This is a genomic window from Xenorhabdus anantnagensis, from assembly GCF_028598555.1.
Lineage (GTDB): Bacteria > Pseudomonadota > Gammaproteobacteria > Enterobacterales > Enterobacteriaceae > Xenorhabdus > Xenorhabdus anantnagensis.
On record NZ_JAQRFN010000021.1, the window covers coordinates 1 to 57,671 of the forward strand.

The following is a 57,671-nucleotide window of genomic DNA, read 5'->3' on the forward strand; positions in this document are numbered from 1 at the left end:
AAAAGAACCGCATTTCTGCGGCTCTTTTTCAGCTTCTAAAATGAAGGTTCTAAGATGAAGGTTCTAAGATAAAAATTCTAAGACAAAAGGCATATCAATGTGCCTGATCCCAGTTATCGCCAACCCCAACATCCACTTTTAACGGCACATCAAGCAGCATACTTTGTTCCATCAACTCCCGGATTTTCTGCTCTGCTGTCTCCAACTCTGATTCATGTACTTCAAATACCAGTTCATCGTGAACCTGCATGATCATGCGCACATTTGGCTGTTCACTGACAATCCAGTCATCTACCGCAATCATTGCCAATTTGATGATATCCGCTGCCGTACCTTGCATCGGTGCATTGATGGCTTCACGTTCTGATGCCTTGCGACGCATGGCATTACGCGATTTGATATCCGGCAGGTACAACCGACGGCCTTCCAGTGTTTCGACAAATCCATGATCAGCCGCTTGCTGGCGTGTGCGTTCCATATAAGCCAATACACCCGGATAACGCTCAAAATAGAGATCCATATAACGTTGTGCTTCGCCACGCGGAATGCCTAACTGACGGGATAAACCAAACGCACTCATGCCATAAATCAAGCCAAAGTTAATTGCCTTAGCACTGCGGCGCTGCTCGCTGGTCACTTGTTCCAGTGGTAAACCAAACACTTCCGCAGCCGTTGCACGGTGGATGTCTTTGCCTTGTGCAAATGCCGTCAGTAGCCCTTTGTCCTGTGATAAATGAGCCATAATGCGCAGTTCAATCTGTGAATAGTCCGCCGCCATAATTCGGTAGCCTTCCGGCGCAATAAATGCCTGACGAATACGTCGTCCTTCCTCATTGCGGACAGGAATGTTTTGCAGATTAGGATCGCGGGAAGAAAGGCGCCCCGTCGCAGTTACCGCCTGATGATAAGAAGTATGGACACGATTAGTCAGTGGATTCACCATCTGAGGCAGTTTATCAGTATAGGTGGATTTCAGTTTTGCCAGACCACGATGCTCCAAAATCACTCTTGGCAATTCATGGTTCTCCGCCAATTCTTCCAACACTTCTTCATTCGTTGATGGTGCGCCATTCGGCGTCTTTTTCAGTACAGGCAAGTTCATTTTTTCAAATAGAATGACTTGTAGCTGTTTTGGTGAAGCCAGATTGAATTCTTCCCCCGCCAGCTCATGAGCCGCTTTTTCCAGCTCATCCAAACGGGCAGTGATTTCCCTTGAATGTTCTGCCAGCGTTTTAGCGTTGATCAATACTCCTGTTCTTTCCATGCGGGACAGCACCGGCACCAGCGGCATTTCGATCTTCTGGAAAACTTTTTTCAGGGTTGGGACGCTTTCTAACTGAGGATACATAGCCTGATGCAGTCTCAGAGTCACATCCGCATCTTCTGCTGCATATTTTGAGGCTTCCTCTAATGAGATTTGATTGAAGGTAAGTTGTTTTTTGCCCTTGCCCGCAATTTCTTCAAATGTCGTGGTTTTATGGCCCAAGTGACGATCAGCAAGGCTATCCATGTCATGCCGTCCTCCGACACTGTTCAAAACATACGATTCCAGCATGGTATCAAAAACAATGCCATCCAAAGCAATGTCATAACGCGCCAGAACACCACGATCAAACTTCAGGTTTTGACCAATCTTGGGCAAATTTGCATCTTCCAGCAGCGGCTTTAATGCGGCGAGAACTTCATGTAGATCCAATTGCTGTGGCGCATCCAGATAATCGTGCCCCAATGGTAGATAAGCGGCTTCAACTTCTGATTTTCCCGCTTCTGATTTTCCCGCTTCCGATTTCCCCGCTTCTGATTCCCCTACCACAATGGCAAAAGACATCCCCACCAGATTGGCTGTTAGGGTATCCAGGCCGTCGGTTTCAGTATCAAAAGAGAATGCCGGGGCCTGTTTCAGCTTTTCAATCCATTCATCAAGGGATTGACGTTCAAGGATGGTTTGATAACTTTCCGGCGATATTTTGACAGCAGTTGGTGATGCTGCTATCGGTTCTGGCTTGCCTGATTCTACAGGTTTCTGTCCGTTCTTTTCCAACCAGCTGCCATTTTGTACATCACTGATCCAACGTTTGAACTCATAATGACTGAATAGCACCAGCAATTCATCCGCATCCGGTGGCATCACGGAAAGCGCCAGACAGGTCGTATCCAGCTCAACGTCGGTTTTGATGGTCGCCAATTGGTAGGAAAGAAAAGCCACCTCTTTATGCTGCTCCATTTTGTCGCCCAATGTTTTGGCTCCACGGAAACCGAGTGTGGCAATTTCATCAAGTCGGGTATAGATCTCATTCAATCCACCGATACCCTGCAATAGCCCCTGAGCTGTTTTTGCACCCACTCCCGGCACACCCGGAATATTATCGGAAGAATCTCCCATTAAGGCGAGAAAATCGATAATCAGTTCAGGAGGAATCCCATATTTTTCGGTAACCTCTTCCGGCCCCAAAATGGTGTTGGTCATAGTGTTAATCAATGTGATATTTGGCGTCACCAATTGCGCCATATCTTTATCACCTGTGCTGATCAGAACCGAACGGCCTTCTTTTTCAGCCTGCAAGGCCAATGTACCGATAACATCGTCAGCCTCAACGCCCGGAACAACCAAAATTGGCAACCCCATTGCCTTGACCATCTTGTGCAACGGCTCAATCTGCGAACGCAAATCATCCGGCATTGGCGGTCGATGGGATTTATATTCAGCAAATAGTTCATCACGGAAAGTTTTGCCCTTGGCATCAAACACGACCGCCACATGACTCGGTTTGTACTGCATGATTAAACTTCGCAGCATGTTCAGCACGCCATACATGGCGCCCGTCGGTTCTCCTGAACTGTTTGTCAGTGGAGGAAACGCATGGTATGCACGATAAAGGTATGAAGAACCATCAACCAAAATCAGGGGATTGTCTGCTATCTGTGCCATAAAATTTTCTTCGTCGTTCTGTGGGATGAATAAAGAATAGAATGCCATACTGCGTCGCTATAGACGAATTTTGCGGTAATTTTCTCGTACTGACGTGCATGTTATGACAAATATTTTGATGAATGCGCTGTGGATAACTTTGTGCACAAAAAATGGCACATAAAACAGATTTATGTTTATAACCATAAAGAGTAAATAACAAGAGGTTAAAATCAATGAATTACGCGTAAAATTAAAGAACGATTACAACCGCTTTAAAATCACTGAGTTGTGGATATTACCGAAGTTTATGTTATGAAATGTGTCTTTTGGCAAGTATTGTGCCAACCTTATCATGGTTAGCACAATACCTATGTTATTTTATATTAATACTAGCGTATTATTTTCTTACGCTACTATCTTGTGACTTATTTTTTGTTCACCAGATAGTTAACTACCTCAGAGAATTTCTGACCATAATCCAGAGTGGAACTGGAGTCGATGCCGGCATTGTTAATCAAATATTTACCCTTAACAAAGACAGCCGGAACACCTCTCAAGCTAAGCTCTTTAGCCGCCTGACGCTCTTTGTTTGCTACAGATTTTACAATAAAGCTGTTCAATGCTGCATCATACTCTTCACCCGATACACCAGCTTTGATGAAAGCATTACGGATGTCTTCCTTACTCTTGATAGTTTGATTTTTTTGAATCCCCTCAAACAAAATTGGTGTGACTTTATCCTCAACTTTCATGACAATAGCGACGGCCCAAGCATCAGTCAATTCTTTACCCAAAGGCCCCAGAAAATCAACGTGATAACGTTCATTCGTCACACCTGCTGGCAAGTTTTTCTTAATAGTTGAACGAACATGGTAAATGTTTTCAAACTGATAGCAGTGAGGGCAATAAAAAGAGAAAAACTCTAACACCTGTGGCTGATTCGCAACCGGATTTCTTAACTCAGTATACTGCTTGCCCTCAGAAAAACCGGAAGCGGATGCATTAAATACCATGAACGCTCCTACCAGAACTAACCAAAATTTTTTCATCGTAGTCTCCAAAAAAATTAATACATCGGATTGAGTTGTAAAGGTGGTTCCTGCAACAACCGGACTTGTTCAGAAAAAAGACCCACTTGCTTATGCCAAAAATCACTCTCAGCCATCCACGGAAACGCTTTTGGAAAAGCGGGATCTTGCCAGCGACGAGCAACCCAAGCTAAATAATAGATCATTCGCATAGCACGCAGAGGTTCTATTAATGCCAATGCCTTGGGATCAAATTCCATAAACTGACTATATGACTCCAGTAAAATATCCAACTGGATCAGTCGCTCTTGCCGTGAGCCATTGAGCAACATCCACAAATCCTGAACAGCAGGGCCATTACGGGCATCATCAAGATCTACAAACCATGCTTCATCGCGCCACAAGATATTGCCAGCATGACAATCCCCATGCAGCCGCAATACTTGCCAGTTATCGTGCCATTGGCTTGCTACTGCCTGATTTAATCCATCCAGCGCAGCCAAAAATCCCTGTTTATGTTTAGCGGGGATTAGCTCACATTCAGCCAAATATTGATACGGCTGATATAAATATTCATTCAAATTAAGCGTAGGACGCGCAGAAAATGTTTTTTTCACTCCAATTTGATGCATTCTTCCCAACAATCGACCAACATCCTCCAATTGGTCAAAATTGTCTAATTCGTACTGGCGACCTCCCACACTGGGGAAAATGGCAAAAAAGAAACCGCCGTGATTCAGTACGGTCTTTCCGTCAAACGCCAATGGAGCCGCGATTGGCAAATCGGCTTGCTGCAATTCATGCGCAAGATCATGTTCCTCTTGAATTTGCTGTTGGCTCCAACGCAAGGGACGATAAAATTTCACAACATAGCGTTTGCGGTTCTCATCCATGAACTGATATACACGATTCTCATAGCTATTCAGTTCGGTCAAACCAGAATCAAGATACAAGCCAGACTGCACCAACGCATCCATAATTAAATCTGGCGTAATATTCTGAAAATTAAAAGCCTTCGGTTCCGTCACAACACAGTTCTCTCTTCATCAATCTTTAATAATGCCCCGGGCACGCAGTAACGCAGTCTTAAAATCTTCTTCATAATCTTTTTTCAATCCGGGGATTTCTGCATGGCTATCCGTACCACGCATTTTCAGATGATAAATAAGAATATCATCCGTTAATTCAGACAACTGCCCTTTGAATCCCGCTTCATCAGCCAGTTTTTGCAAAAGCTCCACCAAATTTAGATCCGACTCATTCTTCCATACTGGATGTAAAAGTTCGATAACTTCATTGAGGCGGTGATACTTCATTTTTAGTTCCTTATAAATGGCTATACAAATTAGCAAGGTTAATGGTTCTGAGAAAGCATTGGTCTGTCAATCAGTGTAAAGTTATACTGCCACTTCAAAGCAGCATGGTTAGATATTGATTTACAACGGTTATATACCCAAACATTAAATATTTCATTGCCCAATATCAGGTGATTTAACATGACGCATCCAAAAATCAGTGGCGCAATTCTGGCTGGAGGGCTATCCACCCGTATGGGCGGAAATGACAAAGGATTGTTGCAGTTCGATGGCTTACCCCTATACCAACACATCGCCACAAAGTTGCAGCCACAGGTTCATGAGTTGTTGATTAACGCCAATCGCAATCTGGGGATTTATCAGCAAAGTGGCTATCCAATCATACCGGATATTATTACCGATTTTTCTGGGCCATTAGCTGGAATGTTGGCAGTTTTAAAGAAAGCCCTTAATGAATGGGTGGTATTTGTTCCATGCGATGTCCCCGACTTCCCTGAAGACCTTGTAGCAAAACTGTGGCACTACAAGCAAAACGCTTGGGCCGCTTATGCACATGACTGCGAGCGCGCACATCCTACCTTGGCATTAATGCACCGCAGCCTGATACCGCGTCTGGAAAGCTACCTCGCATTGGGGGATCGGAAGCTGATGTTCTTTATGCAGATGATTAAGGCAAAAGCGGTCTATTTCCCTACCCCTAACGCTTTCACCAATTTAAATACACCTGAAGAGCACCGTAACTGGGAATGCCAACATTGGGAACTCCTTCAGGAGTCAGCATGAATCTCAATACCAGTGACACTACACTGCCCATTCTGGGGATCACTGCTTATAGTGGAACCGGAAAAACGACGCTATTAAAGCAGGTCATTCCATTATTGCGCCAACAACACATCCGAGTTGGGTTGATTAAGCATACTCACCATAATATGGATGTCGATAAACCGGGCAAAGATAGCTATGAACTGCGTAAAGCGGGCGCGACTCAAACGTTGGTCGCCAGCCAGCAACGTTGGGCATTGATGACTGAGACTCCAGATTTGCCAGAACTCAATCTTTACTACCTCGCCAGTCGATTTGATGCCAATTCACTGGATATGATTCTGGTGGAAGGATTCAAACAAGAACCGATCCCAAAAATCGCGTTGTATCGAGATAGCCTAAGCCGAAATGACATAAACCGAAATAACATAACCCCTGATTTTGATGAAATCCTAGATCCTTATGTACTCGCCATTGCCAGTGACATCCCACTGGAGACATCACTTCCACAGCTCGATATCAATCAACCAGAACAGATCACAGCCTTTATTGCTGAATGGTTGTCTTCACAAAAAACCAGAAAGTATTAAGGATGATAGGCAGTTAACCAAGCACAAAAGAAAAAATAAGCAGAAACAATCATCTATGGATGGTATGAAAAATAAAACAACGATAACGGGAAAACAACGCCATGAAAGATCCGATTCGCGATGCTTCGCTGTCTGCGGTTAAAATCGCCAACGAAATCGCATACAGCTATGTCAGTGAAGTTCGAAACCAACGGGTATTTCCCGATGCTGATGCGTTATCAGGCCTGCAACATTTCGATAAGCCATTACCTACAACAGGAACTGACAGCCAACAAGTGCTCGAACAACTCCATGCATATGGTTCACCAGCTACTGTAGCAACAACTGGCGGCCGATATTTCGGCTTGGTTGTCGGTGGCTCAACCCCTGCCGCTCTGGGGGCAAACATCATAACCAGTGCCTGGGATCAAATCGCACTGATGGAATCCTCTTCCCCTATAGCCAATCAATTAGAAAAGATCGCCGGACGTTGGGTATTGGAACTACTGAATTTACCCTCAGAGGCATTCGTCGGTTTTGTGACTGGTACAACGATGGCGCATGTCAGTGCCTTAGCTGCTGCACGGCATTACTTGTATCAGAAACAAGGCTATGACCTTGCGGAACAAGGTTTACACAATGCCCCTGAATTGAAAGTTGTGCTCTCCGAAGAAGCCCATATTTCCGTTTTGAAAGCGCTCAGACTACTCGGCTTTGGTCGTTCACAATTTATTTTTGTGCCATGTGATCAGCAAGGACAAATTATAGAGAGTGCGGTTCCCGACTTTGCAGACAATATGATTCTGGTATTACAGGCTGGTAATGTTAACTCTGGCAGCTCAGATAACTTTCACGCCCTGATCCCCAAAGCCAAAAAAGCGGGTTGTTGGGTACATGTGGATGGTGCCTTTGGACTCTGGGCGCGGGCATCGAAGGAAAAATCCGCTTTAGTCAAAGGCGTTGAAGCTGCTGATTCTTGGGCCGTGGATGCTCATAAATGGCTTAATACCCCGTACGATTGTGGCATGTGTATTGTGCGTAATAAGCAAATGCAAAGAGAAGTCATGACAACCTCTGCTGCCTATGTAGAGACGCAAGATATGTGGCAGGCAAAAGACATGCTGCCAGAGTTCTCCCGCAGAGCGAGAGCAGTTGAAGTCTGGGCGGCAATTGCAGAGCTTGGCTCACAGGGAATCGAGGCACTAGTTAATCGTTGCTGTTTATACACAAAAATATTGGCAGAAGGGCTGGAATCACTCGGTTTTACCATTCTCAATAACATCGTGCTTAATCAAATCGTAGCTTGCTTACCTGATATCCATTTGCAGCGCGCAATGTTACACAAAGTGCAGCAATCCGGTGAATGCTGGTTTGGACAAACAACGTGGCAAGGGCAAGAAGCCATTCGTCTCAGCGTCAGCTCTTGGGCGACTACGGAAGACGATATTCAGCGCAGTTTGAAAGCAATCTCTGCTACCATTGACGAGATTAAACAGCAGGCTATTTGAAATTTGCTTTTTCTGCCTCATACACTAAAGCAATAATTCTTGGAAAGGATTCGGTTAAAAATCCAAACGCCCTGATAGTCGTATCAAGGGCGTAAATCATATACATATAAACAAACACTCATATAATCCACAACCATATAAAATTAAAAATAAAAAAACAATGAACAAAATAAAAAAACAAAAAAATATTATCAAATACATCTACTTTTCAATATAGAAAATGAAACCAGAAATAACTAATCGTTATTGCAACTCAAGTAAAAACTCCTTAAGTTAGCTACGTTCTTTATTTTAGATAACTTAATAAAAAATATTAATGAATTTTAAAGCTACTTTAACTTTTACCTAATAAGGATTTGAGCATGAGAATCTTAACAGCAATTATTTTTATATTATTGACAAGCATATCATTTATATCCAAGGCAGATACTGCATCTTGGAAAAAATGCCCTTCAACTTGGGAGCTAGATCCTGAAGATAAGAAGAGTATGCAATGTACATATGTAAAATCCTCGATAGACCATAATAATGCAAAAGAAAATCATTTCGTAAAATTAGCAGTAGCGAAACTCCCAGCGATCGCAAGTAAAAAAGGCACCATAATCCTGATATCTGGTGGTCCCGGTCAGATGGGCTTACCTCTGTCTATTGATGAATCCCCTATAACGAAAGACCTGAGAAAATATTTTGATATTGTCACTTATGATCCCAGAGGGATCGGCGAATCTATACCCAAAATAAAATGCAATACTCAAAAATCCACAGATAAAAATGAAGAAATCACTTCAAAAAAATGGCTATCTTCCTGTATCAAGAACAGCGGGGCGGCATTAATAAATAATATGTCTACGTATAATGCTGTAGATGATCTGGAAGAAATAAGGAAAGCCTTGAATGAAGATAAAATAACAATAGTTGCATACTCCTATGGAACAGCTGTTGCTCAGCTTTATGCGTTAAAATACCCGAAACACATCAGTAGTATCGTTAATGATGGTATTGTTGACTTAACAGAAGATCATGAATCTATGCTATTAAATCAAAGTAGAGGATTTAACTTAGCCTTTGAAAAATTTTCTGTTTACTGTGCAAAGAGAAAATCATGCCCATTCTATCACTCACCAGAAAAGCCCCTCGATATATATAAAGAAATTTTAGAAAAAGCAAATAAAAATAAAATAAAAGACAAAGCAGGAAAAATCATTACCAATGACAATATAAATGAATTTACTCTCGATAGCCTGCTTTGGGAATCACAGTGGGGTAATCTGATATCTTTTTTAGATAAAGCTTACAATGGAAAAACAAATCAGATAGACAAGGGATCATTATCGATTTTTGGTGATTCAAGTAATGATGAACTTAATATTATAGATTGTTCTGATTATGGAAAATTGGATCCTTCCAAGATTGAATTACTTCTGGAAGATACTTTTGCCTCATCTGCCGACTTTTTTAAAGAGAAAAAAGAGAAGTGTAGTTCCTTTCCTATTAAAAAACCGCTTATGCCAGCGTTAATCCCTGACCATAAAAACATGCCAAAATTACTTTTTGTGGCTCAAACGGGTGATCCAACAACACCCTATAGCAATGCAACAAGAATGTCTGCTATTTTCAGAAGTCCATTGATAACCAAAATTGGCAATGGTCATACATTTGTCCTGAATGGTGATGACGATTGTGTAGATAAAAAAGTTGTAAAATTCATACTGAATCCGAATTTACCTATATCTGACTCCTATTGTTTACCTACCCATAATTATTGAAGCAGATACATGAAACACCGGTTAACCGCCATCTGAAAGACTATTCCAGTCAGGGAAAATAGAAACCTGAAATGGCGGTTCCGAATTCTGTTTGATATCACTCTTCAAGAATAAGCTCCAATTACCCTCTGCCCTTACTGTTACTCAAGATAAACAGAGGGTAATAATGACAAGTGAAATATCACCTGCCATTTATTCTGATATACTTTTGCCTTACTTACCTTCCGGCATCAAACCAATAAACGTGGTCTTTTTCCGTGGCTCAGTCATCAATGCTTCCAGTTTTTCAACACAACGCAAGTAATGGGGGGTTTTCTTATGCGCCGCAACAGCCTCTTCATCGTTATAGGCTTCATAGATATAGAAGCGAGTCGGGATATTCTCATCACGCAGTACATCAAACCGTAAATTGCCCGGCTCTTTGACAGAGCCAAGGTGATTATCCCGAAATACTTCGATAAATTCGTCTATCTTGTCAGCTTTAACATTAATCTCAACTAATGTGACGTGCATATTATTCTCCCTTGGCTTTTTCACTCAGGAAAAACTCATAAGCCTGAGCAGGTTTCTCATTGTGATGTACCACTGCCTGCACCGCTTTCAGCATTGCAACAGGCGCTTCCGATTGGAAGATATTGCGCCCCATATCCACACCAGACGCTCCCTGATCAATCGCCTGATAGCACATATTCAGTGCATCCAGCTCCGGTAATTTCTTACCGCCCGCAATCACAATCGGCACTGGACAACCCGCCGCAATCCGCTCAAAACCGCTATCAACATAATAGGTTTTGATGATATTAGCTCCCATTTCGGCTGCAATTCGCGTCGCCAGCGAGAAATAACGTTGGTCACGAGCCATATCTTTACCGACACCCGTGACTGCCATCGTTGGCATCCCATAACGCGTTCCCTGATCCACCAGCTTGATAATGTTCTTGATGGATTGGTGTTCGTGTTCTGAACCGATATAAACCTGTGCCGCCACCGCACAGACGTTAAGACGAAGTGCATCTTCCATCGCCACCGCAACCGCTTCATTGGATAGCTCAGTCAGAATTGAATTGGCACCAGACGCGCGTAAGACCACAGGTTTATTGGTTGCAGGCGGAACCTGACTGCGCAGAATTCCACGGGTACACATCAGTACATCGGTATGTTCAAACAACGGGGCGATATTAATATCAATACGTTCCAAACCCGTCGTTGGCCCCTGAAAATAACCGTGGTCAAATGCCAGCATCACCGTTTTATTGGTAGCGGGATTGAAAATTCGAGACAAACGGGACTGCATACCCCAATCCAGCGCACCACAGCCTTTCAGTTCAAACAGCGTGTTCTTTTGCGGTGTATCAATGCCAAAATCTTTACCGTCTTTGATATCATCTAAATCTGCCATTTCTTCCTCCAGAAAGGTGTCAGAGTCAGGCTGCATGTCAGCCCCATGAATCAGAAATCGTCTTAATTAGAAATCGTACTGATTGATATTGTCTTTGGTGAAGATCACCCGCTCCGGCATAACGACGATACCATTGCCTTTCGCTTCATAACGGTATCCCTGCACGCTGTTAGGTGAAATTTCAACATTGCCAACATCAGGAATATTCAATTTATCTCCCACATTCAAATCGCCTTTTTGCAATATCTCATTGGCAACATGAATAGCTATTTTTCCCTGCTTGACCACATCCCACAGAGCGAACTGTTTGACCGTACCATTTTCAACATAAGGGCGCATTACATTTGGGGTGCTGAACCCAACGATCGCAACATCCTGCCGCTTCAGGTTTTCTGCTGCCTGAGCTGCCGCTGGCAAAGCGTTGGCATCAGGAGCAATAATCGCATCCAAATCCTCCCATGCTTTCAAAATGCCTTCCGCTGTCTGTAAAGATTTAGTGGCATCGTTATATCCAAGCCGCGTAGTGACAATTTCCCAGTCAGGATATTCCGCGGTGATCTTTATCTTGGCTTCTTTTACCCACTGGTTCTGATCTGCCACCGTCGGGCTAGAATAAAAAAATGCTACCTTCGCTTTTTCTTTTTTTACCTGATTAGCGACCATATCCACCAGAAGCCCTCCCAACTGTTTTGATGTTCCTTGGGTGATATAGATAGAGCGGCATTCTGGTGATGTATCTGAATCCCACGTCAATACTTTGACACCACGCTTCATTGCGCGTTTCAAGGCAGGGCACAAACCATTCGTTGACACCGCTGATACCACAACCGCGTTATAACCTTGATTGACGAATTTATTGATAAGCTGAACCTGCTCCACCATGCTTGATTCTGTCGGGCCATCGTAAGTAACTTCAACTCCCAGTGCCTTGCCAGCCTCCACCGCACCTTGGCCGCTACTGGTAAAAAAACCAACACCGACCAATTTAGGTATAAATGCAATCTTCTCTGCCGCCTGAGCCCAAGAGGCATTCGCCATACTTAATGCGGCAACCAAAGCTAGCTTTTTTATCGTTGGTGCTTTCATACTTATCTCCGTCTATTCTTGTCTCAATATCATGTGTCAGGAGTGTCTTTTACGTTTCAAAAATATGTTGCTATGAAACAGAACCCTACCAGTGTTGCTACCAACCACAAATTTAGGAACGATACTGATAAAATTACTGACACTGAACAACAATATATTAATATCCAGTATCCATAGATTAACCATGCCAAACAGTAGTATTTCCGCCACCAAGAGCACCGTTCCAGCCATAACGTTGCTGATATAAATCCAGCTTAACGACTCTGCTCAAGCACCTACCCAGTACCAACCTCACCAGTAAGACAAGGCTGATTAGTACATTGTCAGTAAAATTCACCGTCAGTTTCAGGAAAAACGGATTATCTGCATTAGTGATGGTATTACCATGTAACATCATTGTAATTTATGGAATTCCGAGCTTTCGTTTCTGACACTAATACAACTAAATATGAACATTTATTTATTAAAAATATTTTTGTTCAAAACTCTAATTCATAATTTGAAAATATTGCAGTATTTCGATCACATTCTGTGGAAAAGTTAAAATTATATTAAAATATGTTCAAATTTTTACAAAAAGACTCTGGCACATCAGGAACTTTCGTGCTTATTCTTTCTTTGTGGATAAAGATAAAGAAGGTGTTATGTCGGCCAAATCAACCAAGAAACAATTAGTATCAGAGAGAAATATGTCAACTGAAGAAAATGACTATTCAAGTCACAACTATCCAGGAAACAGCATGAGTGAAGAAGAACTAATGGCCCGAATTGCCTGGTTTTACTATCACGATGGTCTGACGCAAGGGGACATCGGTGAATTGCTTGGCCTCAGTCGCCTCAAAGTCTCCCGTCTGTTAGAGAAAGGGCGGCAGTCTGGCGTGATCCGCGTTCAGATCAATTCACGCTATGAAGGGTGTTTGGAATTGGAAGATGCCTTGCAAAAACGCTTTAATCTCAAACAGGTTCGCGTGTTACCTACCCTTGATGGCATGAATCTGAATGCCCGTCTCGGTATCGGAGCCGCTCACCTGTTGATGGCGCTGATTGAGCCTTATCAGTTATTAGCGATTGGATTTGGTGAAACGCCCATGTGCACTTTACAGCACCTGAGCGGTTTTATCTCATCCCAGCAAATTCGACTGGTGACACTATCGGGAGGTGTTGGCTCTTACATGACTGGCATAGGTCAACTTGATGCGGCCTGTCCTGTCAGCATCATTCCTGCACCACTGCGAGCTTCCACACATCAAGTCGCGGCAACATTCCGCGAAGAACGCAGTGTACGGGACGTGATTTTGGCTGCCTGTGCAGCCGATACTGCCATTGTCGGTATTGGCGCTATCAAACAAAAGCAAAACGCAACGATCATGCGTTCCGGCTATATCAGTGATGGCGAACAACTGATGTTTGGTCGCAAAGGTGCTGTCGGAGACATTCTTGGTTACTTCTTTAATACAGAAGGTGAACTGGTCAGTGATATTGATATTCATAAGGAACTGATCGGTATCTCCTTGCCAGAAATGAAAACCATCCCGAATGTGATTGGTGTAGCGGGAGGCATCGAAAAAGCGGACGCTATTGTTGCTGCACTGAAAGGAGGCTACATCAATTCACTGGTGACAGAAGAACAAACCGCAAGAGCTATGCTGATTTGATCGACTAATAATCTCTATCCACCCCCTGTGCCATATCGAATAATGATAACGACAGACGAGGGTAGCATCATGAATCAACGCGCCCATGTTCACCCATCAAGAAAGTATCTGATGGCGCTCGATGCAGGAACTGGCAGTATCCGTGCAGTTATATTTGATCTCGAAGGGAATCAAGTTTCCGTTGGACAAACTGAGTGGGTACACCAACCTGCACCGAATGTTGCGGGTTCGATGGAATTTGATCTAAAAAACAACTGGCAACTGGCCTGCCAATGTATTCGGCAGGCGCTGCAAAAAGCGGAACTACCTGCCAACGCGATTCAAGGCGTTGCCGCCTGTTCAATGCGGGAAGGCATTGTCCTTTATAATCGCGGTGGCGATCCTATCTGGGCGTGTGCCAACGTAGATGCCCGCTCCAGTCATGAAGTCAGCGAGCTGAAAGAGCTTTACAACAATACCTTTGAGTATGACGTCTACCGCTATTCCGGCCAAACATTGGCATTAGGGGCAATGCCACGCCTGCTTTGGCTGGCGCATCACCGTCCTGATATCTATCGGCAAGCCAGCACCTTAACCATGATCAGCGATTGGCTGGCATATATGTTAAGTGGCGAGCTTGCTGTCGATCCTTCTAACGCGGGCACAACAGGCATGCTGGATTTAGTCAGCCGCAATTGGCGCCCCAACCTGTTGGAAATGGCCGGACTGCGCTCCGATATCCTCTCCCCCGTCAAAGAAACAGGAACCTTGCTCGGCTATATCACGGAACAAGCAGCAGCAGAATGTGGCCTAAGCAGCGGCACACCCGTGATTATGGGCGGTGGAGACGTTCAACTCGGCTGTCTCGGCATCGGTGTCGTCAAACCCGCCCAAACCGCAGTACTCGGCGGAACATTCTGGCAGCAAGTTGTTAACCTGCCGGAACCGATCACGGATCCAAACATGAATATCCGTATCAACCCGCATGTTATTCCCGGCATGGCACAGGCTGAATCCATCAGTTTCTTTACCGGCCTCACCATGCGTTGGTTCCGTGATGCTTTCTGCGCAGAAGAAAAATTGCTGGCGGAACGATTGGGCGTTGATACTTACAATCTGCTGGAAGATATGGCAGCGCGGGTTCCTGCCGGAGCACATGGTATCATGCCGATTTTCTCCGATGTCATGCGTTTTAAATCGTGGTATCACGCAGCTCCGTCATTCCTCAACCTCTCGATTGATCCAGAAAAATGCAACAAGGCAACGCTATTTCGCGCATTGGAAGAGAACGCAGCTATTGTCTCAGCGTGTAACCTCGATATGGTTTCGTCATTCTCTGGCGTTCAACCTGATTCACTGGTCTTTGCAGGAGGCGGCTCAAAAGGCAAACTCTGGAGCCAAATTTTGTCTGACGTTACCGGGCTGCCAGTACGAGTACCCGTGGTTAAAGAAGCAACTGCCCTGGGTTGTGCGATTGCCGCAGGTGTTGGCGTTGGGTTATATGACTCACTGCCCGCCACAGGAGAAAAATTGGTGCGTTGGGAGCGAGAATACCAGCCAAATTTAAGCCACCGCGGGGTTTATCAAAAAGCGAAGAAAGATTGGCAAGCGGTATATGCAGACCAATTGCATCTGGTGGATGATGGGCTGACGACTTCATTGTGGAAAGCGCCGGGATTGTGATTCCCCATTTACAAGTAAAACAGAGCAAGTGTGGTGGCTTGCTCTATTATGATAAAGACATATTACTGACCAGACATTAGCTAAACATTCTACATCCTTGCATAGCTACGTTCTTCTGTTTGCAAGCAATCAATCAACAATAGCATTCATAACAATTTCAGGCACTGTTGGACGCCCATTCACTAAACAAGTCGCCACGAACGTTGCATCAGCGTATACAACACCATCGACCAAAATTTGTTGCTCGAAATTAACCCGATTACGCTTTTCGTTCTTGGTAACCTTACAGGTGACTTCCATTTTATTTCCTTGTTGGAGGCTTTTTCTAAAACGCAGACTATATTCAAGAATGATATGCATGCGGCCAGCTTTGAATTCCTCTTCCAAGTCTAAGCCTAACGCCTCTTTCATAAATGCTACATTCCTGAATGTGATTGAACTTCCCCTTTAATTGCATGCTCTACAACTGCAGATAAGTGATTTTCTGAAAAAGTTACATTAGAGTTGCAACTAAATGGGCCATCAGGATTTTTCGCTATAGTATAGGCATATTTTTTATTATTCCTGATACCAATTGGTGCATCTTCACCATATGCAATATATGGTATGGTTTGGCAGTTATATATCCCTCCAAAATTCTCCAGAAAGTTAGCAGGGCCGGACGGACTTATTCCCTTCACATTCGCAAAAGTCATAATACCAAGAACAGTCTTCTTATTCGTTACAAGGTTTTGAATAGAAAATTCAAAACGTTCTACCCCTACTGATAAATTCTTTTGATGAATATTTTTCACACTAATTCGATATGTTGTTCCATCAGACATGTCAGTTTGAGCAAGCTTGCTATCATCATTTATTAGGCATTGTATTAACCAACCTGTTCTAGATTCAGGACCTCCATGCTCCGTATGACAACTTGATTCAGAACTAGCTGAGTACGATATTAATCTATCTGAGCGGTTATACCAGACAGTCGCTATTGCTAAAGTTCGGCGATTATTATCATTGCCACCATTAGATTGAGGGCCAATATATCCAGTAAGTTTTGATTCTGATGTATCTGAATTGATTGCAAAGGTATGTGCGTAATACATAAAAGATAGAGGTCCTGGATTTTTAATCATCCGGAAGAAAAAATTCAACTCGTCAAGTTGAGAAGGTATATTTGGTGGTGGGTTAAATGAAAGATATCCCCCCATTGCTGCTACTTTGTTGATACTCAATATCGTAAAAGAGAGAGTCAGGATACAAAAAAAATTAAGTAATTTAAGTAGTAATGTATGTTTCATCGTTGGTTACTCCATTAATGATATTACAGGTCTGAGCTGATGGGCATATCCAACACCCTTTAATTTAACAAAAAACCAACATTTTATAAACAAGTTTTGTTCTTTATATTTGGATTACAAGTGAAATAGAATTATTCTTTTGTTTTTAGTTTAATTTTCAATATATTAATTACCCAACAATGGAGCTTTTTTAATATTCATAAATGCAAAAAAGGTCAAAGCACTAAAGCACCTGACCTAATTATCAAAATACCAAATTGTTATTTTTCGAAAAGCAGTGGATGGCTTTTCTACAAAATTACCTCATGGTAACAAACTCTTCCGCAGCAGTCGGATGGATCGCAACCGTATTATCGAAGTCCTTTTTCGTTGCTCCCATTTTCAGGGCAACCGCAAAACCTTGCAGCATTTCATCCATTCCAAAGCCAATACCGTGGATGCCGACTATCTTCTCATTGGCTCCCACACAAACCAGTTTCATGCGGCATGGCTGGCGGTGTTGTGTCACGGCAGTATACATTGCGGTAAATGATGATGTATAAACCTTAACCTGATTTTCACCATACTCAGCCTTGGCCTGTGGCTCCGTCAATCCCACGATGCCAATGGGTGGGTGGCTGAATACCACTGTTGGTATATTGGAGTAATCCAAGTGCTCTTCTGGTTTATTATTAAACAGACGCTCTGACAGACGACGCCCGGCTGCAACCGCTACTGGTGTCAATTCCACCGCACCTGTATTATCACCAACCGCATAAATACCACTGACATTTGTGTTCTGATATTTGTCGACTTGAATATAGCCTTTCTCATTCAGCTCAATACCTGTCGCAGCCAGATCCAGCTTATCCGTCATTGGTTCACGCCCAATCGCCCAGATTAACGTATCAACCGTCTGCTCCCGGCCATCTTGCAATTTAACCGTCAGGCTGCCATCACTATTTTTAATCACGGATTGTAATATTGCTTCCGTATGTAGTCTCGGCCCTTCATTTTTGATGACTTCCAACAGTGTTTCCACAATCATCGGGTCGAAAGAGCGCAGAGGCGCATGTTTACGGACAAATAGATGGGTTTCACTGCCCAACGCATTCAAAACACCGGCGATCTCAACCGCAATATAGCCAGCACCCACTACGGCAACACGCTTCGGCATTTCATCAAGATCGAAGAAACCATCCGAATCAATGCCATATTCTGCACCGGGAATATCAGGGCGTATTGGGCGGCCACCTGTTGCGATCAGAATGTGGTCTGCTGTGATTTTTTCACCATTAACTTCGACAGTATGTGCATCAACAAAACGGGCAAACCCTTGAATGACATCTACCTTATTGTTCCCCAATACGCGCTCATACGATTGGTGAATGCGATCAATATAGGCAGTGCGGCTGGCAATCAGTTTTTTCCAGTCAAAACGATTGACGGTGGTATCAAAACCATAATCGGGACCATATTGATGAATAGATTCCGCAACTTGGGCAGCGTGCCACATCACTTTCTTCGGTACACAGCCCACATTAACACATGTCCCACCTAATGCCTTTGCTTCAATCAGGGCACATTTCTGCCCATACATGGCAGCACGGTTAATGGAAGCAATGCCACCACTGCCGCCACCAATTGCAATATAATCGTAATGTTTATTCATCTTAGGTCACTTCCGTCTAATCAATTAAGTTACTGCTAAAGTTCAACCTGACGTCTATTATTACAAAAAGTTATCACTGACAGAGGACGATTCTAACTCTCATTACCATAGGCCACGGCTATTGAGTGATATCACACCATAATGTACTCATAGATAACCCGTTGAATAACAATGTATTTAATGAAATACATCTAATGATAACGCCATGCGGAACCCTTACCTTATTCAGGTACAATCCACTCTACTGATGTATGCCCTATACCTTCAGGAACCAGCACCTGATGCAGCCAAGGCAATATTGCCTTCATCTGCTGCTCCAATTTCCACGGGGGATTAATGACGATCATGCCTGATGCCGTCATGCCACGTTGATCACTATCAGGACGCACGCCAAGTTCAATTTGCAAAATTTTGCGAATGCCTGTTGCTTCAAGCTCCTTGACCAAGCGTTTAATTTTCTGACGCAGAACAACGGGATACCACAGTGCATAAGTGCCTGTCGCAAAGCGCTTATACCCTTCCTGAATGCCCAGAACGACATTTTGATAATCCGATTTCAATTCATAAGATGGGTCGATCAGCACAAATCCACGACGGCTTCTTGGCGGCAGTTTTGATTTCAACTGCTGGAAACCATTTTCCCGCAGGACACGAGTGCGTCTGTCGCGGGAGAATTCTGTACGCAACAAAGGAAAATCACTGGGATGTAATTCACTCAGATTAAGCTCATCATATTCCCGCAATAAGTGACGAGCAATCAGCGGAGAACCCGGGTAATAGCGTAAAGAGCCAGATTGATTCAACGCTTTCACGGCATTTATGTACGCCGCCAATTCTTCCGGAATATCATCACGCTGCCAAATACGGGCAATACCTTCCAGATACTCTCCCGTGCGCTCAGCATGTTCCCCACTCAATTGAAAACGGCCTGCGCCAGAGTGAGTATCCAGATACAGGAAAGGTTTTTCTTTTTCTTTCATTGATTCAATGATCAGGCTTTGCACTGTGTGCTTTAACACATCAGCATGGTTGCCGGCATGGAAGCTGTGACGATAACTTAACATTCGATTTAACCCCGAGAGCAGAATATTTGATAACTTGCCTGATGCCCTACCAGACAACTAAAGAGGCATTATAGCCTTATTCTCAGCAAAAAAGATAAAAGCCTCCTTCTGCTCCCTCTTCGTTGTGAATCCAGAGGAATTTTCAGGATTAAATCAAGATCAGAGTATAAAATTTTGGATAAGTAATCTCAATAATCTTAGGAATAATCCATGATGTCGAAAACTGTGATCTTATCTGTATTAATCGTTTTCAGTATGGGTGCAGCCTATGCAAACCAAGGTAAGGCGGGATGTGAAATTAAGAAAACAACGCTGGAAAAACAGCTTGAGTATGCTCAGGCGGATAAAAATGAGCGTCTGATAAAAAAGCCAATTTCGCAAATCCACCAAAAGCAGCACAATAAAAACAAAAAAAGAAGAAGTGCAGACCAATGAAAAATAGCAAACCTGCACTCAATCTTGTAATTTTGCTCATTTTCCTAAATAAGCCGGAGAAATTTACAAATTTCCCCCTCTAATTTGCTGTGCATTAGAAGGGGAAATTTTGTAGTAAACTTTATCGCTTATAAATGGCTTATGTTCAATTTCTACTGAAATAATGGAATTATTTTTTGAGATAGCATAGTGGCTGAAATAATTTTCTTTTCTTTCATAGGGATAATAAAAGTTAGGCTTGATAAATTTTTTCTCGTAAGATTTATCCGAAGAATTATACTTATCTGAATAAACTACCTTATTATCTCTGACAAAGATAATTTTATAAAAAAGGCTGGCTTTCTCATTAAATGTCGCACCGATAATGTCCTCTATATCCTTAGGTTCCATTTCTTTATCAATGATATACATTTTGTCCCAGTCAAAAGGAGTGATTTCGTTCATGTCAATCAAACAGGCTTCATTCTTCTGACAATGCTTATCGGCGTAACCAACAATCCTCACGCGACTGTTATCAAAAGATAAAAATAAAATGGCAATCCCCAATATTAAAGTAAATATGATAATATTATTTTTGCTGACAACATGGAAAAACATCATTCCCCCCTTCATATTCAAACCTGATATGAGAAAACGGCTATGGAATTTTAACCTTGAAAATCAACCAATTAACGTCAAACCTGCAACTTAAGCTTTATCACTATTTCCTTATATCACGAAGGTATATCTTGAGTTGTGGAGACAACTTAGCATCACTTATTCGTTATAAGCGATTGTTATACAATTGCTATTTGATATCACAAGTGAAGTTTACAAGATAAAAAATTGACACTTATTTCTGTTTTTCATCCCGAGGACACGATAAACAGAGACTCTGGAGCGTGAAAAAGTACAGTAATTGTACTAGCAATTTTTTTGATTTCAAATAGAAAAATATGGTCAACAAATAATAAATGAATTAAATAGTTGCTAACGTGATTTAATCATAGTTTTATCCAGTGCGCCGTAAAACCTCGGCCTTTAGAGGGTGTCGCAAAAGCTCATGTTATCCATTAAAATCTGCGTTCTTCCTTTAGGCGCAGAGCTTTTATGACCTTATTCACTCGAAAACAGGAACCGTCTGCTTACACCAAACGTCAATTTGTCAAAGCGCAGCAGTTACCTGTATTGGATGGCTCTCTTTCCCTTTGTGATTATCTCAGGCAAATGGGAGAACACCGTGCATTTATTGTCGCGGAGATCCTGGATAAAAATATTACTGACAATAAAAAGCCTCACCCGAAAAGGTAAGGCTTTGCAAAATTAAGCTAGCTTACGCTAAACCAATAAAACAGAAATTACTGGAGCAGTGAAATATCCGCAACACGCAAGAACAGGTCACGCAGTTCGCTTAACAACGTCAAGCGATTGACTCTGACTTGGCTGTCTTCATCCATCACCATCACATTGTCGAAGAATGCATCGACTACTTCGCGCAAGGACGCTAATTCAACCAGCGCATCCTGATAGTTGCCTTCGGCAAACAGAGGAGCCAGTTTTTCTTTCAGCACAACAAGGTGGGTCGCCAGTTGGATCTCTTCTGCCGCTTTCAATACTGAAGCAAGAACAATGTCATTCAACTGTTCTTCTGATTTCGCCAGAATGTTGGAAACTCGCTTATTGGCCGCTGCCAGAGAAACCGCTTCATCCAGAGTGCGGAAATGCGTCACGGCTTTCATGCGGGCATCAAAGTCTGCGGGTTGGGTCGGACGACGCGCCAATACCGCCTGAATGGTATCAACACTGTAACCCAATTCCTGATACCAAGTGCGGAAACGACCGAGCATAAACTCAACCACATCATCCACAACTTTGTCATTGGTCAGCTTATCACCATACAGACGCACAGCTTCTTCTGCCAAAGTCTGGAGGTCGAGAGGCAGTTTTTTCTCCACGATAATGCGCAGAACACCCAGTGCCGCACGACGCAATGCAAACGGGTCTTTATCCCCTTTCGGATGCTGACCGATACCGAAGATCCCCGCCAACGTATCCATTTTATCGGCAATCGCTACGGCACAGGAAACTCCCGTTGATGGCAGTTCATCACCAGAGAAACGTGGCTGATACTGCTCGTTCAGTGCCAATGCCACATCTTCAGCTTCGCCATCGTGACGAGCATAGTGCATCCCCATCACGCCCTGTGTATCGGTGAACTCAAATACCATGTTGGTCATCAAGTCACATTTGGACAATAAACCGGCACGAGTCGCATGATTGACATCGGCACCGATTTTTTCCGCAATCCAGCCAGCCAGAGCCTGAATGCGATCCGTTTTGTCACGCAGTGTTCCCAGTTGTTTCTGGAACAGTACGGTTCCCAAACGAGGCAGATTGTCTTCCAGACGCTGTTTACGGTCAGTTTTGAAGAAGAATTCTGCATCCGCCAGACGTGGACGCACAACTTTTTCATTACCGGAAATGATTTGCTGAGGATCAGAAGATTCGATATTGGCGACAAAAATAAAGTTTGCCATCAATTTGCCAGCGTTGTCGTAAACCGGAAAATATTTCTGGTCGCCTTTCATGGTGTAAACCAGTGCTTCAGCAGGAACTTCCAAGAATTTTTCTTCGAATTTAGCCGTCAGTACAACCGGCCATTCCACCAGAGAAGTCACTTCTTCCAGCAAGTTGTCACTCAAATCAGCTACACCACCAAGCTGCATAGCAGCCTGTTCTGCATCACGCTTGATCATCGCTTTACGTGCTTCGTAATCTGCGATAACGCGACCACGCTCGTGCAAAATGGCCGGATACTGTTCTGCATTCTCAATGGTAAATTCCGCTTCACCCATAAAGCGGTGACCACGAATAATGCGATCCGATTTAATTCCCAGAATTTCGCCGTCAATCACTTCACTGCCCAGCAGCATGGTGACCGTATGTACCGGACGAACAAACTGAGTTTCTTTATCACCCCAACGCATCAGTTTGGGGATTGGTAATTTACCCAGAGAACTGCCCACCATATCCGCCAGCAGTTCTTTGGCTTCACGGCCTTTGACCTGAGCACGATAGAGCAACCATTCCCCTTTATCCGTTACCATGCGTTCAGCCTGATCAACGGTGATACCACAACCACGCGCCCAACCTTCGGCCGCTTTGGTTGGTTTACCTTCTGCATCGAATGCCTGAGCAATCGCAGGGCCACGTTTTTCAACTTCACGATCAGCCTGTGCAGCCGCCAGATTTGCTACTTTCAGTGCCAAACGACGAGGCGCTGCAAACCAGCTAACCTCACCATGACCCAGATTGGCGTTATTCAGTTCTGCTTCAAAATTGGCCGCAAAGGATTCAGCCAGTGAACGCAACGCCTTTGGTGGCAACTCTTCTGTGCCAATTTCCACAAGGAAAGTCTGTTGAGTCATAACGGCCTCTCAGTCCTTATTACACACGATCTTGTTACACATAGGAAAGCCAAGCGCCTCACGGGAGGCATAATAAGCTTCAGCAACCGCTTTGGTCAGGGTACGGATGCGCAGGATATAGCGCTGACGTTCAGTCACAGAAATCGCTTTGCGGGCATCCAGCAAGTTGAAAGTGTGGCCTGCTTTCAGAATGCGCTCATAGGCTGGTAGTGGCAGTGGCGTTTCCAGCGCCAGTAATTCCTGTGCTTCTTTTTCGTATTGCTCGAAGCAGGTAAACAGGAAATCGACATCGGCGTGCTCGAAGTTGTAAGTGGACTGCTCAACTTCATTCTGATGGTAAATGTCGCCATAGGTAGTTTTACCTAACGGGCCATCGCTCCACACCAGATCGTAAATGCTGTCCACGCCTTGAATATACATGGCCAGACGTTCCAGACCGTAAGTAATCTCACCAGTCACCGGCTTACATTCAAGGCCACCGACTTGCTGGAAGTAAGTGAACTGAGTCACTTCCATACCATTCAGCCAAACTTCCCAACCCAGTCCCCAGGCCCCCAAAGTTGGGTTTTCCCAGTTATCTTCAACAAAGCGGATATCGTGAACAGTCGGATCAAGCCCTAACGCTTTCAAGGAACCAAGATAGAGCTCCTGAATGTTATCTGGAGATGGCTTGATGATCACCTGAAATTGATAATAGTGCTGGAGGCGGTTTGGGTTTTCGCCGTAACGACCGTCAGTTGGACGACGGGAAGGTTGCACATAAGCTGCTGCAATAGGCTCTGGCCCCAAGGCACGCAGGCAGGTTATAGGATGAGAGGTTCCTGCGCCGACTTCCATATCCAGTGGTTGGACAATGGTGCAACCTTGGCGCGCCCAATAATCCTGTAGTGTCAGGATGATTCCCTGAAAGGTTTTGGTATCAAACTTTTGCATATTGAATCCGCACGCGATGCATATGAATTTAAAAGAAAGGGTGAATTAAACGAAAGGAACCAGTATACCCTTTGAACGTAAGATATACAGCACTGATCACCCCTCAATTTCGCCGCAGTATAAAAAAATCTTATTCGATTCCCTTTACTTGTATGTTTATACAGCTATTATTGGTACATTTATTAGCCATTACCTAAGGTGAAGTTCGATTTATGATCAAGGAAATAACTCGCTGTGGTTGGGTAACATCCGACCCTGATTATCTGGCTTATCACGACAACGAATGGGGAACCCCACTGAGAGATAGCCAACAGCTTTTTGAACTGATTTGTCTGGAAGGACAACAAGCAGGTTTATCATGGTTAACTATTCTGAAAAAACGGGAAGGCTATAGAAAATGCTTCCATCAATTTGATCCGTCCAAAATAGCCAAAATGGATGAAACAGATGTTGAGCGCTTGATGAAAAACCCTGCCATTGTGCGTCATCAAGCCAAAATCAATGCGATCATTCACAACGCCCACGCTTACCTGAAAATGGCTGAACAAGGTGAAGACTTTAGCTCTTTTATCTGGCATTTCGTTGATGATTCCCCGCAGATTAACCACTGGCAAAACTTGTCAGAAGTTCCTGTCAAAACAGCAAATTCTGATGCACTTTCAAACGCGCTGAAAAAACGGGGATTTAAATTTATTGGCAGCACCACTTGCTATGCTTTTATGCAAGCAGCAGGTTTGGTAAACGATCACCTCGTAAATTGTTTATGCCGAAAATAAATTGCCTGTATCAAAAAAACGCAGAATACCCATTTTACCCCATTGCACCCTATTAGTGAGCGGGGTATGGTGTCTTCTTCTCATACAAAAACAGACGCAAACGCCGCTATGAAATTTTCGCAATTCGGAAACAAATTTACACAAGATTCGGGAATTACCCGTCTGATGACTGATCTCAACCAAGGTCTGAGAACACCTGGCGCGATTATGTTAGGTGGTGGCAATCCCGCACATATCCCGGAAATGGATGAATATTTCCAGCAGATATTGACTGATATGGCGTTAGACGGTCAATTAAGCGAAACCCTATGCAACTATGACGGGCCACAAGGGAAAAACACCTTGATAACGGCATTGGCTCAAGAGTTACAGGAAAAGCTCGGCTGGGAAATCCACCCACAAAACATCGCCCTGACCAATGGCAGCCAAAGTGCCTTTTTCTATCTGTTTAACTTACTGGCTGGCCGTGCTGAAGACGGTTCCATGAAACGTGTTTTGTTTCCTCTGGCCCCAGAATATATTGGCTATTCGGATTCAGGTTTGGATGAAGGATTATTTGTTGCCAATAAACCGAATATTGAATTACTGCCCAACGGCCAATTCAAATATCACGTCGATTTCGATCACCTGAATATTACCGAAGATATCAACCTGATTTGCGTCTCTCGCCCTACCAATCCAACAGGCAATGTTATCACCGATGAAGAATTACTGCGCTTGGATGGTCTGGCTCAACAACATCAAATCCCCTTATTGATAGACAATGCTTACGGTGTGCCATTCCCCGGCATTGTCTTTAGCGAAGCGACTCCACTGTGGAATCCCAATATTATTCTGTGTATGAGTCTGTCCAAACTGGGTCTGCCGGGTTCCCGCTGTGGGATCATCATCGCCAATGAAAAAATCATTAATGCTGTCAGTAACATGAACGGCATTATCAGCCTGTCCCCTGGTGGCGTTGGGCCAGCTATCGCTCTGGAAATGATCAGACGTAACGACCTGTTTCGTCTGTCGCAGAACGTCATTCAACCGTTTTATAAACAGCGGGTCGATAACGTGATTGAAATTATTCGTCGCCACATATCGGAAGATCGCTGTCTTATCCACAAACCGGAAGGCGCTATATTCCTCTGGCTTTGGTTCAAAAACTTACCAATCACGACGGAAGTACTTTATCAGCGGTTGAAAAAACGGAAAGTACTGATGGTGCCAGGGCATTTCTTCTTCCCGGGGCTGGAACATGATTGGCCTCATGCCCATCAGTGTATGCGAATGAACTATGTCCCTGATATTGAAAAGATCGAAGAAGGTATTCGTATTTTATCTGAAGAGATTGAGATAGCACATAGAGAAGCAGGACGCTGATCTACGGCGCAAGCAGTTCTGAATTAAGACCGTTTTCCGTTAAGACGATTTTCAATAAAATTATCACCAATAAAATAAAAAAAAGCTCCCTCATTTAGGGGGGAGGGAGCAAGATGATAACGAGGACTTTTACCTGAGAACAGGACAGTAGTTATTAGAATCCCAAAAGAATTCTTCACACACAATAGGAAAGGAAAACAATCCCTGTTTTTACACCTTCCCTGAACTGCGTATATTTAACCAGAAAAATTATATTGTAATGGTTTGAATAAGCAGGAATTTTTGACTTTAAATTACCTCTACTATCTCAAATTAAGACCAAATCAAGGCAATTGCTCAGGATTCTGTGATCTAAAGCACATTTAATGAATCAGGTGATGATACTTAAGTAGTTCTTTAGACATTTTTATATAACGGGTTGTATTCAGGATAGGTTTTTATTTCTTGATGGGAAGCTACAGTTCAATATCCAAAAAAGCCATCTGTAAACCTAATCAATATTACCCTTAATATTTTATGCTTATTTTTAATGAAGGTAGTAAAACAATGAATGTAGTAAAACAACTGAGTTATCTATTTTTCTCCTGCTATATATCCTTTCTCCTCTACATATTCTCCCTCCACCAAAAAAAGTTAAACAAAAAGTAAACTAAAAAGAAATTTTAAATACACATCACAAAGAATGATTAAATTTAACGATAAGTGCTATAGCAAACTGAATATTACCTGACTATAGTAAACAGTATTTAAGGGTAAACAGTATTTAAAGGTAAACGGTATTAAAGCGTTATACCTGTTATGCTTTGGAAAAGTGGCGTTAAATAGCGAATAAAGTATCTGGACATTGGCAAATTAACTCATTGAGATCATGGAAACGATGAAAAATTGTAAAGTGTTTCTATTACTATGTACCACATTAGGCTCGTTACTTGTTACAGGCTGCTCTAGCATCATGACACACAGCGGCCCCTATCAAGGCTATTATTCTGGAGCAAAAGCCAATATTGGTATGCTGAAAGATGACAAAACGGGGTGGTTTATGAAGCCTTTACTAGCAGTTGACCTTCCGCTTTCTACTTTCCTGGACACACTTCTGCTTCCTTACGATTATTCCCGTTCCGATCAAGACAGCTCAGAGCAATCTCCCAAATATCGCATAGAGCAGCTAAATAAAAATCCAATCGTCATACAACCTACAACAGAAACTGTGGATCATGATGTACGGTTTCATTCATCTTCACCGTAGGCACCAGTCATCCTTATCGGGCATCGTCATCAAACCTCGATGCCCATTCCTGCTATTCTCTTTCAGTTAATTCCTCTTTCAGTTAATTTCTATTCAAGCAAGCCCTGTCTCAACTACCAATCCCTGTTTCAACTACGAAGATTTGTCGGTAACCATCAATATCACGCATAAAAGCAACATAACGATCATCAGGGGATACCACTATTGCATCAGCAGAAGGGGCATTATCACTACGCTCAGTTAAACGCTGTATTTTTCCAGTCTGACTATCACAGAGCACAACGCTATTGTCACAGACACAGGCAATAAACTGCCCACGACTATCCCAGCTGAATGCAGATTGTATGCTATTCCTGCTGTAGGTTACCTGCATTGGCTCACCACCATTTGGTGAGATATGCCATAGCTGGACAATCCCCTCTTCATCTTTCATCAGAAAGCAGATTTTACTGCCATCTGGTGAAGTTCTTAACCAATGACGTGGAACATTCACCACGCCCGGCCAGCGTCTATCATGCGTAAAAGTCAAACGTTTCTGTTTCACTCCCGCAGGCGGCGCTGGTAGTGTTGTTTCTGTACCCGCCAAAGACTGATTACCCGCAATGGCGTAATCATCATCGTTTTCAGGTAGGTCAACGAGATAAATCTCCGGTATCTTTTCGCCATCGCTAGCGCGTGTATCGCCAATAAAAGCCAGCGCCCAACGCTGCCATTGACCATTATCTTTGCGATATCCCCGCTGCCCAATCCATCCTTCTTCATAGGCCCGATTAATGTCATCACTTCCGGGACGAGGATGTGCAGTCGTCTGGCTGACAACAACCGAAAAATAGCTACCATCATATTCCCTCGGATGTTTCTTTACTGACATCACAGCTCGCAGCGGGACAGCCACCGCAACATTACGTAAATCTAGCGTAGGATCTAACTGATGCATCACATGGTCATTGTAGGTAAAACTTAGACGGCTGCTATCAGGGCTGAAAACATGGACATGTGTTCCTCCCCGCAAAGCACCAGCGGTATAAGGTGGAGTAATATCCATTGCATCAATGTTAATTGCCACGTTGGGCTGATTATCAGAGACGATAACACCACGGCGATGGTGAAAATCATACTGCCACTGTGCATCTGGGTTTTCTGGACCATGAATAAAGGCATAACAAGTCGGCTCCTGCTGACTCACAGTCACAACACCGACATGGGCACCTTCTTTTGCCTGATAGATAACTTCAGTTTGTCCATGACCAACATGAATTTTTTCTATCGTTAAACCTGTAAAAGATGCACCATGGGGACGAACATCGTATACCAACCATTGGCTGTCAGGCGCCCAAATATTTATATTAGTTATCTGATGGCTACGGCTATCGAATGTAATCTGACGTTCTTTAAAAGTCATTTTATTACCTTATATTGCGAGGTTTCGGATAATAAAAACTAATTTTATTCAAATTTAACTAAAAAATTTCAGTCGAGACGTTATTATTTCAACAGTACTCTTACTTCTACGTTATATTCCATTTGATTAAACTTATGTTACTCAGTGTCCTCTATATCATTGGTATTACAGCTGAAGCCATGACCGGCGCTTTAGCTGCAGGTCGCCGAAAAATGGATGTATTCGGTGTTATCATTATTGCTTCCGTGACAGCCATTGGTGGTGGCACCGTCCGTGACATTATTTTGGGGCACTATCCCCTCGGCTGGGTAAAAAATCCAGAGTATATCGTGACCGTAGCTTGTGCTGCCGTACTGACTATCTGGATTGCCCCCATGATGAAACATCTGCGCCGCTTGTTTCTCATTCTTGATGCAATTGGGTTGATTGTCTTTTCCATCCTTGGCGTACAAATCGCTATGGAGATGCACTACAGCCCGATTATCGCAGTCATTGCAGCCGTAATCACCGGCGTCTTTGGCGGCGTACTGCGCGATATGTTTTGCAATACTATTCCCTTGGTATTCCAAAAAGAGATTTATGCAGGTGTCTCTTTTGCATCAGCTTGGCTCTATATCGCCTTACTGCATACACCATTACCCTCAAACATCGTTATCTTGATTACACTCATTGCAGGTCTGACCGCACGATTGATTGCTATTCGTTATCGTCTTGGGTTACCCATCTTCCACTACGATGGCACAGACCACTGAGACTATCATGAACATTTGGGGCAGCTTTTTTGCCCCTATTTACTGATAGCACCATTCACTTTACTGATCGCATTATTCACTGAGCCTTACCCATATCTATCAAGGTCATGTCTTTCTTCTCTATATCTTTCCCTGCCATCTCCTTCACTGCCATACTTTTTTCTTCAATCCCTTGCTCTCCCTTAATATCCCGTAAAGATAAAATCTGAATTACCGCCTTAATCTCAGGATGCTGTAAAAAGGCCAAGATTTTTTCTCTTTGTTTTACAGTTAATGAGGATTTCGCCTTCGTATCTGATAATGTGGTTTCCCACTGCCATCCCATTTTATCTGTAAGGTGCTTGGCATGGGGCAAACCAATGGCTTCACGCCATAGTGAAAGTGGCTGTAATTTTGCCTGCTGAAATTGGGAGAAAATTAACTCTGCACGTTTAGTTCCAATATTAGCCACTGCTTCAAGCTGTCCCTTATCCAAATCCAACCAATCCGTTAAATTTGCTACCAGCCCGTGTTTTACCAAAGCTGACCACGTTCCTTGTCCAACTCCTTTCATTTTCAATTTTTCCCCTAACCATGTCAGGCGGGCAACAAACTGCTGTTGGCAACGATAATTATTGCCCTCATTTTCATGATCGAGCGCCAGACAACTCAGGAAATGATAATCCCGTTCATTGGGTGGCTGAATATCAGGGCGTTCCGCCATACGCCACACCATCTTGTCGAGTTTGGGTATACCATGTCCTGCCAACGCCACTGTGATTTTATCTCCGGGATAAACATCCCACTGTTTCCAGCGTTTGATGGAACCGATGTTGACTCGACTTATCTGTCGATCATCCACCTTTACTTTCTCCAGCTCTAATACAACAGATATTTTCCCTGTCCGGCCTATCGTGAAATTAATATCTCTTACGGTTGTAATTTGCTGCCGTAGTGGATATTTCCATGCAATCGCCCAACTGTTTGATCCAGTTCGCCATTGTCGGCCTGTCGGTTCAATCTCCTGTCGTAAGACAACACCATCCGTAGCAAAAGGGAGAGGCTGAGCAAAATAATCTTTCCATCTTTTTTCAGCATCTTCTGTAGTGGCAATAAGATGGCTATATTGTTGTGTCATAGGAAAGCCCATTACAGCCAGTCTCTCCAGTTTTACAGCCATTTCATTTGGCCCATCCGGCCAGCCCCAAATAAAAATGCCAACTTGTTTAAGTTCCGGTGCTGGAGTTTTACGAGTCATTAAGCCTGCAACTTTACTGCGCACACCTTGGCCTCCCGAAACGGACTGTCGGTGACGTTCTTGCTGCCAGAAAAGCTCACCCTGCAATACCAAACGTTCAGGGGCATTTTCAATCCGCTTAGGAATGCTGGGAATAAATGCGCTTTTATCCATCCAGTCTATGCCTTCAATACCATCACCACGGCTGATTAACCGTACTAATTGACCTTTTTCATAGACCAAAGTAACCGCCACACCGTCAATTTTAGGTTGCAGCCAAACCCCTGTTCGCCCCTGCAACCACTGGTGAATTTCCTGCACTGCCTTCAATTTACTCAACCCCGTGTGCTGGACAGGATGACGTTGTTTTTCTTCCTGTAACTCTTTCTGTAACACCGCAATCGCAGACGTATCAGAAACAGCGCTAGCAGAGATAAGAGCGCTGTCTGGCTCATGAATTAAACAACTTTTCCAAAGTCTCAAGGTTTCCAGTAATTGATCATAGATTTCATCATCTATTTCACTAATACCCTGTTGATGATAAAGACGATCCCACTTAGCCACCTGCTGCGTCAGATAACCAATTTCATACTGAAATTTTTTTTGTGACCATTCAGGGCAATTGCATTCAGGGCAATTGATGGTGTTTGCAAATGCCATTGGCATGCCAAATAGCAGTATCCATACTGTTATCAAAAAACTGATGAGAAAATTAAGCATCCCTGCTCCGTAGTTTCCTAAAACACGGGCAAAGAATAAAAAGCAGAAGAATTTTTACCAAGATGGAAAAGATAAGTTTGCGGAGCGTTTCGAAAAATAAATGTACAATTTCTGCAACCAGCTATTTTTTCTGAAATTGTTTCGCACAATGTTCTATTAATGTCAGTTTGTTAAGAAAAAATTTTGTTGAAATGTCTGTTGGCATGTATTGTAACGCTGCATGGATTAACGTATCCGTGTATACTATATGGGATTTTATATTCGTGGGATTTTATATTTCCGCGTTTGCATCTATTTATACCCAATCAGTCAAGAAATCATCATGAACCAAGGAACGTTATATATTGTTTCTGCGCCGAGTGGAGCAGGCAAATCAAGCCTTATTCAGGCTTTATTAAAAACTCAGCCTTTGTATGACACTCAGGTTTCTGTTTCACATACAACGCGTCAAGCTCGTCCAGGCGAAAATCATGGTGAACATTATTTTTTCGTCACTGTGGATGAATTTCAAAATATGATCAGCCATGATGAATTTTTGGAATATGCCTGTGTTTTTGGTAATTATTACGGCACATCCCGAAAAGTCATCGAAGACACACTCGCCAGTGGCGTTGATGTTTTTCTTGATATCGATTGGCAAGGTGCACAGCAAGTCCGTCAGAAAATGCCAGCAGCTCTCAGCATTTTCATCCTCCCTCCCTCCAAGGAAGAGTTGCTCCGCCGCCTGCGTGGGCGTGGTCAGGACAGCGAAGAGATCATTGCCAAGCGAATGGCTCAGGCTGTTGCGGAGATGGAGCATTACAACGAATATGATTACGTCATCATCAATGATGATTTCAATACGGCACTGGCCGATTTACAATCTATTATTCGTTCAGAGCGTCTACGATTAGATCGTCAGACTCAGCGGCATGATGCCTTAATCAGCAAATTATTGGCAGACTGAACCAAGTTTCAGTATTATGCCCAGTCATTTATTTATCTGTGGAGTAGCACACATATGGCACGCGTAACTGTTCAAGACGCAGTAGAAAAAATTGGTAACCGTTTTGACCTAGTGTTGGTCGCTGCTCGCCGAGCACGCCAATTGCAAGTAGGTAGCAAAGATCCCCTCGTTCCCGAAGAAAACGATAAGACAACTGTTATCGCTCTGCGTGAAATCGAGCAAGGCCTCATCAACAATAAAATTCTTGATGTTCGTGAGCGCCAGGAACAGCAAGAGCAAGACGCAGCAGAAATCAAAGCCGTTTCTGCCATTGCTGAAGGTCGTCGTTAATTTTACGGTAGGTCTGCCTTGTACCTGTTTGAAAGCCTGAATCAGCTAGTTCTGAAATATTTGCCTGAAGATCAGATCGATCTACTTAAACAGGCCTATGTAGTTGCACGGGATGCCCACGAAGGGCAAACCCGTTCCAGCGGTGAGCCATATATTACTCACCCTGTCGCCGTTTCTTGTATTCTGGCTGAAATGCGCCTTGACCATGAAACACTCATGGCGGCACTTCTTCACGATGTCATTGAAGACACTCCTGCGACATTTCAGGATATAGAAAAATTATTTGGCACGACTGTGGCGGGATTGGTGGAAGGGGTATCCAAGCTGGATAAGCTGAACTTCCGTGACAAGAAAGAAGCACAGGCTGAAAACTTCCGTAAAATGATCATGGCGATGGTACAAGATATTCGCGTCATTTTGATCAAACTGGCAGACCGTACACATAATATGCGAACCCTTGGCTCCCTGCGCCCCGATAAACGGCGGCGCATTGCCAGGGAAACGCTGGAAATTTATAGTCCGCTGGCCCACCGTCTGGGTATTCATCACCTAAAAACGGAGCTGGAGGAACTTGGGTTTGAAGCCCTGTATCCAAACCGTTACCGCGTGATTAAAGAGGTTGTGAAAGCCGCTCGTGGTAACCGCAAAGAGATGATCCAGAAAATTCTGTCAGAGATTGAAGGCAGATTAACGGATGCTGGCATTGAATGTACTGTCAGTGGCCGCGAAAAACATCTCTACTCAATCTATCGTAAGATGCACCTGAAAGAGCAGCGCTTCCATTCCATCATGGATATTTACGCCTTTCGTGTCATCGTCAATAATCTTGACACTTGCTACCGCGTATTGGGGCAAATGCACAGTTTGTACAAGCCACGCCCCGGTAGAGTGAAAGACTATATTGCCATCCCCAAAGCCAACGGCTACCAATCCCTGCATACTTCCCTTATAGGCCCGCATGGAGTGCCCGTCGAAGTTCAGATCCGTACCGAAGACATGGATCAAATGGCGGAAATGGGGGTTGCCGCACACTGGGCCTATAAAGAACAGGGGGAATCCGGTACGACTGCACAAGTTCGTGCTCAGCGCTGGATGCAGAGCTTGCTGGAACTCCAGCAAAGCGCCGGCAGCTCTTTTGAATTTATTGAGAGCGTTAAATCTGATTTGTTCCCGGATGAGATTTACGTTTTTACCCCTGAAGGACGAATTGTTGAGTTACCGGCTGGCGCAACCCCTGTCGATTTTGCCTATGCCGTCCATACGGATATCGGTCACGCCTGTGTCGGCTCACGCGTTGATCGTCTGCCCTATCCTCTCTCACAAACTCTCAGCAGTGGGCAAACTGTCGAAATTATCACTGCACCAGGCGCTCGCCCTAACGCTGCATGGCTGAACTTTGTCGTTAGTTCTAAAGCGCGGGCCAAAATTCGCCAGTTACTGAAAAACCTAAAACGGGATGATTCGGTTGGTTTGGGACGTCGTCTACTTAATCATGCGCTTGGTAACGGCACAAAAGTCATTGATATACCGCAAGAAAATATCAGCAAAGAGCTGGCAAGAATGAAACTCGCCACTTTGGATGATTTGCTGGCGGAAATCGGATTGGGGAATGCCATGAGTGTGGTTGTTGCCCGCAATTTATTACTGGGTTCAACAGAGAAAACGTCAAACAACAACGGCAATACGGCCCGTAAACTGCCCATCAAGGGTGCTGATGGCATCTTGATTACCTTTGCCAAGTGCTGTCGCCCAATTCCAGGCGATCCGATTATTGCCCATATCAGTCCGGGAAAAGGCCTGGTAATCCACCACGAGTCCTGTCGTAATATCCGTGGATATCAGAAAGAACCGGAAAAATTCATGCCTGTTGAGTGGGATAAAGATATCAATAGCGATTTTATCGCTGAAATCAAAGTCGATATGTTTAACCATCAGGGTGCACTGGCAAATCTGACTGCTGCTATTAACGACGCGAACTCCAACATTCAAAGCATGAATACGGAAGAGAAAGATGGCCGCGTTTATTGTGCTTTCATCAGGCTGACGACCAAAGATCGTATCCAACTGGCAAATATCATGCGTAAGATACGTGTAATGCCTGACGTGATGCGAGTCAGCCGTAACCGAAACTAGAGGTTATGAATCCTAAACGTTACGCACGTATTTGCCAGATGATGGCAATGCGTCAAGCTGACCTGACGATTTGTTTAGAAGAAGTCCACAAGCCCCATAACGTATCCGCGGTTATTCGTACTGCGGATGCTGTTGGTATCCACCAAATCCATGCTATCTGGCCTACCGAGCAATTAAGAACTCAGCTCTCTTCTGCTGCGGGCAGTAATAGCTGGGTTCAGGTGGAAACACATTCCACGATTGAACAGGCTATTCAGCAATTTAAATCTGATGGTATGCAAATACTGGCAACTCATCTTTCTGATAAGGCCGTCGACTTCCGCCAAATTGATTACACTAAACCTACCTGTATCATTATGGGGCAGGAAAAAAAAGGTATCTCAAAGCACGCCGTCGCTTTAGCAGATCATGACATCATCATCCCGATGGCAGGGATGGTGCAATCACTGAATGTTTCTGTCGCGTCAGCCTTGATCCTGTATGAAGCCCAACGACAGCGCCAATTGGCAGGCATGTATCAGCGGGAGAAAAGCACTCTGCCGGAAGAGGAGCAGCAAAAGCTGCTTTTCGAAGGGGGATACCCCGTGTTGGCCGCTGTTTCTCGTCGTAAAGGCCTGGAACGACCTCTGATAGATAAACAAGGGCAAATCATTGCAAGTGAGTCATGGTGGTCAGCTATGCAAGCAACAACTGCACCATCAACAAGGAAATAAATCACACTGACGGAGAAATCACATGAAAGGCCAGCTACTTGATGCCATCCCCTTAACCACTCTGCGTGGTGTTGGAGCCAATCAGGTTACTAAACTCGCCAAGTTAGGGTTGGTCAATCTACAGGATTTGCTTTTGCATTTGCCTCTTCGCTATGAAGATCAAACCCGCTTGTATACCATCAATGAATTACTGCCCGGCATTTACGCCACAGTAACAGGTAAGGTATTGCGCACCAATGTAGTTTTTGGGCGTCGGCGCATCATGACCTGCCAAATCAGCGATGGCACGGGCATATTGACCCTATGTTTCTTCAATTTTACTGCCGCCATGAAAAATAATCTGGCCGAAGGAAAACACGTTGTTGCCTATGGGGAAATCCGGCGCGGCAATCAAGGACCAGAGATCATTCATCCTGAATATAAAGTCCAGCAACATGCCAACGGTGTTCAACTACAAGAGACGCTAACTCCAATTTATCCCACAACTGAGGGAGTGCGCCAAGCGACGCTACGAAAGTTAATCGAGCAAGCATTGGAAATATTGGATACCTGTGCCGTTAATGAATTGCTGCCGGAAGAGTTCAGCCGGAAGATCATCAGCCTGCCCAATGCGCTGCATACATTGCATCATCCACCACCGGATATTTCCCTGATCGATTTGGAGAATGGCAGACATCCAGCCCAGCGAAGGTTGATTCTGGAAGAAATGCTGGCACATCATTTAAGTATGTTGGCGGTCAGAGCCGGAGCCCAACGCTTTCACGCACAACCCCTTACGGCAGATGATTCACTGAAACAGCAACTCCTGAGCCAATTACCATTCTCACCAACAGGCGCACAAACCCGTGTCGTTGCAGAAATAGAACATGATTTAGAAAAAAACATCCCCATGATGCGCCTGATACAAGGAGATGTGGGTTCGGGAAAAACGCTGGTGGCTGCACTGGCTGCCGTTCGCGCTATTGTTCATGGCAAGCAAGTGGCATTGATGGCGCCAACTGAACTACTGGCAGAACAACATGCCAATACCTTCCGTCAATGGCTTGAACCACTCGGTATCCAAGTCGGGTGGCTGGCAGGCAAACAGAAAGGTAAAGCGCGTCAGGCACAGCAAGAGGCGATAGCGAACGGTCAAGTGAGTATGGTTGTCGGTACCCACGCCATGTTTCAGGAGCAGGTAAAATTTGCGGGGCTGGCACTGGTTATCATTGATGAACAACATCGATTCGGTGTGCATCAACGTCTGGCGTTATGGGAAAAGGGACGCGAACAAGGCTTCCATCCCCATCAATTGATTATGACAGCGACCCCCATTCCACGCACTTTGGCAATGACCGCCTATGCCGATCTGGATACTTCCATCATTGACGAATTACCACCCGGTCGAACGCCAGTCACAACCGTTGCTATTCCAGATACCCGCCGGAACGATATTATCCAACGTATCAAAAGTGCCTGTCTGGATGAAGGCCGTCAGGCTTACTGGGTATGTACTCTGATCGAAGATTCTGAGGTACTTGAAGCGCAAGCAGCACAAGCAACCAGTGAAGAACTGGCACTGGCATTGCCTGAATTGAAAATTGGCTTAGTGCATGGCCGGATGAAACCGGCAGAAAAACAGGCCGTCATGGAGGCTTTCAAGCAGGGTGAACTACAGTTGCTGGTTGCTACTACGGTAATCGAAGTCGGGGTTGATGTGCCCAATGCCAGCCTGATGATTATCGACAACCCAGAACGACTGGGATTGGCTCAATTGCACCAGCTTCGTGGACGTGTCGGGCGTGGAGCCATCGCTTCACACTGTGTCTTGCTTTATAAAACTCCACTGACCAATACAGCCAGAATTCGCCTGCAAGTTTTACGGGACAGTAATGATGGTTTTGTGATTGCCCAGAAAGATTTGGAGATCCGCGGGCCGGGTGAATTACTTGGCACTCGTCAAACAGGTAATGCAGAATTCAGGATCGCGGATTTATTGCGGGATCAAAGCATGTTGCCTGATGTTCAGCGTATCGCCCGCTATATCCACCAGCACTATCCTGAACATGCCAAGGCGCTGATTGAGCGCTGGTTGCCGGATCGTTCTCAATATAGCCATGCTTAAGTTCCAACAGAAAACAAATAAGCAGCAAAAAACAAAAAAATGCCGCTGAATATTTCAGCGGCATTCTTCGCCAAGATATCAGGCAAGTCAAAAGTGAATTAATCTAACTTACTACAGATGGGAACACGGGTAACAACAGATATAATTTGATGACAGCAGCGTTAACAATATCAATAAAGAACGCTCCCACCATTGGCACGAGTAAGAATGCCACATGAGATGGCCCGAAACGGTCAGTAATCGCCTGCATATTTGCTATGGCTGTTGGAGTTGCACCTAAGCCGAAACCACAATGACCGGCTGACAATACTGCGGCATCGAAATTCTTGCCCATTATTCGGTAAGTGACAAAAATAGCATACAAAGCCATAACTACTGTCTGTACGGCAAGAATGATCAGCATTGGCAGCGCAAGGGAAGCCAACTGCCACAGTTTCAGGCTCATCAATGCCATTGCCAGGAACAGCGACAAACTGACGTTACCCAAGACTGAAACCGCTCGGTCAAATACCCGATAAAAACCAAGTAAAGATAAGCCGTTGCTGAGAATGACACCAACAAACAGTACACATACGAATGTCGGTAATTCAAAGGCCGTACCTTCCAACTGCTTCTCAAGAAAACTTCCTGCCAACAAGCAAATGGAAATCATGGCAATGGTTTCCACCATCACTAATGGCGTGATAAGCCTTCCAGTATAAGGTTTCTCAAATGCCGTCGGGATCTCAGTATCGTCCGCCCTCAATCCAGGTGTTTTGGTATTTCTCACCAAAAAACGGGCTACCGGCCCCCCAATCAAACCGCCCAAAACCAAGCCGAATGTTGCACATGCCATTGCTACTTCTGTAGCATTTTCAAAGCCATAACGCTCTGAGAATACTTTACCCCAAGCGGCTCCTGTTCCATGTCCACCAGAAAGTGTAATGGAGCCGGCCAACAATCCCATTAATGGATCAAGGCCAAGCATTTTCGCCAATACAATACCCACGGTGTTTTGTACCAATAACAGACCAACAACCACGAAGACAAAAATGACCAGAAATTTTCCGCCCGCTTTCAGGCTGGTAAGGTTAGCGTTCAAGCCGATTGTGGCAAAGAACGTCAACATTAGGGGCTCTTGGAGGGATAAATCAAAACCTACTTCCCAACCTGTGGATTGTTTAACCGCCAGTAAAACTAAAGCGATCAATAACCCACCGGCGACCGGCTCAGGGATCGTATATTTCTCAAGGAATGTGACTGATTGTACGAGTTTTCTTCCTAGTAGCAAAACAAGTGTGGCAGCAACGAGCGTGCCATAAATATCCAAATGATACATTTATGTACCCCATCCATTTGTTAATATTATGTAAAGTTAATGTGACGTTATAATCATCCTATAAGAACGCCAAGAGCAGGTAAGGGGTGGATTAGAAATAAATTTCTTAATAAATACAAGTTAAAACATTTAAAAATGTGACGAAATTAAGTCGCATTTTGTTATGAAAACCTTGCGCAATCGATTGCTTTAATAGTGCAGATCATTAAAATGCATCTTTTTGTCCATCTGGAATTTTGCAATATGGTCAAGTTATCCCGTGAATCCAATTCATCGGAAGTGCTCAATTCATCGGAAGTACCCAATAAATCAGACAATGAACTTATCTATCGCCTGGAAGATAAACCCCCTCTCCCACATGCCCTATTTGCTGCATGCCAACATTTATTGGCAATGTTTGTGGCTGTTATTACTCCGGCGATGTTGATTTGTCAGGCTTTGGGGCTTCCAGAACAAGATACGCAACGCATTATCAGTATGTCCCTGTTTGCCTCAGGCTTAGCATCACTTATTCAAATTCGTTCTTGGGGACCCATCGGCTCTGGTTTGCTTTCAATTCAGGGCACCAGTTTTAATTTCGTCGCTCCACTTATTATGGGTGGGCTGGCATTGAAAAACGGAGGCGCAGATATTCCAACTATGATGGCAGCTCTGTTCGGTACGCTGATGCTCGCTTCAATGACAGAAGTGCTGCTCTCACGAGTATTGCATTTAGCAAGACGGGTGATTACACCTCTGGTATCCGGTATCGTGGTGATGATTATTGGCTTGTCGTTAATTCAAGTCGGATTAACTTCCATTGGTGGCGGTTATTCTGCGTTGCAAAACGGTACATTTGGTGCCCCTGAAAACTTGCTGCTAGCGGGAGTTGTTCTTGCTGTTATCGTATTGCTGAATCGCCAAACTAATCCTTACTTGCGCGTTGCTTCGCTGGTTATTGCCATGGCAGTGGGTTATCTGGTGGCTTGGTACATGGATATGTTACCCATTTCAGTATCAAAAGAAGATGCGCCAATCATCACGGTTCCTTTCCCTCTTTATTATGGGCTGTCTTTTGATTGGCATCTGTTGATCCCACTCATTCTGATTTTTATGGTGACGTCTCTGGAAACGATTGGTGATATCACAGCAACCTCAGATGTCTCCGAGCAGCCTGTCAGCGGCCCACTATATATGAAACGCATCAAGGGCGGTGTACTGGCAAATGGCCTCAATTCGATGGTTTCAGCCGTGTTCAATACGTTTCCGAACTCCTGTTTTGGGCAGAACAATGGCGTAATACAACTCACTGGCGTTGCCAGTCGCTATGTCGGTTACATTATTGCTTCGATGCTGATTCTATTGGGACTCTTTCCTGCCGTGGCTGGTTTTGTACAGCACATTCCTGAACCCGTTCTGGGAGGGGCGACGATTGTGATGTTTGGTACTATCGCCGCATCTGGTGTCAGAATAGTTTCTCGTGAGCCCCTGAACCGTCGAGCCATCATGATTATCGCACTGTCTCTGGCTGTGGGATTAGGCGTATCTCAACAACCGCTGATTTTACAGTTTGCACCGGATTGGGTGAAAAACTTACTCTCTTCAGGTATTGCCGCAGGTGGGTTAACCGCAATTCTACTTAACCTGATTTTCCCCCAAGAAAAATAATTTGTAGATTTACATTATTTTTCTCTCTATTTCTCTCTCCCGCCTCACCAGCGGGAGTATTCTTTTTTGCATATTTTGCAAAGCTATTCGCAATATCTATATTAACTCTCCCAAAAATTCACTAAATAATGTTTTTATCTGAATCATCTATTGAGTGCCTATCCATTTTGCGGCATAAAAGAGTTTCTATTCGCAGGTCATGTTGAGGTGAAGTAATGAGGTGGTTAGGGAAATCTTTTGGTGCTCTTCTATTATTGCTGGTTTTGGCAATCATAGTTATCTATGTTGTTATCCAAACGCATTGGGGTGCCAAACAGTTAAGCCGATGGCTCAACAAGCAAGGACATTATCAAGTCAGCATTGAAAGCATCAGCCATAGCTGGCTACAACCCACTACCTTAATACTTAATCATGTTGATATTCACGACAAACAAAGCCCTTTCTCACTCACCGCCAATAACATTAATCTCGATTTCAAGTGGCGGCATTTATTGTCACCCAAAAACCTGCGCCGTCTGACATTGCAAGAAGGGGCTTTGGTACTGTCTGGAAACCAATTTCCCCTTTCCCTACAAGCGGATATCCTGCAACTGAACCAGATGAATGTTCAGCTAGACAGTCCCAACATCCACATTCAGGGGAAAAATATCACAGGTGGAATTGTTCCTTGGGCTCCTGTCGTAGACAATCCGGTTGGTAATGGGAAATATCAATTCAGCGCTGGTACGCTCCGTTTAAATGACCTGCCTGTTGAAAATGTCGTTATGCGGGGCAGTTACCAGAATAAGACCTTGGCTATCGATTCTTTTGGAGCAACATTCCTGCAAGGTTCCATTTCTGGCGATGGTCAGCAATTGCCTGACGGCAGATGGCGGTGGAATAATATCCTAATCAATAACATTCGCTGGCAAACACCGCTGACGCTGGATCAGTTGAAGGAAAAAGTCAGCCACCTTCCGGCTGTGTACGTCAGAGATCTCAATATCACCAATGCTAAGCTGCAAGGGCAAAACTGGTCTGTCGATTATCTGGATAGCACTATTAAAAATTTGGGATTGGTCAATGGCAGTTGGGATACCAAAGATGGGTTGATTGATTTCAATGTGATGAATATGACGCTGAATAATGCGCAATTCAACGACACGCTTGGAAAACTCCGTTTTTCTGATGATATTTTTACTATCGCAAGCCTAACAACTCATTATCAAAAAGGGTTGTTCAATATCCAATCAGAATGGGATCGCAAAAACCGCCTTCTTACTCTCAAAGATAGTTCTGTCACAGGGCTGCTTTATGTTCTGCCCCCCGCATGGCTCAACTATTTCAAACAACCTGCACCAGAATGGATTTCAGGCCTGAAACTCCATGATATTGCCATCAATAATACTTTGCTGATTGATACCAATCCTGGCTTCCCATTCCAGCTCACCACCTTTGCGGCTCATATTGACCGCATGGATATCCTGAAAAATGGTAAATGGGGATTATGGAATGGTCAGGCATCGCTGCAAGCTGCCGCAGGGACATTCAATACAATCGATATAAGCCGTCCTTATCTGCAACTACATGCTACAGATGACAAAATCACCATTGATAAGCTGAATGGCTTTACAGGTGAAGGGCTATTGCAAGTTACTGGCACAGTTGAACAACACACTGCCCAAACACCTTTTAATCTCAGCTTTAAAGGTATGAATGCGGATTTAAAAATCTTGCCGCAATGGGGTTGGATACCACTCAAAATTCAGGGAGAAGGGAATTTCTCACTTGCTATCACAGGTGATCTCTCCGCTCATGATATGAAGGGAACAATAAACGGGACATTGGCAGCTGAAGATAAATCATCAGAAAAAGAGTCACAATCTATTGAGCAAGGTTTGATCTCAACGAGTCGCTGTACTCCGACAGCGCACTCTTCCGTCGATAATTCTGCTTCCGTAGCTAACCCTGAAACCGCTCATTCAGCAACGGGCAATCATCATGTTACGGAGAATCAAACCTGCGCAAAAATCAAGCTGTAGCAAAACGTTCGGGAGGCAGGACGATATAAGTACCGGTGAACACGCTACCTACGCCATGTTCGCCGCTAACCTGCACTTCCACTTTTACACGCGCTTTGTTGCCACGGGCAAGACGGGCAAGGTCTCCGCTCATGTTATTGAAATCCGCAGTTGCACAGGGACGCCCCGTGATAGGTTGCCGATAACGGATATTGGCATCCACTAAAATGATGTCACCCCCCAATTGGCGTTCCTGTAGCAACAACCAAATCAATCCCCATGCCGTTAATGTGGCCTGAGAAAATAAGCTGCCCGCGAAAATAGTATGGTGTGGATTCTGGTTTCCGGCTTCGGGCATCGTCGTGATAAAACGTTGTCCGGTGTATTGAGTAATCCGCAACCCCATCTTTTCACTTAAAGGAATGTGCTTATGCCACGCCTGCTGTAATTCTGCACACCAATCAGGGCGATGCAAAATATCATCAAGACTCATGATAGGTTTAATCATTAGAAAATGATTAATCGGTAACGTTTTCGCCCCATTGATCAACCCACGATTTTGAAAACCCAATTTGCCGAAGAAATCAACGGCATCTTCCCGTGCGCTGCAAACAACTCGTTTCACACCTTCCTGCCTGGCTACAGACTCCAACGCCATCGCAATCAGTGTACCCAATCCTTTCCGCTGCACACTGGGGTGAACAGCCAAAAAACGAATAGCACCTTCACTGTCTGCATTGATATATAATCGCCCAACAGCAAGCGGATTACCATGTTCATCCACCACCATTTGATGATGAGCCATTGAATCGTAACCATCCTTCTCTGATCCGATAGGCTGGTGAAGCGGTTTACGCAACATTTCCCAACGAAATTGGTAATAGGTTTCCAACTCTTGTTCTGTTTGAGGTACTCTCAGATGGTACATAAAAACAGCCCCTTCTCTTGTGTGTGGTCATGTGTAGTCAGGGAAATGTATGCGGCATACCGTGGTTTGTTTTATTATTTTAAACAGTAACTTGTTTTAAACGGCAGCCTTATTCTTCGTTGCAATATTTCATCCATCTTATACTTGCAACCAGAAAGTTACTGGCCCGTCATTCGTCAAACTGACTTTCATGTCAGCAGCAAATTTCCCCATTTCTGTTTTTACACCAGTTACACGACTCTGTTCAACAAAATAGCGATAAAGCTCATCTGCTTTTTGTGGTTCAGCTCCACCAGAAAAGCTAGGTCTTAAGCCTTTCTGCGTATCCACAGCCAATGTAAATTGGGATACAACCAATAAGCTCCCCTGAGCCTGTTGAACATTCAGGTTCATTTTTCCTTGTTCATCGCTGAATACCCGATACCCCATTACCTTGTCGCATAAACGTTGCGCTTTTTGTGGGGTATCGTCTTTTTCAACTCCCAGCAACACCAGCAACCCCTGTCCAATTTCTCCAATAGTTTCACCCTCAACAACAACCGTTGCCTGTGTCACACGCTGAATTAATGCGATCATTTCTCTTGCCTGTTATCCGTTTGGTTATACGTATTAGATTTAGTTATCCGTATTGGATGGAAAATCACAGATAGGAAATCCATAAATATGTAAGAAAAATAGCGGAAAACATCATCTGCAATAAGCTAACGATGTTAATTTTTTGAGGGAAGCGAAAAATCATGAGCCTTAAAATAATCAGGGATTACACTTCGGTCAGCCACATGAATTGCATTGATGCCTAATTTGTTCGCTGCCTCAATGTGTTCTAAAAGATCATCAAAGAATATAGCTTGATCCGCAGTCACGCCTTCTGCCGCAAGAACATGTTTAAAAATATCAAGATTCGGCTTACGCATCCCCAAATCTTGAGATAAATAAAAGTGATCCGTTGATGCTTTAATCTCAGGATAATGCAGCGGCCAATAAGCAAGATGCAGGCGGTTTGTATTTGACAGAACAACCACACGATGCCCTTGAACACGCAATTTATTCATTAATTCAATGACTTCTTGCCTGACATCAATAAATATTGCATGCCAGCCTTCCTTAAATTGTTCAAAACTGAGTGAGACTTCCATTTCATCACACATTCTTTCTGCAAATTCAGTATCACTGATTTGCCCACACTCATGTTTTTCAAAAACCTCCCCCAACGAGAATTTCGAGGTCAATGTTGCTAGTGGTGTCCCACTCAAATTACTCCAAACAGCCAGTACTCTTTTAAAATCAATATCAATAATCACGTTACCCATATCGAAAATATACAGCATAACTCCTCCTGACTGATGCTCATCGTTTAGTACTTTTATCATAATTTTATTAAGAAAAAATAAGAAGAAGATAAAAAAATAAACAAATTTCTCTTTTTATGAAACGTCGTTGAAGTTCTAATTCGCTGTATTCATCAATAATTAGACCAATTATCAGGTCAATAATCAGGAATGGATAACAAAAATTACTGGAAGGGATATCTTGACATCCTCTTTAGGACGGGGAGGATGTCAAAGCCTGAAATATATGTAATGACGCCATTTTGGATGGTTTATCGTCAAATAAACACTTATCTTTAAAAAGGTATTGACGGTTTGTGACTCTGGCAGTAAGATGCGCTTCGTTTTCGGCGAGTAGCGCAGCTTGGTAGCGCAACTGGTTTGGGACCAGTGGGTCGGAGGTTCGAATCCTCTCTCGCCGACCAGCATTCTGAAACCCCGCTCTTATGAGCGGGGTTTTTTCTTATATCTTAAATAAGATCCTTCAAATTTTTCCTGTATATCACACAATTCCTGTATATCACGCTTTTCCTGCATATCGCGGCTAGCTTAGTAACACCATAAATTCTGTGTTAATAAATCAAATTAATAGTAAAAACCGTTAATTTAACAAATAATGTGATGGATCTTGCTTTAATTGTTCGTATTTTGAGCATTCATCTTGGGCGAATCATCTTCTTATCTTATATGTTCCCGCCTTTTCCATAAGCTTTATTACTTATTATTTAAGTAATTGGTCACAAATTCAAAATTATAATCACCAGCGATTAATTCTTTCTATTAGCTTAGTTTCTAGTTAATTTGTCTGTTTTATGTGCATCTCGTCATGTTTTTTAACCATGTTTGTTAATAATTTTTTTCTTTTATGTTTTTCTTATGTTTCGGTTGTTATGTGTGATTATGTTGACGTCAGGCATAACAATTGATTAATTGATAAGCGAAAAATAATAAAACAAGCTGGGACAGTGGCATTTAGGAAGAAACCCCTGGGCTGGCTAAGACACAAATAAACATCACAAACGGGGTTAACGTAATGACAATCTCCAAGAAAAAACCGTCCAGTTTGTTAACACTGGGTGCCGGTCTTGTTGCATTGGCTGTCACAGCCAGCATTCAGGCAAAAACGTTGGTTTACTGCTCTGAAGGTTCTCCTGAAGGCTTTAACCCGCAGTTATTCACTTCTGGCACAACTTATGATGCTAGCTCAGTTCCCATCTATAACCGTTTAGTGGATTTTAAGTTAGGTACAACAGAGCTTATTCCTAGCCTTGCTGAACGTTGGGACGTGAGTGAGGATGGCAAAACTTATACTTTCCACCTGCGCAAAGATGTGAAATGGCACAGCAATAAGGAATTCAAGCCAACGCGTAATTTCAATGCTGATGACGTTATTTTTACCTTCATGCGCCAGAAGGATAAAAACCATCCGTACCATAAAGTTTCCGGGGGCAGTTACGAATACTTTATTGGTATGGATCTGGGTAACATCATCAGTAAAGTAGAGAAATTGGATGATTATACTGTTCGCTTTGTATTATCCCGCCCTGAGGCGCCTTTCTTGGCTGATATCGGGATGGACTTCGCCTCAATCCTGTCCAAAGAATATGCCGATGTCATGATGAAGGCTGGCAAACCGGAGAAAGTTGATCTTAACCCGATTGGCACAGGCCCATTCCAGCTAATGCAATACCAAAAAGACTCCCGAATTCTCTATAAGGCATTTAAGGATTATTGGGAAGGGCCAGCGAAAATTGACCGCTTAGTCTTCTCCATTACCCCAGACGCTTCTGTACGCTATGCGAAATTGCAGAAAAACGAATGTCAGGTGATGCCATATCCAAATCCTGCTGATATCGCTCGCATGAAACAAGATAAAAACATTGTCCTGAAAGAACAGGCGGGACTGAATGTCGGTTATCTCTCCTTTAATGTCACCAAGCCGCCGATGGATAACCAAAAAGTCCGTCAGGCGCTGACGATGGCAGTCAATAAAGATGCCATCATTGAGGCGGTTTATCAGGGCGCGGGGCAGAAAGCGAAAAATCTGATCCCACCGACCATCTGGAGTTATAACAACGACATTAAAGATTATTCCTATGATCCCGCCAAAGCCAAGGAACTGTTGAAAGAGGCAGGTTTCCCGAATGGTTTCGAAACCGATCTATGGGCAATGCCGGTGCAGCGTCCGTATAACCCGAACGCCCGTCGCATGGCGGAAATGATTCAGGCTGACTGGGCGAAAATTGGTATTAAGGCCAAGATTGTCAGTTATGAATGGGGGGAATACCTGAAACGATCCAAAGATGGCGAACCGAAGACTGTGTTGTTTGGATGGACAGGGGACAATGGTGACCCAGATAACTTCTTTGGTACTTTGTTTAGCTGTGCTGCCAAAGAAAAGGGTTCCAACTATTCCAAATGGTGTTACAAGCCATTTGAAGACATTATCCAGCCAGCACGTGAAACCGCAGATGTTGCTAAACGCACGGAGCTTTATAAACAGGCGCAGGTTGTAATGCACGAACAAGTGCCTGCACTGATCATTGCCCACTCCACGGTTTACGAGCCTATCCGTAAAGAAGTGAAGGGCTATGTGGTCGATCCTTTTAGCAAGCATCACTTTTATAACGTTGATCTCAAATAATTCTTGCTGCTTGGCTATTGTGATTAACCATCCCCCAGATTTTTCTGAGGGGATGGTTTCGCTTCTCTGATGGGCAAGTCGACTTTGTATGACACCAAGCGGTCCAAAGAGCCGTAACTGGTACTTAAAAAGGGAATTCAGGATATGCTGCAATTTATCCTCCGGCGTCTGGGATTAGTGATCCCGACGTTTATTGGTATTACGCTACTGACTTTCGCTTTTGTGCACATGATCCCCGGCGATCCCGTTCTGATTATGGCGGGAGAGCGTGGTATTTCTGCTGAGCGTCATGCCCAATTACTGGCTGAAATGGGGTTGGATAAACCGCTCTGGGAGCAATATTTTCATTACGTCAATGGCGTATTGCATGGTGATTTGGGGATCTCGTTGAAAAGCCGCATTCCTGTGTGGGATGAGTTTGTCCCGCGTTTTCAAGCGACTCTTGAATTGGGCGTCTGTGCCATGTTATTTGCCATATCCATCGGCATTCCAGTAGGGGTTTTGGCGGCAGTCAAACGCGGTTCTATCTTTGATCACACATCAATTGGTTTGTCATTGACAGGTTACTCCATGCCCATTTTCTGGTGGGGGATCATGCTGATCATGCTGGTTTCCGTCCAGTGGAACTTAACGCCTGTTTCTGGCCGAATCAGTGATAGCGTGTTTCTGGATGACAGCAATCCCCTGACGGGATTTATGCTGATTGATACGTTGATTTGGGGAGAGAAGGGTGATTTCACTGATGCAGTGATGCATATGATTCTGCCTGCAATTGTGTTGGGAACGATCCCGTTGGCGGTGATTGTGCGCATGACACGTTCTGCCATGTTGGAAGTGCTGGGCGAAGATTATATCCGCACTGCCCGCGCAAAAGGGCTGAGCCGCATTCGAGTCATTATCGTCCATGCGTTGCGTAACGCTTTGTTGCCTGTCGTCACGGTAATTGGTCTGCAAGTGGGCATCATGTTGGCAGGAGCCATTCTGACAGAAACTATTTTCTCATGGCCGGGATTGGGGCGTTGGCTGATCGATGCCCTGCAACGTCGTGACTATCCGGTAGTACAGGGCGGTGTATTGCTGGTTGCGACCATGATTATTCTGGTCAATCTGGTGGTTGATTTACTGTACGGCATTGTCAATCCGCGCATTCGCCATAAGAAATAAGGAGCACATGATGACTCAAACAACTGAGCCAATAGTATTGGGTGCGCCGAAATTAATGACGCCGATACAGGAATTTTGGCACTACTTTAAACGTAACAAAGGCGCAGTGATTGGCCTTGTCTATATTATCCTGATGCTGCTGGTGGCGTTATTTGCGGGAGTGTTGGCTCCGCATGGCCCGGCAGAACAATTCCGCGATGCCTTGTTGACGCCTCCGATATGGCAAGAAGGCGGAAGCTGGCAATTTATCCTCGGCACGGATGATGTCGGGCGCGATATCTTGTCCCGCCTGATGTATGGGGCACGCCTTTCATTGTTGGTTGGCTGTCTGGTCGTGGTGATGTCACTCATAATGGGCGTCGTTCTGGGGGTATTGGCGGGGTATTTTGGTGGCGTGGTGGATGCCATCATCATGCGTATCGTCGACATTATGTTGGCTTTGCCAAGCCTGCTGTTGGCATTGGTACTGGTGGCAATCTTCGGCCCGTCGATTGTCAATGCGTCACTGGCATTGACGTTTGTTGCCTTGCCTCACTACATCCGTCTGACAAGGGCGGCGGTATTGGTTGAAGTTAACCGTGATTATGTGGTGGCTTCCCAAGTGGCTGGTGCAGGAGCTACGCGCCAGATGTTCATCAATATCCTGCCAAACTGCCTTGCACCGTTAATTGTGCAGGCGTCATTGGGGTTTTCGAATGCCATTCTCGATATGGCGGCCTTAGGTTTTCTGGGAATGGGGGCGCAGCCACCGACACCAGAATGGGGAACCATGCTGGCAGATGTTTTGCAATTTGCTCAGAGTGCGTGGTGGGTCGTGACCTTTCCGGGGCTGGCTATCTTGTTGACAGTACTGGCGTTTAACCTGATGGGAGATGGGTTGCGTGATGCACTTGATCCTAAGCTCAAGCAGTAGGGGTATTGTGAAATGGCATTATTGAATGTAGACCAATTATCGGTGCATTTTGGGGATGAAGAAGCACCATTCCGCGCCGTTGACCGTATCAGCTACCATGTTGAGCAGGGAGAGGTTGTCGGCATTGTTGGAGAGTCCGGTTCAGGTAAATCAGTCAGTTCATTGGCGATTATGGGGTTGATTGATTATCCGGGCAAAGTCATGGCTGAAAAGATGGAATTCAATGGTCGAGACCTGACCAAAATTTCAGAAAAAGAGCGTCGCCAGTTGGTTGGTTCGGAAATTGCGATGATTTTCCAAGATCCCATGACCAGTTTGAATCCGTGCTACACCGTCGGTTATCAGATCATGGAAGCCTTGAAAGTCCATCAGGGTGGAAATCGAAAAACGCGGCGTCAGCGGGCAATCGACTTACTGACACTAGTGGGCATTCCTGATCCGGCCTCTCGTCTGGACGTTTACCCGCATCAGTTGTCGGGTGGGATGAGTCAGCGCGTGATGATCGCAATGGCTATCGCGTGTCGTCCGAAGCTCCTGATTGCCGATGAACCGACAACGGCTCTGGACGTCACCATTCAGGCGCAAATCATCGAACTGCTGCTGGAATTGCAGCAGCGGGAAAACATGGCATTACTCTTGATCACCCATGATTTGGCGCTGGTGGCCGAAGCAGCCCACCATATTATTGTGATGTATGCCGGACAAGTGGTGGAGATTGGCAAAGCAACGGAAATTTTCCGCGCACCACGTCATCCTTATACACAGGCATTATTGCGGGCATTGCCGGAATTTGCGGTGGATAAATCCCGTTTGGCATCGTTACCCGGTGTCGTTCCCGGAAAATATGACCGCCCAACGGGGTGCCTGCTCAATCCTCGTTGCCCTTATGCCAATGAGCATTGCCATCAGGAGGAGCCTCCATTGCAATCAGTGGGAGGACGTCAGGTTAAATGTCACATGCCGCTGGATGATGAGGGGAGGCCAACAGTATGAGCACTCAACAAAATCAAGAACAGGAAAAAGCCACGGTTCCTTTACTGAAAGCCATTGAACTGAAGAAATATTATCCGGTGAAAACAGGCTTATTCTCGCCTGAGCGTATGGTAAAAGCGTTGGATGGTGTTTCATTTGAGTTGGAAAAAGGCAAAACACTGGCTGTTGTCGGCGAATCAGGTTGCGGAAAATCCACATTGGGTCGTCTACTGACCATGATTGAAAAACCGACTGATGGAGAGCTTTATTATCTGGGGCAAGATCTCTTGGTGCCAAATAAAGAAGCAGAAAAACTGCGTCGCCAGAAGATTCAGATTGTATTTCAAAATCCCTACGCTTCCTTAAATCCCCGTAAAAAAGTGGGGCAGATTTTAGAAGAGCCTTTGTTGATTAATACCCCACTGACTGCGGCCGAACGCAAGGAAAAAGTCTTGCAAATGATGGAGAAAGTGGGATTAAAGCCGGAACATTACTCGCGTTATCCACACATGTTTTCTGGCGGTCAGCGTCAGCGTATCGCTATTGCTCGTGGGTTGATGTTAAACCCGGACGTAGTGATTGCAGATGAGCCAGTTTCGGCGTTGGATGTTTCGGTACGAGCGCAGGTTCTGAACCTGATGATGGACTTGCAGCAGGAATTGGGATTGTCTTACGTCTTCATATCCCATGACCTTTCGGTTGTTGAGCATATTGCGGATGAAGTGATGGTGATGTATTTGGGACGTTGTGTTGAAAAAGGCAGTAGGGAAATGATTTTCAACAATCCGCGTCACCCTTATACACAAGCGTTATTGTCTGCGACTCCTCGCCTGAATCCAGCATTGCGCCGTGAACGCATTAAGCTGACGGGAGAGCTGCCAAGCCCGATGAATCCGCCTTCGGGGTGTGCTTTTGCTGCTCGTTGTCGTCGCGCATTTGGCCCGTGTACTCAATTCCAACCGAAATTAAAGCAATATGGTGAACAACTGATCGCGTGCTTTGCAGTCGAACAGGATTAAAACTCATTCACTTAATCATATTTATCCGGGGTATAACGTGTAAGCATCACAGTAAAAACGTTAGGCACTTACTGTATTGCGTTGCACCGTTATATCTCGGTTATTTTTCTCTTTTGAATTCATCAAAATAAGACGACCGCAAGTAAAATCAAGTATACTCCCTCACATTGTTGGGGGAGTGCTGGTCAGTATTTTTATTATTATTGGTTTGGATAAGATGAAATCGCGTGTTAAACGTTCGTTAACCATTAAACAGATGGCCGCAGTGACAGGAGTCACCTTGGTTACGGTTGCTATTTTCATCACCATCCAGTTATTCCACTTATTGCAGCAGTATAAAGATGACTACACTAATCAACTTAACAACGTTGCCATACAGATCAAAGCCCCTTTGGCAGAAGCATTGCTGAGTTCAGATCTCAATAAGGCAAAAACACTGTTGCTTGGCTTGAAAACCTCAGGCATTCTGGGCCGTGCAGATGTGCTATTGCCTGATAACGTTCCGGTGATGAGCTTGGATTTTGCCACCCATCGTCCTATACCTGAACTGGCAAAGAAGGTTTTTGGCATTCCCGTTGAGGTAAATATTCCCCTCTATGTTTATAGTACTTCGCTAAATTATAGTACTTCGCCAAATTATAGTACTTCGCCAAATTATAGTACTTTGCCAAAAACAGCGGAGTCACAGGGACAGCTTATTTTGCAGGTTGATTCCAATCGAGTGTATCGTTTTGCTATGAATACACTTGCATTCATGTTGACCACCTATTTATTACTTGCACTTATTCTTACGGTGTCGATAAGCTGGTGCGTAAATCGCATTATCATCCGTCCATTGCGCGATATCGCGCGGGAACTGAATGAAGAACAACCGCCATCGCCTATGTCTTGCCCTAAAATCCATCAGGATGATGAATTGGGTTTACTGGTAAAAGGCTATAATCGTCAGGTTAATAAGCAGAACATGCCATCAAAATGAAACCTTACAAGATGAATAGCGGTCTAATCCTTGATGATAATATCTGGGTATAACTGATTGTCGTAAGTTTCGCAGGATAAAATTAAACAGGTAGGGGTAAGTAAGAATGCTGGGCAACAAAATCGGGTATCTTATTGGCGGTGCGATTCTGGCTACGACTTGTTTGGTACAGGCTGAAACCTTGCAGCCTGATCCGGCGTGGCAACAAGGCAAACTGGAGAATGGATTCAGTTGGCAAATTCTGCAAACACCTCAGCGGCCCAATGACAGAATACAGTTGCGGTTATTGGTAAAGACAGGCTCTCTAGCCGAGAAAAACCTACAACGGGGCTACACTTACCTTATTCCGAAAGTCGTTTTATCCAGCAGTAAAGATTTATCATCGCAGAAATTGGAAAACTTGTGGCACAATGCGATCGATACTAAAAACCCTTTCCCACCTGCCATTGTTTCATATGATTTCACCCTTTACAGCCTGAGCCTGCCGAATAATCGCGCTGATCTATTACAAGATGCATTGATCTGGTTATCTGACATTGCGGGTAGTGCAGTGTTTACACCGGAAACATTGGCACAGGCCATGAAAGGAGATGAACATACTGTAACGACTTTTCCACCTGATATCCAAGATCCAGTATGGCGTATGCGGCTGAAAGGCTCGACACTTATCGATCATGATCCGGGGATGCCGGTATCAGTGCCTGTGGAAATGAAAAAAGTCGAAAATTTTTATCGTCAATGGTATACGCCGGATGTGATGACACTGTATATCGCGGGCCATGTTGACAACCGATTACTGTCAGAGCGGATTAATCGGGCATTTTCGTCATTGGGAGGAAAACGCCAGACACCGGTTTCTGTTCCGACATTGCTGCCCCTGAAAGCGGCAACCATTAGCGTAGAGAGTGACAAAGCCAAACAAGACCGCCTATCTTTAACTTGGAACCTGAATTGGCTGTCGATTAACGATTCGCAGACTTTGGCTCAGTACTGGTTAAATGACCTGACGCGTGAAGCGCTTTACCGTTATCTGCAATTGGGGCTTAAAGAAAAACAGGATGACATGAAGCTAGGCTTGGATTGCCGAGTGTTATACCAACGGGCGAATTGTTCATTAAATCTGGATGCTCCTGCGGACAAGCTGATGGAATCCACGCTTTATCTGGCTTCTCAACTGTCATCACTGCGTGAAAATGGATTATCGCAAGAACAATTTGACGAACTTTATGCTCAGAAGCGGAGTCAGCTCCAGCAGTTATTTGCCATGTATGCCCGCACGGATACCGATATTTTGATTAATCAACGTCTGTTGTCACAGCAAAATAACGTCATAGATATCGCCCCCGAACAATTCCAGCGGCTGAGACAGGCATTTTTATCCTCCCTGACACCACAGCTTTTGAATAAAAAACTGAAAGAGATGTTGTCTCAAGAAATCTCTTTTATTCTGGTGCAACCAAAAGGTGAAGCGCCGATTGATATTAATGAAATAAAAAATAGTTTTAACCAGATTATGAGACCGGGACCACTGCCGGAGAAGCCAAAAGAATCTGAAACGGTGAAAGGTGGGGAATAAACGGGTTGATAATGGGGAGTTCTCATCCAACTTCTTCTCGATCAACTCCTTGGTAATAATTTTTTATCGAGCAAAGGGAGGATTATTTCATTCAAAATCTCAAAATCCTCTTGGCATTCTGTATTGTCAAAAAGTAAAAATAATGCGTTATCAAAAAATTGTTTTTTATCATATTCCTCAGCTTCCAAAATTAAATCAATTAATCTAGATTTAATTTTCTTATTTTCTAAATATTCCTCATTCTCAGATGAATATCTTTTCGTATAAACATCGCCCAGTTCTTTAGATAAAGAATCAAGACGTAAGTAAAAACCATTATTCATTTTATAATCTCATATGCCCCAGAAGGAATACCATCCGTAAGGATAACTTCTTGATCTTTACGAGCGTAACGGGACGCTTTTCCTGTTAATCCCTGACTTCTACTAATATCAACAAATTGCTTGTCTGGTATCCTAGATAAATCAACTTTGATCTTACTATCACTTTTATTATAGAAATCAGCAGTACTTTCTTTTTTAATTGTAAATTTTGTAATGGATATATATACAGTATTTATTTTGCGAGTCGCTTCGCAAACGCCGGTTTTGATGATGGAAAGTTGCTCAGGTCGGGGATAATGTAGGCAATGAAATCTGAACGCGGCTTTACCGTGGTGGAACACGATAAAACCGCTAACCACAACAACTACTTAGGACTAGTTATTATGGCTAACACGCATTCTAATGCAGGAACCCGTATTTACAAAATTTCCCAGCCGGAACGGTATCAAAAAGTCGTTTACCGCCCCCAAGGACCCAACCGTACTATCCCCGCCATTAACTTAAGCGGAAAATGGCTGCTTGAAGCCGGATTTTCCATTCATGATCCGTTAAAAATCAGAGTGATGCCGGGTTGTTTGATCATCACCACCCAAAATTTTCATGAACTGTGGCACTGCTTAAAAAGCCTGAATGAAGGCGAATGGGATGATATCGCCGTTGCTGGCTGGTTACAGCAATTTCCCGGCAAGTTGAATAAAAAGCTGTTGTAGATAACAAGATAACAATTTGTTTTATCAGTAAAAAATAAAAACACTGACAAAGCGGGCGAACGGTTTTCCATCCCTTGAATGACAACATTTTCATTTTGGGAAACGGTTCGCATTTATATCATGCTAAGTAGCACAAGGAATGTACTAATAAGTCTTCATCTTTCATCTAATCGAGTGTGATCCACATCAAGGCATTGACGGGGTACGCGATAATGGCGAACTTTACCTTGCTGGTGACTGGCTGACTGAAAGCGGTTTATTGGATCATCCTGTTACCATTGAAACTGCGTATGCCACCATTGTAATAAAGGCCGAACTGCCGGTTTTGCTGGCTTAACAGTACTGATGCCAGCAAGACCAGCTCAGTGAAATTAAGCTCCGAATGCGGGAACTGATTGAGGATTATCAGGCAGGATAAAATAGAGTAATTAATTGTCCGGCAAGCTAATTAGCCGGACAATTACAATTTAATAACCGGAAGAATATTACATCGTTCCGGTATTATAAAATTAAATTTCCAACTTATATAAAACTGATAAAAAATCAGTAAATGTATGACTTATGAGATGAACATTACTCATATCTGGCAATTCACCTTCATCTGCTTCAAATTCATGATCCCAGAAAAACACCCCAGGATTATCGTTTGATAAAGAAATCAATATCAAATTACCACCTGGATCATGAGCTATAGGCAAAAAATCAAGAGGAATTCTATCCTTATAGTCAATAAAATAATTTCTGAGATCATGATGTTTCTCACACCCTAAACTAAGAAATCGATCAACAGATGAGCCATCTTCTTCATCATTTAAAAAGAGAAAAGCATCAGGATCAGGATAGCCCCCATTATATTTTTTTAGAAAATTACGATAGTCATTTGGAAGAGAGTTTCCTATCTCATTTTCAAAATTAGTAACTGCGCTTTCATCAATTGGCCCTTTAAAATCAATAATATTGGCAACCATAATTTATTTTCCCTTTGGACATTTTCTCGTTGCTACTCCACCGGTATGTTTCACTTTGCTATGTATATCTGTTGGGATTAGCTGCATATAACCTGAATCATGGTGATGATGCCAGGTATATCCGGTTGGTCGAGGGTTACTTCTGCTATATCCTGCGGCTGCATCTGCCCTAGCAAAATCAACTGTTCGGGTTTTTCCAAGCTCAATTCTTACGTTCTTAATAGAATATCGAGAAAAATCTGGAAACCCTGAATGGGTAAATGGCACACCATGCGGATATTTATTTCTTATTTCAACTGGTAACTCACTTGCTGGATATATTTTCCCAGCATGCTTGCTATTAATTGGTAAGCGGCCTTTCACCTTCCTGACCATACTCCCAACTATACCAAGACCAGATAAACCCAGCGGATCTATGAACCCTGTCGGATTTCCAACGTATGAGTATAGATTTTCTCCCCCAAGTAACCCAATCGGATCCGGCGTTAAATACTGCCCGGCATATTTTAATCCTGGATTCAATTCGGGATTTTCCCCCAGAACACCCAGCCGCAACCCGTACAGGCTCTGCGGTGGCTGACGCCAGACCCGGTGCCCGGCGGCATCAAACAACGCTAGTGGCTCTCCGGTCGGGGCACACACTCGTACTGCGTTTGAATTTTCCCGGCCAGCAGTTCGCTGCGGTTTTCCTGGTTCGGGGTAAAAAACTGTACCTGCTGCGCCAGCAGCTGCCAGCCATCGAACACCAGATGGCGGATGCAGTGCAACCGGTTGTGCCGGTACTCTCGAATTTCCACCGGCACATCGCCGTCCCACAGGTAAGTGGTGTGCATGCCTGCCTGTTCGCACACTTTTTCCGTGCGCCGCTCAAAGGCATCATAGCGATAATCCCACTGTTGCCCGCCCGGCGTTTGCACGCCGATGAGTTGATTCTGGTTGTTCCAGCGAAACTTGGTCAACTGAGAACGATGGCCTTCCTGCCAGAGCTGCATGGCGGTCATCCGCCCGGCATCATCATACTCAAACAGATGCTGGCCG

General features: G+C 44.1%; 52 protein-coding genes, 1 tRNA gene and 2 pseudogenes (1 of these 55 running past the window's edge). 29 read left to right on the forward strand and 26 right to left on the reverse strand.

Going from position 1 to position 57,671, the window contains the following annotated elements; genetic code table 11:
• Positions 1–94: 94 nt before the first annotated feature.
• The 4 genes from polA to PSI14_RS14625 all read right to left on the reverse strand — a co-directional run bounded on the left by polA (position 95) and on the right by PSI14_RS14625 (position 5,255).
• Positions 95–2,929 carry a DNA polymerase I gene (gene polA, locus PSI14_RS14610; RefSeq protein ID WP_273576572.1) on the reverse strand — a complete coding sequence of 945 codons (2,835 nt, stop codon included), beginning with the start codon at positions 2,927–2,929 and terminating at the stop codon, positions 95–97.
• A 407-nt stretch (positions 2,930–3,336) separates the two neighbouring features.
• Complete coding sequence (dsbA, locus tag PSI14_RS14615; RefSeq protein ID WP_273576573.1) at positions 3,337–3,960, reverse strand: thiol:disulfide interchange protein DsbA; 624 nt, start codon at positions 3,958–3,960, stop codon at positions 3,337–3,339.
• 17 nt (positions 3,961–3,977) lie between these two features.
• Positions 3,978–4,967, reverse strand: coding sequence for a serine/threonine protein kinase (locus PSI14_RS14620; protein ID WP_273576574.1), 990 nt, complete (start codon positions 4,965–4,967; stop codon positions 3,978–3,980).
• Between the two features lie 18 nt (positions 4,968–4,985).
• Positions 4,986–5,255, reverse strand: a complete 270-nt coding sequence (locus tag PSI14_RS14625) for a YihD family protein (RefSeq protein WP_273555646.1) — start codon at positions 5,253–5,255, stop codon at positions 4,986–4,988.
• Positions 5,256–5,435: 180 nt separating this feature from the next.
• Here PSI14_RS14625 and mobA point away from each other — a divergent pair, with 180 nt between their 5' ends.
• From mobA to PSI14_RS14645, 4 genes are all read left to right on the forward strand, one after another.
• Positions 5,436–6,038, forward strand: coding sequence for a molybdenum cofactor guanylyltransferase MobA (gene mobA, locus PSI14_RS14630; protein WP_273576575.1), 603 nt, complete (start codon positions 5,436–5,438; stop codon positions 6,036–6,038).
• Complete coding sequence (gene mobB, locus PSI14_RS14635) at positions 6,035–6,607, forward strand: molybdopterin-guanine dinucleotide biosynthesis protein MobB (RefSeq protein WP_273576576.1); 573 nt, start codon at positions 6,035–6,037, stop codon at positions 6,605–6,607. The genes mobA and mobB overlap by 4 nt, the downstream gene beginning before the upstream one ends.
• Before the next feature lie 101 nt (positions 6,608–6,708).
• A complete protein-coding gene (locus PSI14_RS14640) occupies positions 6,709–8,094 on the forward strand; it encodes a pyridoxal phosphate-dependent decarboxylase family protein (protein ID WP_273576577.1) in 1,386 nt (461 codons plus the stop codon).
• A gap of 362 nt (positions 8,095–8,456) precedes the next feature.
• A complete protein-coding gene (locus tag PSI14_RS14645; RefSeq protein ID WP_273576578.1) occupies positions 8,457–9,860 on the forward strand; it encodes an alpha/beta fold hydrolase in 1,404 nt (467 codons plus the stop codon).
• 213 nt (positions 9,861–10,073) lie between these two features.
• Here the strand turns inward: PSI14_RS14645 and lsrG are convergent, their stop codons facing one another.
• From lsrG to PSI14_RS14670, 5 genes and pseudogenes are all read right to left on the reverse strand, one after another.
• Entirely contained in the window at positions 10,074–10,373 is a 300-nt protein-coding gene (gene lsrG / locus PSI14_RS14650) for a (4S)-4-hydroxy-5-phosphonooxypentane-2,3-dione isomerase (protein ID WP_273576579.1), read from the reverse strand.
• A 1-nt stretch (position 10,374) separates the two neighbouring features.
• Positions 10,375–11,259 carry a 3-hydroxy-5-phosphonooxypentane-2,4-dione thiolase gene (gene lsrF, locus PSI14_RS14655; protein ID WP_273576620.1) on the reverse strand — a complete coding sequence of 295 codons (885 nt, stop codon included), beginning with the start codon at positions 11,257–11,259 and terminating at the stop codon, positions 10,375–10,377.
• Between the two features lie 66 nt (positions 11,260–11,325).
• The gene (lsrB, locus tag PSI14_RS14660) at positions 11,326–12,345 is read right to left on the reverse strand and encodes an autoinducer 2 ABC transporter substrate-binding protein LsrB (RefSeq protein ID WP_273576580.1); all 1,020 of its coding nucleotides are present in this window, start codon (positions 12,343–12,345) and stop codon (positions 11,326–11,328) included.
• Between the two features lie 120 nt (positions 12,346–12,465).
• Positions 12,466–12,576 (reverse strand): annotated as a pseudogene (locus PSI14_RS14665) (autoinducer 2 import system permease LsrD); the annotation flags it as partial.
• Complete coding sequence (locus tag PSI14_RS14670) at positions 12,524–12,742, reverse strand: hypothetical protein (protein WP_273576628.1); 219 nt, start codon at positions 12,740–12,742, stop codon at positions 12,524–12,526. The gene PSI14_RS14670 and the pseudogene PSI14_RS14665, both read right to left, overlap by 53 nt.
• A gap of 292 nt (positions 12,743–13,034) precedes the next feature.
• On the opposite strand from PSI14_RS14670, the gene lsrR reads away from it, so the two are divergent.
• On the forward strand, positions 13,035–14,000 hold the full coding sequence (gene lsrR, locus PSI14_RS14675) for a transcriptional regulator LsrR (protein WP_273576581.1): 966 nt from the start codon (positions 13,035–13,037) through the stop codon (positions 13,998–14,000).
• A gap of 69 nt (positions 14,001–14,069) precedes the next feature.
• Entirely contained in the window at positions 14,070–15,662 is a 1,593-nt protein-coding gene (lsrK, locus tag PSI14_RS14680; protein WP_273576582.1) for an autoinducer-2 kinase, read from the forward strand.
• 129 nt (positions 15,663–15,791) lie between these two features.
• On the opposite strand, the pseudogene PSI14_RS14685 reads toward lsrK, so the two are convergent.
• The 4 genes and pseudogenes from PSI14_RS14685 to PSI14_RS14700 form a co-directional block, all read right to left on the reverse strand.
• Positions 15,792–16,079: pseudogene (locus PSI14_RS14685) on the reverse strand (acyl-CoA thioesterase); the annotation flags it as partial.
• A complete protein-coding gene (locus PSI14_RS14690; protein ID WP_273576583.1) occupies positions 16,079–16,951 on the reverse strand; it encodes a hypothetical protein in 873 nt (290 codons plus the stop codon). The gene PSI14_RS14690 and the pseudogene PSI14_RS14685, both read right to left, overlap by 1 nt.
• 298 nt (positions 16,952–17,249) lie before the next feature.
• A complete protein-coding gene (gene gorA / locus PSI14_RS14695) occupies positions 17,250–18,602 on the reverse strand; it encodes a glutathione-disulfide reductase (protein WP_273576584.1) in 1,353 nt (450 codons plus the stop codon).
• 221 nt (positions 18,603–18,823) lie between these two features.
• On the reverse strand, positions 18,824–19,666 hold the full coding sequence (locus PSI14_RS14700; RefSeq protein WP_273576585.1) for a 23S rRNA (adenine(2030)-N(6))-methyltransferase RlmJ: 843 nt from the start codon (positions 19,664–19,666) through the stop codon (positions 18,824–18,826).
• A 210-nt stretch (positions 19,667–19,876) separates the two neighbouring features.
• Between PSI14_RS14700 and PSI14_RS14705 the strand changes: the two genes are divergently transcribed.
• The gene (locus PSI14_RS14705) at positions 19,877–20,101 is read left to right on the forward strand and encodes a hypothetical protein (protein ID WP_273576586.1); all 225 of its coding nucleotides are present in this window, start codon (positions 19,877–19,879) and stop codon (positions 20,099–20,101) included.
• Between the two features lie 63 nt (positions 20,102–20,164).
• Here the strand turns inward: PSI14_RS14705 and PSI14_RS14710 are convergent, their stop codons facing one another.
• Positions 20,165–20,713: a hypothetical protein gene (locus PSI14_RS14710; protein WP_273576587.1), complete on the reverse strand. Its 549-nt coding sequence runs from the start codon at positions 20,711–20,713 to the stop codon at positions 20,165–20,167.
• A 477-nt stretch (positions 20,714–21,190) separates the two neighbouring features.
• Here PSI14_RS14710 and PSI14_RS14715 point away from each other — a divergent pair, with 477 nt between their 5' ends.
• Positions 21,191–21,391: a hypothetical protein gene (locus PSI14_RS14715; protein ID WP_273576588.1), complete on the forward strand. Its 201-nt coding sequence runs from the start codon at positions 21,191–21,193 to the stop codon at positions 21,389–21,391.
• Positions 21,392–21,438: 47 nt separating this feature from the next.
• Here the strand turns inward: PSI14_RS14715 and glyS are convergent, their stop codons facing one another.
• Both glyS and glyQ read right to left on the reverse strand, forming a co-directional pair.
• Positions 21,439–23,508 (reverse strand): glycine--tRNA ligase subunit beta, encoded by a 2,070-nt coding sequence (gene glyS, locus PSI14_RS14720; protein ID WP_273576589.1) that lies wholly within the window; start codon positions 23,506–23,508, stop codon positions 21,439–21,441.
• Positions 23,509–23,517: 9 nt separating this feature from the next.
• Complete coding sequence (gene glyQ, locus PSI14_RS14725; protein WP_273576590.1) at positions 23,518–24,441, reverse strand: glycine--tRNA ligase subunit alpha; 924 nt, start codon at positions 24,439–24,441, stop codon at positions 23,518–23,520.
• 224 nt (positions 24,442–24,665) lie between these two features.
• Here glyQ and PSI14_RS14730 point away from each other — a divergent pair, with 224 nt between their 5' ends.
• From PSI14_RS14730 to PSI14_RS14740, 3 genes are all read left to right on the forward strand, one after another.
• A complete protein-coding gene (locus PSI14_RS14730; protein ID WP_273576621.1) occupies positions 24,666–25,217 on the forward strand; it encodes a DNA-3-methyladenine glycosylase I in 552 nt (183 codons plus the stop codon).
• Positions 25,218–25,325: 108 nt separating this feature from the next.
• Positions 25,326–26,582 (forward strand): valine--pyruvate transaminase, encoded by a 1,257-nt coding sequence (locus PSI14_RS14735; protein ID WP_273576591.1) that lies wholly within the window; start codon positions 25,326–25,328, stop codon positions 26,580–26,582.
• Between the two features lie 877 nt (positions 26,583–27,459).
• On the forward strand, positions 27,460–27,828 hold the full coding sequence (locus tag PSI14_RS14740) for a YceK/YidQ family lipoprotein (protein WP_273576622.1): 369 nt from the start codon (positions 27,460–27,462) through the stop codon (positions 27,826–27,828).
• 109 nt (positions 27,829–27,937) lie between these two features.
• Here the strand turns inward: PSI14_RS14740 and PSI14_RS14745 are convergent, their stop codons facing one another.
• Entirely contained in the window at positions 27,938–29,230 is a 1,293-nt protein-coding gene (locus PSI14_RS14745) for a YidR family protein (RefSeq protein ID WP_273576592.1), read from the reverse strand.
• Between the two features lie 134 nt (positions 29,231–29,364).
• Between PSI14_RS14745 and PSI14_RS14750 the strand changes: the two genes are divergently transcribed.
• A complete protein-coding gene (locus PSI14_RS14750; protein ID WP_273576593.1) occupies positions 29,365–29,982 on the forward strand; it encodes a trimeric intracellular cation channel family protein in 618 nt (205 codons plus the stop codon).
• A gap of 76 nt (positions 29,983–30,058) precedes the next feature.
• Here PSI14_RS14750 and ligB read toward each other — a convergent pair whose 3' ends face one another.
• Positions 30,059–31,918 (reverse strand): NAD-dependent DNA ligase LigB, encoded by a 1,860-nt coding sequence (gene ligB / locus PSI14_RS14755; protein WP_273576594.1) that lies wholly within the window; start codon positions 31,916–31,918, stop codon positions 30,059–30,061.
• Between the two features lie 322 nt (positions 31,919–32,240).
• Here ligB and gmk point away from each other — a divergent pair, with 322 nt between their 5' ends.
• The 5 genes from gmk to recG are packed head-to-tail and all read left to right on the forward strand — an operon-like array spanning position 32,241 to position 38,144.
• Positions 32,241–32,864, forward strand: coding sequence for a guanylate kinase (gene gmk / locus PSI14_RS14760; RefSeq protein WP_273576595.1), 624 nt, complete (start codon positions 32,241–32,243; stop codon positions 32,862–32,864).
• 54 nt (positions 32,865–32,918) lie between these two features.
• Positions 32,919–33,194, forward strand: coding sequence for a DNA-directed RNA polymerase subunit omega (gene rpoZ / locus PSI14_RS14765; RefSeq protein WP_092520213.1), 276 nt, complete (start codon positions 32,919–32,921; stop codon positions 33,192–33,194).
• Between the two features lie 18 nt (positions 33,195–33,212).
• Positions 33,213–35,327, forward strand: coding sequence for a bifunctional GTP diphosphokinase/guanosine-3',5'-bis pyrophosphate 3'-pyrophosphohydrolase (spoT, locus tag PSI14_RS14770; RefSeq protein WP_273576596.1), 2,115 nt, complete (start codon positions 33,213–33,215; stop codon positions 35,325–35,327).
• A 5-nt stretch (positions 35,328–35,332) separates the two neighbouring features.
• Entirely contained in the window at positions 35,333–36,040 is a 708-nt protein-coding gene (trmH, locus tag PSI14_RS14775) for a tRNA (guanosine(18)-2'-O)-methyltransferase TrmH (protein WP_273576597.1), read from the forward strand.
• Positions 36,041–36,062: 22 nt separating this feature from the next.
• Positions 36,063–38,144, forward strand: coding sequence for an ATP-dependent DNA helicase RecG (gene recG / locus PSI14_RS14780; protein WP_273576598.1), 2,082 nt, complete (start codon positions 36,063–36,065; stop codon positions 38,142–38,144).
• 103 nt (positions 38,145–38,247) lie between these two features.
• Here the strand turns inward: recG and gltS are convergent, their stop codons facing one another.
• A complete protein-coding gene (gene gltS / locus PSI14_RS14785; protein ID WP_273576599.1) occupies positions 38,248–39,462 on the reverse strand; it encodes a sodium/glutamate symporter in 1,215 nt (404 codons plus the stop codon).
• 243 nt (positions 39,463–39,705) lie between these two features.
• Here gltS and PSI14_RS14790 point away from each other — a divergent pair, with 243 nt between their 5' ends.
• Together PSI14_RS14790 and PSI14_RS14795 are read left to right on the forward strand one after the other, a co-directional pair.
• Complete coding sequence (locus PSI14_RS14790) at positions 39,706–41,109, forward strand: nucleobase:cation symporter-2 family protein (RefSeq protein ID WP_273576623.1); 1,404 nt, start codon at positions 39,706–39,708, stop codon at positions 41,107–41,109.
• 215 nt (positions 41,110–41,324) lie between these two features.
• Positions 41,325–43,130 carry a translocation/assembly module TamB domain-containing protein gene (locus tag PSI14_RS14795; RefSeq protein WP_273576600.1) on the forward strand — a complete coding sequence of 602 codons (1,806 nt, stop codon included), beginning with the start codon at positions 41,325–41,327 and terminating at the stop codon, positions 43,128–43,130.
• Here the strand turns inward: PSI14_RS14795 and fabY are convergent.
• The 3 genes from fabY to yihX all read right to left on the reverse strand — a co-directional run bounded on the left by fabY (position 43,120) and on the right by yihX (position 45,365).
• A complete protein-coding gene (fabY, locus tag PSI14_RS14800; protein ID WP_273576601.1) occupies positions 43,120–44,037 on the reverse strand; it encodes a fatty acid biosynthesis protein FabY in 918 nt (305 codons plus the stop codon). The genes PSI14_RS14795 and fabY overlap by 11 nt on opposite strands.
• Positions 44,038–44,175: 138 nt before the next feature.
• Positions 44,176–44,613 carry a D-aminoacyl-tRNA deacylase gene (gene dtd, locus PSI14_RS14805; protein WP_273576602.1) on the reverse strand — a complete coding sequence of 146 codons (438 nt, stop codon included), beginning with the start codon at positions 44,611–44,613 and terminating at the stop codon, positions 44,176–44,178.
• A gap of 134 nt (positions 44,614–44,747) precedes the next feature.
• Positions 44,748–45,365: a glucose-1-phosphatase gene (gene yihX, locus PSI14_RS14810; RefSeq protein WP_273576603.1), complete on the reverse strand. Its 618-nt coding sequence runs from the start codon at positions 45,363–45,365 to the stop codon at positions 44,748–44,750.
• Positions 45,366–45,713: 348 nt separating this feature from the next.
• On the opposite strand from yihX, the gene PSI14_RS14815 reads away from it, so the two are divergent.
• From PSI14_RS14815 to PSI14_RS14850, 8 genes are all read left to right on the forward strand, one after another.
• A tRNA-Pro gene (locus PSI14_RS14815) sits at positions 45,714–45,790 on the forward strand.
• A gap of 608 nt (positions 45,791–46,398) precedes the next feature.
• A complete protein-coding gene (gene dppA, locus PSI14_RS14820; RefSeq protein ID WP_273576604.1) occupies positions 46,399–48,009 on the forward strand; it encodes a dipeptide ABC transporter periplasmic-binding protein DppA in 1,611 nt (536 codons plus the stop codon).
• A gap of 144 nt (positions 48,010–48,153) precedes the next feature.
• Positions 48,154–49,173, forward strand: coding sequence for a dipeptide ABC transporter permease DppB (gene dppB / locus PSI14_RS14825; RefSeq protein ID WP_273576605.1), 1,020 nt, complete (start codon positions 48,154–48,156; stop codon positions 49,171–49,173).
• 10 nt (positions 49,174–49,183) lie between these two features.
• Positions 49,184–50,086 carry a dipeptide ABC transporter permease DppC gene (dppC, locus tag PSI14_RS14830; protein ID WP_273576606.1) on the forward strand — a complete coding sequence of 301 codons (903 nt, stop codon included), beginning with the start codon at positions 49,184–49,186 and terminating at the stop codon, positions 50,084–50,086.
• 12 nt (positions 50,087–50,098) lie between these two features.
• Complete coding sequence (gene dppD, locus PSI14_RS14835; RefSeq protein ID WP_273576607.1) at positions 50,099–51,079, forward strand: dipeptide ABC transporter ATP-binding protein; 981 nt, start codon at positions 50,099–50,101, stop codon at positions 51,077–51,079.
• Positions 51,076–52,077, forward strand: coding sequence for a dipeptide ABC transporter ATP-binding subunit DppF (gene dppF, locus PSI14_RS14840; RefSeq protein WP_273576608.1), 1,002 nt, complete (start codon positions 51,076–51,078; stop codon positions 52,075–52,077). Before dppD ends, dppF begins: the two co-directional genes overlap by 4 nt.
• Positions 52,078–52,294: 217 nt before the next feature.
• Positions 52,295–53,056 (forward strand): HAMP domain-containing protein, encoded by a 762-nt coding sequence (locus PSI14_RS14845; RefSeq protein ID WP_273576609.1) that lies wholly within the window; start codon positions 52,295–52,297, stop codon positions 53,054–53,056.
• A gap of 106 nt (positions 53,057–53,162) precedes the next feature.
• Positions 53,163–54,632, forward strand: a complete 1,470-nt coding sequence (locus PSI14_RS14850; protein ID WP_273576610.1) for an insulinase family protein — start codon at positions 53,163–53,165, stop codon at positions 54,630–54,632.
• Positions 54,633–54,673: 41 nt separating this feature from the next.
• On the opposite strand, the gene PSI14_RS14855 is transcribed toward PSI14_RS14850, so the two are convergent.
• A complete protein-coding gene (locus PSI14_RS14855) occupies positions 54,674–54,955 on the reverse strand; it encodes a hypothetical protein (RefSeq protein WP_273576611.1) in 282 nt (93 codons plus the stop codon).
• A gap of 305 nt (positions 54,956–55,260) precedes the next feature.
• Here PSI14_RS14855 and PSI14_RS14860 point away from each other — a divergent pair, with 305 nt between their 5' ends.
• Positions 55,261–55,665: a SymE family type I addiction module toxin gene (locus PSI14_RS14860; RefSeq protein WP_306309305.1), complete on the forward strand. Its 405-nt coding sequence runs from the start codon at positions 55,261–55,263 to the stop codon at positions 55,663–55,665.
• Positions 55,666–55,858: 193 nt separating this feature from the next.
• Positions 55,859–56,002, forward strand: a complete 144-nt coding sequence (locus PSI14_RS14865; RefSeq protein ID WP_273576625.1) for a SymE family type I addiction module toxin — start codon at positions 55,859–55,861, stop codon at positions 56,000–56,002.
• A gap of 172 nt (positions 56,003–56,174) precedes the next feature.
• Here the strand turns inward: PSI14_RS14865 and PSI14_RS14870 are convergent, their stop codons facing one another.
• The 3 genes in view from PSI14_RS14870 to PSI14_RS14880 are tightly spaced (at most 3 nt apart) and all read right to left on the reverse strand, a layout consistent with a single transcriptional unit that may run on beyond the window.
• Entirely contained in the window at positions 56,175–56,633 is a 459-nt protein-coding gene (locus PSI14_RS14870) for an SMI1/KNR4 family protein (RefSeq protein ID WP_258087499.1), read from the reverse strand.
• Between the two features lie 3 nt (positions 56,634–56,636).
• Positions 56,637–57,245, reverse strand: coding sequence for an HNH endonuclease (locus tag PSI14_RS14875; RefSeq protein WP_273576612.1), 609 nt, complete (start codon positions 57,243–57,245; stop codon positions 56,637–56,639).
• A 2-nt stretch (positions 57,246–57,247) separates the two neighbouring features.
• Positions 57,248–57,671 carry the 3' portion of an RHS repeat domain-containing protein gene (locus PSI14_RS14880; RefSeq protein WP_273576613.1) on the reverse strand. It continues 197 nt past the right edge of the window, so the window shows 424 of its 621 coding nt (coding positions 198–621); its start codon lies beyond the right edge, outside the window; the stop codon is at positions 57,248–57,250.

Excerpts from the sequence above, each read along its gene's own strand:
- mobA (WP_273576575.1), top strand. The coding sequence starts at position 5,436 with ATGACGCATCCAAAAATCAGTGGCGCAATTCTGGCTGGAGGGCTATCC.
- dppB (WP_273576605.1), top strand. The coding sequence starts at position 48,154 with ATGCTGCAATTTATCCTCCGGCGTCTGGGATTAGTGATCCCGACGTTT.
- PSI14_RS14670 (WP_273576628.1), bottom strand. The coding sequence starts at position 12,742 with ATGATGTTACATGGTAATACCATCACTAATGCAGATAATCCGTTTTTC.
- glyS (WP_273576589.1), bottom strand. The coding sequence starts at position 23,508 with ATGACTCAACAGACTTTCCTTGTGGAAATTGGCACAGAAGAGTTGCCA.
- PSI14_RS14735 (WP_273576591.1), top strand. The coding sequence starts at position 25,326 with ATGAAATTTTCGCAATTCGGAAACAAATTTACACAAGATTCGGGAATT.
- PSI14_RS14845 (WP_273576609.1), top strand. The coding sequence starts at position 52,295 with ATGAAATCGCGTGTTAAACGTTCGTTAACCATTAAACAGATGGCCGCA.
- dppC (WP_273576606.1), top strand. The coding sequence starts at position 49,184 with ATGACTCAAACAACTGAGCCAATAGTATTGGGTGCGCCGAAATTAATG.
- dppA (WP_273576604.1), top strand. The coding sequence starts at position 46,399 with ATGACAATCTCCAAGAAAAAACCGTCCAGTTTGTTAACACTGGGTGCC.
- PSI14_RS14705 (WP_273576586.1), top strand. The coding sequence starts at position 19,877 with ATGATGTCGAAAACTGTGATCTTATCTGTATTAATCGTTTTCAGTATG.
- lsrF (WP_273576620.1), bottom strand. The coding sequence starts at position 11,259 with ATGGCAGATTTAGATGATATCAAAGACGGTAAAGATTTTGGCATTGAT.
- fabY (WP_273576601.1), bottom strand. The coding sequence starts at position 44,037 with ATGTACCATCTGAGAGTACCTCAAACAGAACAAGAGTTGGAAACCTAT.
- PSI14_RS14640 (WP_273576577.1), top strand. The coding sequence starts at position 6,709 with ATGAAAGATCCGATTCGCGATGCTTCGCTGTCTGCGGTTAAAATCGCC.
- PSI14_RS14795 (WP_273576600.1), top strand. The coding sequence starts at position 41,325 with ATGAGGTGGTTAGGGAAATCTTTTGGTGCTCTTCTATTATTGCTGGTT.
- PSI14_RS14790 (WP_273576623.1), top strand. The coding sequence starts at position 39,706 with ATGGTCAAGTTATCCCGTGAATCCAATTCATCGGAAGTGCTCAATTCA.
- PSI14_RS14750 (WP_273576593.1), top strand. The coding sequence starts at position 29,365 with ATGTTACTCAGTGTCCTCTATATCATTGGTATTACAGCTGAAGCCATG.
- dppF (WP_273576608.1), top strand. The coding sequence starts at position 51,076 with ATGAGCACTCAACAAAATCAAGAACAGGAAAAAGCCACGGTTCCTTTA.
- PSI14_RS14710 (WP_273576587.1), bottom strand. The coding sequence starts at position 20,713 with ATGAAGGGGGGAATGATGTTTTTCCATGTTGTCAGCAAAAATAATATT.
- trmH (WP_273576597.1), top strand. The coding sequence starts at position 35,333 with ATGAATCCTAAACGTTACGCACGTATTTGCCAGATGATGGCAATGCGT.
- PSI14_RS14700 (WP_273576585.1), bottom strand. The coding sequence starts at position 19,666 with ATGTTAAGTTATCGTCACAGCTTCCATGCCGGCAACCATGCTGATGTG.
- gorA (WP_273576584.1), bottom strand. The coding sequence starts at position 18,602 with ATGAATAAACATTACGATTATATTGCAATTGGTGGCGGCAGTGGTGGC.
- rpoZ (WP_092520213.1), top strand. The coding sequence starts at position 32,919 with ATGGCACGCGTAACTGTTCAAGACGCAGTAGAAAAAATTGGTAACCGT.
- PSI14_RS14850 (WP_273576610.1), top strand. The coding sequence starts at position 53,163 with ATGCTGGGCAACAAAATCGGGTATCTTATTGGCGGTGCGATTCTGGCT.
- polA (WP_273576572.1), bottom strand. The coding sequence starts at position 2,929 with ATGGCACAGATAGCAGACAATCCCCTGATTTTGGTTGATGGTTCTTCA.
- PSI14_RS14645 (WP_273576578.1), top strand. The coding sequence starts at position 8,457 with ATGAGAATCTTAACAGCAATTATTTTTATATTATTGACAAGCATATCA.
- PSI14_RS14860 (WP_306309305.1), top strand. The coding sequence starts at position 55,261 with ATGAAATCTGAACGCGGCTTTACCGTGGTGGAACACGATAAAACCGCT.
- mobB (WP_273576576.1), top strand. The coding sequence starts at position 6,035 with ATGAATCTCAATACCAGTGACACTACACTGCCCATTCTGGGGATCACT.
- PSI14_RS14740 (WP_273576622.1), top strand. The coding sequence starts at position 27,460 with ATGAAAAATTGTAAAGTGTTTCTATTACTATGTACCACATTAGGCTCG.
- dsbA (WP_273576573.1), bottom strand. The coding sequence starts at position 3,960 with ATGAAAAAATTTTGGTTAGTTCTGGTAGGAGCGTTCATGGTATTTAAT.
- lsrB (WP_273576580.1), bottom strand. The coding sequence starts at position 12,345 with ATGAAAGCACCAACGATAAAAAAGCTAGCTTTGGTTGCCGCATTAAGT.
- PSI14_RS14745 (WP_273576592.1), bottom strand. The coding sequence starts at position 29,230 with ATGACTTTTAAAGAACGTCAGATTACATTCGATAGCCGTAGCCATCAG.
- lsrR (WP_273576581.1), top strand. The coding sequence starts at position 13,035 with ATGTCAACTGAAGAAAATGACTATTCAAGTCACAACTATCCAGGAAAC.
- recG (WP_273576598.1), top strand. The coding sequence starts at position 36,063 with ATGAAAGGCCAGCTACTTGATGCCATCCCCTTAACCACTCTGCGTGGT.
- lsrG (WP_273576579.1), bottom strand. The coding sequence starts at position 10,373 with ATGCACGTCACATTAGTTGAGATTAATGTTAAAGCTGACAAGATAGAC.
- dppD (WP_273576607.1), top strand. The coding sequence starts at position 50,099 with ATGGCATTATTGAATGTAGACCAATTATCGGTGCATTTTGGGGATGAA.
- ligB (WP_273576594.1), bottom strand. The coding sequence starts at position 31,918 with ATGCTTAATTTTCTCATCAGTTTTTTGATAACAGTATGGATACTGCTA.
- PSI14_RS14870 (WP_258087499.1), bottom strand. The coding sequence starts at position 56,633 with ATGGTTGCCAATATTATTGATTTTAAAGGGCCAATTGATGAAAGCGCA.
- gmk (WP_273576595.1), top strand. The coding sequence starts at position 32,241 with ATGAACCAAGGAACGTTATATATTGTTTCTGCGCCGAGTGGAGCAGGC.
- glyQ (WP_273576590.1), bottom strand. The coding sequence starts at position 24,441 with ATGCAAAAGTTTGATACCAAAACCTTTCAGGGAATCATCCTGACACTA.
- PSI14_RS14715 (WP_273576588.1), top strand. The coding sequence starts at position 21,191 with ATGACCTTATTCACTCGAAAACAGGAACCGTCTGCTTACACCAAACGT.
- gltS (WP_273576599.1), bottom strand. The coding sequence starts at position 39,462 with ATGTATCATTTGGATATTTATGGCACGCTCGTTGCTGCCACACTTGTT.
- PSI14_RS14625 (WP_273555646.1), bottom strand. The coding sequence starts at position 5,255 with ATGAAGTATCACCGCCTCAATGAAGTTATCGAACTTTTACATCCAGTA.
- yihX (WP_273576603.1), bottom strand. The coding sequence starts at position 45,365 with ATGCTGTATATTTTCGATATGGGTAACGTGATTATTGATATTGATTTT.
- PSI14_RS14690 (WP_273576583.1), bottom strand. The coding sequence starts at position 16,951 with ATGAAACATACATTACTACTTAAATTACTTAATTTTTTTTGTATCCTG.
- lsrK (WP_273576582.1), top strand. The coding sequence starts at position 14,070 with ATGAATCAACGCGCCCATGTTCACCCATCAAGAAAGTATCTGATGGCG.
- PSI14_RS14855 (WP_273576611.1), bottom strand. The coding sequence starts at position 54,955 with ATGAATAATGGTTTTTACTTACGTCTTGATTCTTTATCTAAAGAACTG.
- dtd (WP_273576602.1), bottom strand. The coding sequence starts at position 44,613 with ATGATCGCATTAATTCAGCGTGTGACACAGGCAACGGTTGTTGTTGAG.